The organism is Paraglaciecola hydrolytica, assembly GCF_001565895.1.
GTDB lineage: Bacteria > Pseudomonadota > Gammaproteobacteria > Enterobacterales > Alteromonadaceae > Paraglaciecola > Paraglaciecola hydrolytica.
On the sequence record NZ_LSNE01000003.1, the window covers coordinates 305,438 to 363,108 of the forward strand.

Sequence of the window (57,671 nt, forward strand, 5' to 3'; positions counted from 1 at the left end):
CCTGAGTTGTTCGATGTGGTTGTTTGATGCTGATTGTTTATTTAATTGGGCTAGTAATAAATAGATGGTGCCATCGTTATCTGGGTATAAAGACAGATATTCTTTGATGATTTTCTGTGAATTTTTGACTTTTCCGAGATAAAACTGGTTTCTCGCCAATTCAAATAGAAAACGTTGGTTCTTATATTTTTTCGCTCGAGCATTTAATAAAAATGTTTCAGCTCCTTGATGGTTATCACATTGAGCAAAAATGACCGCGGCACTCAGTTGAATTGCAGGATCACTAGTATGAAATTCAGCAAGAGTCTTAGCTGTTTTTTGAGCATTAATACCTTGCCTAAGCATGAGTTGTACTTCTGCTTTTCTAAGTTGTAATTGAGGCTCTGACGGGCATTGTTGCGTGGCAAGCAGAATATATTCTAGAGCTTGTTCTACGTTGTTTTTAGCAATAGAGATCTCACAAGCTAAAAAATAGCTCGCGGCGTCAGGGGAGGGTGCAAGTAAAAGTTGTTGGCTTATTGCTGATGCGTTTTCAAGCTGTCCCTGAAATAGTAAATTCAATCCTTGATTAACGAGTCGGGTGGTATTCAATTTTTTAGCCTTTTTTGTTAATTTTTCTGAACAACGAGTTCTATAGCGGCATGATGTCGCAGGGTATGGTTAAACGGCTTGATTCTGATGTGAAGGCGTTAGTCCCATGCCAAAAAAAGCTAGGAAAAATGACACATAGACCAGATACCGGACATATTTGTTTGCCTATAGCCTCTCTTTCACCTAAGTGTAAGGCGGTTTCACCAAATTTTACCCAGCCTGATTTCAGTGGGTCATCGGGTTGTATATTATCTGGTAAATCAACATAAGTGCAGCATGATAACCAACCTTCCGGATGTACATGGTTAGCATGAAAGCCCCCATCTTTAAGGCATACTGACCAACTGCCAGAGAATTTAAAATGTTTAGTATTGCGCTTGAGATAGGGGTGGTTCGAGTCTTCAGGTAATTGCTCAAGATATCGAAGGATGCGTTGTTCTAGTACCTGTTTGAAATCTTGTATTACTTGTTCTGGTTCTGCTAACAATCGCCCTACTGTTTGAGTACCACCAACCACACTTTGATCTAATGGTTGTTGCTCCGAACCATGTTTTTTCAATAAGGCTATTTTCAGTTCATACATAAAGTGACTTAGATCTCGGTAGCCTTGAGGTACATCTAATAACTGTGCGTGTATGAAGGTATCGTAATTATTTAACCATTTTTCTTTAGGGTCTTGCATCAACCGCCAGCAAATACCTTTATACGCTTGTATTTCTTGGTTAAGAGGGGCCTCTTGTTCTGCCTTTTCAACAAATTGCATTGCTAATTTATAATCTACGTTGCAAATATAGTAATTTGCTATATCAATCAAATACTTCGTGTTCTTAGGTTGTTGTTGGAGAGCTTCAAGTAATAAAGATAAAACTTCTGGAGTTTTGGATTGTTTGTTTTTTAAAACGGCCAGCGCGTGTAAAAAAGCATGATGCCGACCAATTTCACTTATTGAGCTTTCTAATACTGATTGTGCTTTTGTATCTTGTTTAGACATGATCAACATGGCGGCGTAAGAAAACAATAAATGACTGGCCTTTGGCATTTGCGTCAGAGCTAGTTGATAAGATTCAAGAAAACTCGTCTTGTCGCCATCTTCCCAGTGTAACTTATTTAAAGCTTCATGCGCTTCGACATAATCCGCTTTAAAAGATATGGCGAGTTTAAGATTTTCTTGGGCCAAAGCTTTATTGTTCAAATCATAAAAGGCACAACCAAGATTGAAATAAAGCTCAGGGTACTTTTGATTAAGTTTTTGAATATATTGGTAACATTCTATAGCTTGCTGCGGATTGTTCATCAAACGAAAAGTAATGCCCTTATTGTGTAAGGCTTGTACATCATCAGGATGAAGTCTCAGCGCATAATTATAAGCATCTATGGCATCAGCGTAGTTTTCAAGTTGTTGGTGAGCATTACCTAATACATTAAAAAGTCGATGGTCTTTACTATTGATGACAAGAGCTTGATTTAGCTTGCTAATTGCCAATTCAAATTGTTTTGTTTTGCACAACATAATTGACCAATTTAACCACGCATCCATGTTGGTTTTGTCCGACAGTATTGAACGCTCGAATAACTCTGAAGCTTGGTCAAACTTCTCTAAATTTATCAGTAAGTTGGCTAAGTTCGACATAACGGCAGGTTGATTTGGCTGATAATGTAAGGACTGATAAAAACATTTTTCAGCTTGGTTAAGCTGGCCTAATAATTTACTTGCAAGTGCTTTGATATGGTAAGCATCAGGTGAAGTAGGATTATCCGCCAATATTGCGTCACAAAGTTGTATAGCTAAAGGCGCTTTGCCATTTTGCAACGCAGATATGGCAAAGTTAATGGTGGGCTTATTAGGCAATGAGTTATCAGGCATAGGTCACTTTAATCTGTTTACAATCTTATGGGTTGGTTAGCACCTAGGTATTATGCCTTGTTAGAAACTCTATGTAATATATTTGAACAGGCTTTTTAACCTAGGCCTAATGTAAAACGCGAATAAAGCAGTCTAATTGTTGTTACGAGGTTGCAAAATGTAGATTTACCGATGGGTTTAACATTTACTTTAATTGCATTTGCCTTTACTTAATTTTAGTAAGTGCAGCTATTATTGAGTATCAAAAGCCTATCATCCAATAAATTCAGAACAAATTTGCTCAAAACTAATACAATTAAAAATCACTTCGGATTTTTTACTAAAAATCAATCCAGAATTTTAACAAAATGTTTTCTATTCAGATCATCCACACCTTGACAATTCGCGTGTATCCATGTGAACATTCGGAAGTCTTAGCCCTGAATATTGTTCGGTTAAGCCCCTTAAACAACAGAGCTTTATAGCCCCTTACTGACCAACATATGCGCTCGGTAAGGATTTAAAAAAAGAAATTGGTTGGGAATTATGTCCAAAATGAGCAAGAGAAACCTTATTGCTTCTGCCGTCGTTGGTGCTTTCGCACTCGGTAGCAGCGCCGTTGTCTCTGCAGACACGTTAAACGATCTTCATGTAGAAGAATCTAAAATTCATGTGGCTGCAGCGAACTCCCAAGAGAAAATAAATAATCTTTATGAGCAATCTCAAGAATTATTTGCTGAATATCGTCAAGTAGTAGACGAAACTGAGAACCTTAAAGTTTATAACGATTACGTTGCCACTTTAGTTGCCGATCAACAACGTGGTATTGATTCTCTACAACGTCAAATTGATAGTATTGATGGCATAAAGCGTGGCGTAGTTCCTTTGATGTTCAGAATGATTGATAGCTTAGAGAAGTTCATCGATCTAGATGTTCCAATTAGTCTGGACGAGCGTAAAGCTCGTGTAGAGCGTTTACGTGATGTTATGGGTAACTCTAACGTAACAACGTCTGAACAGTTCCGTCAGGTAATCGAAGCTTATCAAGTTGAAAATGAATATGGTCGCAACATCCGTTCATATAAAGGTTCTTTAGATTATCAAGGGACAAATATCTCGGTAGATTTCTTTAACCTTGGTAGAACAGCATTACTTGCACTTTCACTTGACCAAAAAAATGCTTGGATGTGGGATAATGATGCACGCGTTTGGCAAGTATTAGGTGACGAATATTTAAGTTCTACCGTCACTGCTGTACGTATGGCCAATAAACTTGTGCCGGCTGATCTTCTTAAGTTACCAATTAAAGCTGCGGAGTAATATTGATGAAACCTGTATTTAAATCCATATTAGCAGCTGCAACAATTGCGTTGATGGCATCTAGCGCCAACGCTGCTAATTCGTTAGAAAACTTATTAGAAGAAGTTAAGAAAAATCGTGTTTCTGAAGCTCGTATCAATAAAGATCGTGAAGCTGAATTTCAGTCTGCACGTGCTGACAAACAAGCATTATTGAAAAAAGGTCAAGATTCACTTAAAGCTGAGAAAGCTCGTGGTGATCGTTTGACTAAACAGTTTGCTGACAATGAAACTAAATTGGCTGAAAAAGAAGTTGAACTTGAACTAGCTAGCGGTACTTTAGGCGAAATGTTCGGTGTTGTACGTCAAGCTTCAGCTGAAGCTTACGGACAAATTTCAACCTCTATCGTTAGTGCTGAGTTTCCTGGCCGTGGTGAATTCTTAAAAAGCATGTCAGAAGAGTCTAAAGGCCTTCCTAACATTCAAGAATTAGAAGACTTGTGGTTTGCTCTGCAAACTGAAATGACGGAATCAGGTCAGGTTTCTCGTTTTAGAACACAAGTTATTAGCTTGGACGGTGGTTCTAAAGAACAAGAGATCGTTCGTGTTGGTACCTTTAACTTAGTGGGTGAACAAGGTTATTTGATTTATGATAGCTTAGACCAAATTGTACAGCCATTAGGTCGTCAACCAGATGGTTATCTAGTTGATTCAGCCTTAGATCTATTATCTGCTAAATCTGGTTCGATTGCTTTTTATGCTGACCCTTCAAAAGGCGGTATCCTAGGCTTGTTGAAAGAAAAAGCCACGATGATGGAACGTTATCATGCTGGTGGTGTAGTTGGTTATGTAATAACAGTGATGTTAGCGATTGGTTTGTTAATCGGCCTTTACAAAATCATTACGCTTACTCTTATCGCAGGAAAAATGCGTTCACAACTTAAGAATCCATCTAATCCATCAAGCTCTAATCCTTTAGGCAGAATATTGACTGTTTATAAAGACAATAAAGGTGTTGATGCTGAGAATTTAGAACTTAAACTTGATGAAGCTATTTTGCGTGAACTTCCAAGTATTGAAAGTGGCATTAACATTATCAAAATATTTGCAGCCATTGCACCTTTATTGGGTCTACTAGGTACGGTATTAGGTATGATTGCAACGTTCCAACAAATTACATTGTTTGGTACGGGTGACCCACGTCTAATGGCTGGTAGTATCTCAATGGCACTTGTTACAACTGCGCAAGGTATTATTGCAGCGTTACCATTGTTACTAATGCACAGCATTGTAGCAGGCCGTAGCAAGTCAATCGTTCATATTCTTGATGAGCAAACTGCAGGTATCATTGCTGCACACGCTGAGACGGAGAAAGCCTAGATGTTATACCTGATTGGACTATTGGAGTCGGTCAGGGATTTTATCGCTGCCGGTGGCGACGTGTTATACGTCGTTGCCTTAGCGCTCTTCCTCATGTGGGTATTAATGATTGAGCGTTATTGGTATTTAACTTCAGTATTTCCAAAGCTAAGAAATGAAATCATAGCTAAATGGGATGCTAGAGAAGATACCACTTCGTGGTATGCGCATAGAATCCGTGACACGTGGATTTCACAGGCGTCGGATGGGCTAAGTGCAAGAATGTTATTAATTAAAACTCTTGTAGCTATGTGTCCCCTTGTTGGTTTACTTGGAACTGTAACGGGTATGATTGGTGTATTTGAAACCATGGCAACTCAAGGTACTGGTAATCCTCGTTTAATGGCAGCAGGGATCTCTATGGCAACTATTCCGACAATGGCTGGGATGGTAGCAGCTTTATCTGGGGTGTTTTTTAGCTCGCGCTTAGAAGCGAAAGTTAAAATTGCTCGGGAAAAGCTGGTTGATAGTCTACCCCATCATTAAGGAGAAGATCTGATGAGTCGCAAAGTTCGAATCGAAGAAGAAGACGCAGCGATAGATATGACTCCTATGTTGGATATCGTATTTATCATGTTGATTTTCTTCATCGTAACTACAGTCTTCGTTAAAGAAGCTGGGATAGAAGTAAATAAGCCTGGTGCTAGTCAATCTGTCATGCCCAAAAATGCTAATATTTTCATCGCTGTTAATGAGCGTGGAGATGTTTGGATTGATAAGAATCAAGTTGATGTGGATACAGTGCGAGCCAATCTGGACCGTCTAATGGCTGAACAGCCTTCAGACGTAATTATTATTCAAGCCGATAAAAATGCTGAGTATGGGGTTGTAGTTAAAGTTATGGACCAAATTAAAGCAGCTGGTATTGATCGTATTTCTATTGCTACGGAAGGTGGTTAATATGGGACGATTAATAGTTTCTATTTTGGTTGGTGCCGCTATAGCCTTTGGTTTGTTTGTCATTATGGCTAAATTGATTGAAAATTCGTCTAGACCTGCTGAAAAAGTAGCCCCTGCGACGATAATTGATATCGTAATGGCAACACCTGATGATGCAACACAGGTACGTAAGCGGGTACCACCGCCGCCACCACCGCCACCTAAACAACCACCTAAGATTCAACCTGTTGAACCAGATGTGGCTAAAGCAAATACTGACGGATTAGGGTTTAATATGCCTTCAATCGATGTTGGTGGTGCTTCTGTTGACATCGGTGGTGTTGGTGCAATGCAACGTGATGGTGATGCTACGCCTATCGTTCGTATCGAACCTAAATATCCAGTGCAAGCAGCTCGTGATGGTAAAGAAGGTTGGGTAAGACTCTCTTTTACTATCAATGAAGTTGGCGGTGTAGAAGATATTGAAGTTATTGATGCTGAACCTAAGCGTATCTTTGACCGTGAAGCAAGACGTGCCTTGGACAAATGGAAGTACAAACCTAAAATTGAAGATGGCAAACCAATCAAACAGTTTGGTTTAACCGTTCAATTAGACTTTAAGTTGGATCAATCATGATTAAGATACATTTTAAAAAATTATGTGTGGTTTCAGCCCTGTCGGTAGCTACTTTGATACCAAGTCTGGCGTTTGCTCAGGGTGCACCTATTGTTTGTCCTGATTATAAAAAGGGTACAACCAATATCCCAAGCGAAAGAACCGGTAAAAAGGTGTCTAAAGCGCTAGACGAGTACAATCTTGATAAAGTTGATGAGGCTTTAACAATTTTGTATGAAATTGATACCTCTAACGAATTTGATCGTGCATTTACTGATCGTTTTATCGGTAATTTGTTGGCTACTCAGCCAAAAAATGCCGGTAAGGCTTTGGAGTATTTAAATAAGTCTGTCAAGGTTAAGAAATTAAACGATCTTGAACAGGCCGGTACATTGCGTCTTATTGCTGATTTAAATATGCAAGAAAAGAAGTACGCGGATGCTGTCGTTAAATACAAAGAATGGATCAATTTTACCTGTAAGGAAGACGCAGATGTTTATTTGCGTATTGCTACTGCACTTTATGAGGAACAAAAATGGGCTGAGATTATTGAACCTATCAATAAATCTATAAAGCTTGCTGATAAACCTAATAAAAATGCTTATGCACTAAAATTGACATCCTATTACAATCGTAAGATGTATAAAGAAACGGTTCAGGTTGCTGAAGATACGGTAACTATCTTTCCAGATAATAAATCTAACTGGACACAACTTGGCTACTTCTACATGTTAGTGGAAGACTATAAAAAAGCTTTATCTACTTTTGAAATAGCGCTTGACCAGGGATATTTGACTAAAGAAGCAGAAATCAAAGCATTGATGCAACTTTATTCAACTAACAATATTCCTTATAAGGCAGCAACACTTTTCGAAAAGTATATGAAGACTGGTTTAGTCAAAAAAGAAGAAAAGAACTTGTCTACTCTGGCAAGTACTTGGAATCAAGCTAAAGAACCTAAAAAAGCGGCTATTTATTACGGCCAGGCAGCAGCAATGAGTTCAGATCCTGCGCTTTATTATAAGCAAGGTGAGTCGTTGTATTTGTCTGAGCAATATAAAGATGCTCTCGTTGCCTTGCAAAAGGCGGTTGATGCTGGTGCTGAAAACTTAGGTCGTGTACATATGCTGATGATGGAAGCCAATTTCTACTCAGGCGACTTTAGAAAAGCTTATGTCCATGTTCAAGAAGCGAAAAAAGACGGCGCTACAGCCAGAAGTGCACGAAGCTGGGAACCTTATATTAAGGAAAAAGCTAAAAATCGTGGTATATCACTTTAGTTAGTTGTTTAGTGAAAAGCCCCAGTGTTGGGGCTTTTTTGTATATACATACTAGGGCGTGATAAAAATCATAGTTAGGGTAAACTGCCAACAAGTAGTCTCTTATCCCAAAATAGTGTTAAAAAATGCATAAAGTCTCCGCTAGTATAGAATCACCCTGTATTCGCAACTGTTGCCTTAATAATGAGGATGTTTGTTTAGGTTGTTTTCGAACATTGAATGAAATATTACAATGGAGTGAGTTGTCATCAGAAACAAAGCAACAAGTATTAACAAATTGTCTAACCAGAAAACACTTGAATCAGCAGTTATCATTAAGTCGACTTTAACTACAGTAATGAGTAGTAAATAGCATCTTTTCGTCCCAGTACATCTTGAATTAGCGGATCTCAGTTTATGCACATTACCCTAGCACCAATGGAAGGTGTCGTAGATAGTCTTATGCGGGATATGTTGACACGTGTTGGTGGCTACGACCTTTGTGTGACCGAATTTATCAGGATTGTCGATCAGTTATTGCCCAAAAGAGTTTTCCATCGTTATTGTCCAGAGCTCGAAAATGGTGCACTTACACCTGCTGGTACTCCAGTTAAAATCCAGTTACTTGGACAAGATCCAGATTGGTTAGCGGAAAATGCAGCGCGAGCAATAGATCTTGGCTCGTATGGCGTTGATCTAAATTTTGGTTGCCCGGCTAAGACAGTCAACAAAAGTAAAGGTGGTGCAGTGCTGTTAAAAGAGCCTGACAGCATTTTTCAAATCGTAAGTAGGGTAAGAAGCGCAGTGCCTAAAGGTCATATACTCAGCGCTAAAATGCGCTTGGGTTTTGATGATTGTTCATTGGCAATAGATAACGCTCAAGCCATCGCCGCAGCGGGAGCTGATTTGCTGGTTATTCATGCACGGACCAAAGTCGATGGCTATAAACCGCCTGCTTATTGGGATTGGATAGCTAGAATTAAACAACACGTTGATATTGATATAGTCGCTAATGGTGAAATTTGGTCTGCGTCTGATGCACTTGAATGTCAACACCAATCAAATTGTCAAAATATAATGTTAGGCAGGGGAGCTTTAGCTTTGCCCAATCTAGCGTTAGTCGCTAAAGGTTATGACTCTCCAATGGAGTGGTCTATTGTAAGGCAGTTATTAATAGCTTATTCCGGTTTTGAACTGTATTCAGATAAAGGTAAATACTTTCCAAACCGCGTTAAACAATGGTTAGGGTATCTAAGTAGGCAATATCAAGAGGCTGATATTTTGTTCAGAAAAATACGAGCCTTACAGAACGCTAAGGACATTTTAGCTTGTATCGAAGAAGGATAAATGTGCTTAATCCTTCTTGCTGTTTGTTAATGACAGTTACTTGAATATTAGCTAGGCTAAGTGAAATTGTACGGAGATACACAATGTTAGTAAAATTAAAAAAACCTCTATTGTTGCTCACTATTGGCCTTAGCGCCTTAACCTTAGTAAGTTGTGAAGAATCTACAAAAAAACCTACAGGTGAAGCGGTAAAGTTTGATCTAAACCCTTTTCCAAGTAATTACCATGTAATTGATTATCCACCCGTTTTGTTTACCAATGTTAATGTACTAGATGGTATTGGTGGATATTTTGAAAATACCTCAGTGCTTATTAGTGCAGGTAAAATTATCGGTATTGGTACCGAGATGAGTGCTAAAAGTGACACGCTCACGGTTGATGCTCGGGGCAAGTGGCTAACACCAGGTATTATCGATGTGCATAGTCATTTGGGAGTCTATCCCTCGCCAAGCGGTAATGCCCATTCTGATGGTAATGAAGCTACTGCACCTGTGACGGCACAGGTTTGGGCCGAACATTCAATCTGGCCGCAGGATCCTGGTTTTCAACGTGCCTTAGCTGGCGGAATAACTGCCATGCAGATTTTACCCGGTTCGGCTAATTTAGTTGGTGGGCGAGGTGTTACAGTAAAAAATATGCCAGGTACCACGGTGCAGGATATGAAGTTCCCTAACGCACCTTATGGGTTAAAAATGGCTTGTGGTGAAAACCCCAAACGGGTTTACGGCAGTAAAGGAGGCCCTTCAACTCGTATGGGAAATGTCGCTGGCTATCGTCAATCATGGGCTGATGCACAAGATTATCAACGTTCATGGGATAAATATTATGTCGAGTTTGAAGCAGGAAAAGATCCCAAAGTACCTAAGCGCGACTTAAAGTTAGAGACCCTAGCTTTAGCACTTAAAGGTGAAATACTAGTGCATATGCATTGTTATCGTGCTGATGACATGGGCACTATGTTGGATGTGATGAAAGAATTTAATTATAAGATCACGTCATTTCACCACGCGGTAGAATCTTACAAAATTGCTGACCGTTTAGCAGTTGATGGAGTTTGTTCGTCGATGTGGGCTGATTGGTGGGGCTTTAAATTAGAAGCCTACGATGGTATTCAAGAAAATATTCCTATGGTACATGCGGCAAAAGCTTGCGCTATCGTGCATTCAGATAGTGAACTTGGCATACAACGCTTGAACCAAGAAGCATCAAAAGCCTGGACCAATGGTAAAAACGCAGGTTTAGATATTAGTGAGGCCGATGCATGGCAATGGTTATCTTCTAACCCTGCTAAAGCGCTAGGAATTTTTGAACAGACTGGCTCCCTTGAAAATGGCAAAAATGCTGATGTCGTATTGTGGAGCGCGAATCCATTTTCAGTTTATGCTCAGGCTGAACAAGTTTACATTGATGGCGCTTTGGTATTTGATCGGAATAAACCCACGGAATGGCCAGTCAGCGATTTTGAATTAGGTCAACCTGGTGAAGGAGACAGCAAATGAAACGCATTATACATCTTGGAGTTTTATTCTTTTATAGTGCAGTAACCTTTGCTCAGGATTATGCCATTGTTGGCGCAACCGTACATACTATGGGCACACAGGGCAAAGTCGAAAATGCCACTATCTTAATCAAGGATGGAAAAATACAATTGGTGCAAAATGGTAATGTACCAGTGGCAGGCTACACCTTAATTCACGCTGAAAACAAAGTGATTACCCCCGGTTTGATTGGTGCTAAAACTCAATTAGGTTTAGTGGATGTGGGCTTTTCTGCGGGTACCAATGATAGTACTGCAGAGCAAACGGGTTTTTCTAACACAGGTGCAGCTTATGATGTTGCTTATGCGATAAATGCAGATTCTTCGCTGTTTGCAATTTCCCGCATTGCTGGTGTTACTAGTGCTGCAACCTCAATGTCAGATACTCATCAATTGTTTGCAGGGCAGGGAGCGATAATCTCTTTAAATGACAACTCACCTTTGCTTAAGCCTAAGGCCTTTATCAGTGTTCAGGTAGGCAACGCAGGGGCTGATGCGATTGGTGGCTCAAGAGCGGTATTGTGGACCAATCTCGACGCAATCATAGCTGAGGCCAAATTTGCCATTGGTAAGTCGCTGTCGCCCAGTGATGAATGGCATGGCGACATGAGTAAAGCCGATATAAAAGCGATGATCCCAGTGGTGCAGGGCAAAACCCCACTACTAATTGACGCGCGCAGAAAAGCAGATATTCAGCAGGTCATCGCATTTAAACAGCGTAACCCAAATATTAAAGTTGTTTTATTGTATGCCACTGAGGGCTGGCGTATTGCCGATGAACTGGCTGCCAATAAAATCAGCGTAATCTTAGATCCTGAATCCAATTTGCCTTATGAATTTGATCAACTGGCTGCAACCTTAAGCAATGCTGGTCGTTTAGACAAAGCAGGAGTTGACGTCGCCATTGGCATGGAAACTCATAATATCCGTCTTGCCAGGCAACATGCAGGTAATGCCGTCGCCAATGGTTTGCCTTGGGAAAAAGGATTAGCTGCTTTAACCATAAATGTAGCTAAACTTTATGAAGTAGATGCGTTAGTGGGAAGCTTAGAAGTAGGCAAACAAGCTGACTTGGTGATCTGGTCGGGTGATCCATTAGAGCTTACCGAAAGCGCCGAACAGGTATTTATCAAGGGTGAAAAAATCGTCATGGAATCAAGACAAACAAAACTACGTGATCGTTACCTCAAGCTTAACACTGGCAAACCACAGCAGTTTAGCAGGCCTTAATTTTTTAATCTCATAGCCATAAAAAATGCCGAGGGTCTTACGACGCCTCGGCATTTTTTTAATCAAACTTATTATATTTCGACGTCGACTACCGTGCCCACTCGTTGAGTAGCCGGAGGCGCACTTTGTTGTGGCTGCTCTGCTGGCTGTGAGCTTTGCTGCACTGGTTTTTCTTGCTGCGCTTGTGCTTGCACAACTTGCTGTTGAGAGCCCGTTTGCGTCGGTACAATTTGAGCAACTGAGCCTGCTCCTGCTGAACCTATCTCCATTTCGTTCTCCTTCAATGTATCTAATGAATAAACTTAGTCTAGTTGTTTATTTATTGTTCTGCTAGTGAAAATAATCGCCCCCAGTTTGTCTTGCATATCCTGCGCAATTAAAAGCTGAGCCTGAACATTAGGATGTATGCCATCTTTTTGCATTAGACTGCTGTCGGTTGCGATGTTTTCGATAAAAAATGGCAATATGCTGATGTTAAATTCTTTGGCAAGATCCCAATAACTCTGATTAAACATATCGGTATAACGTTTGCCATAATTTGTGGGTATGCGCATCGCCTGTAAGATCACAATGACGTCTTGCTGTTGCGACAATGTAATAATTTGTGCAAGGTTTTGCTGCATCTTTTTAAGAGGATGCCCTTGCAAACCATCATTACCACCCAATTCTACATAAATATGACTGGGTTGATGTTGTTCAAGTAAACGAGGTAGACGAGCTAGAGCGCCGTCAGTGGTTTCACCGCTGATAGCCCCATTGATAACAGTGATGGACTGGTTTTTCCACATATCTTGTAACAAACTAACCCAGCCCTCAGCTTGGGATATACCATAGGCAGCGCTTAAGCTGTCACCCAAAATAAGTAATTTAGTTTCTTTTGCCCAAAGTTGATCCGAAATCAATAAAATGGGTATAAGTAAAACACAGACTTTTAATTTAGATTTAAACAACTGGGTAAATTTAACTATCACTATGACTCCAATAAATATGATCAGTACAAACGGTATTAGTAAAACAGTAACTACGGGCCAAGGTCAATTACAGATCTTGAAACCAATCAGTTTTAATGTCAAAGCTGGAGAGTCGGTGGCCATAGTGGGCGCATCTGGCTCAGGTAAATCTACCCTTTTGAGTTTGCTTGCTGGTTTGGACGAAGTGAGCTCGGGTGAAATATTTATTGATGGTCAAGCCATGCACAGTATGGATGAAGAGCAACGAGCTTTGCTTCGAGGTGCTAAAGTTGGCTTTATCTTCCAGAGTTTTATGTTGGTACAAAGTTTAACCGCCCTTGAAAATATTATGCTACCCGCTGAAATTGCAGGATTTGCAGATGCCAGAGAAAAGGCCCTGCGTTTGTTGCAATTAGTTGGTTTGGATCATCGGGCAAAACACTATCCTAATCAACTGTCAGGTGGTGAACAACAGCGTGTTGCTATAGCTAGAGCCTTTATAACCCAACCCAAAATACTTTTTGCTGATGAGCCTACAGGTAACTTGGATGCCGCCAATAGTGACAAAATAGAGCAGTTATTGTTTGATTTAAATCGTGACGCCAAAACTACTTTGATTTTAGTAACCCACGATCAAAAACTGGCTGCAAAATGTTTGAGACAATTGCATATGCATGCAGGCGAGCTGAGTGAACCCCAGTCTTTGCACGTTGAGTCTGAATCGACGATTGCTAAACAACATATAGGCTAGGTCAATGAAACAGCAATATATTAATCTTGCTTGGCGTTTATTTAGGCACGAAACCAAACGTGGTGAGCTGACCATCATACTACTGGCAATAGTCTTAGCCGTTGCCTCAGTATTGTCTTTGTCATTGTTTAGTGAAAGATTGCAATCTGCACTTACCACTAAAAGCGCCGAATTTTTAGCCGCAGATCGTGTATTGGAAGCACGACAACCGGTTAATAGTGAATGGATCGTTAAGGCGCAAGAAGATGGTTTGAATACCGCTGAACAGGTCTATACCCGTTCTATGGTGTTTGCCAATGAGCAACTTATGTTGGCTGAATTGCGCGCAGCAGGGCCTGCGTATCCACTCAAAGGCCAATTAAAAATTTCTAATGTGGCTTTTGGTGAAGGCAAAGTAACAATGGATTTGCCTAAACAAGGTGAAGCTTGGCTTGAGTCCCGTTTAATGCAAAGCCTGTCACTTAAGTTAGGTGACAAGATAGAAGTAGGCGAAGCGCAATTTACAGTGACTCAGGTATTGATCGAAGTGCCTGACGCTGGTTTTAATGTGTTTGGTGGCGATCCTAAGGTACTTATATCCATTGATGATTTAGCCGCAACCAATATAACCGGGCCGGGTAGCCGTGTATCTTACAGTTATTTTTTTACTGGTGAGACTAATAAGCTAGACAGTTATTATGATTGGTTGCGACCCCAGTTAGACAGAGAACTACATGATTGGGACTCGATAGAAGATGATGATTCCCCTATTGGTCGTTCAGTTAAAAAAGCCGAACAGTATTTTTTATTAGCCAGCTTACTCGCCATCGTTCTGGCGGCGGTTTCAATCGCGGTAGCAGCACAACGTTATAGTCAACGACATTATGATCCAGTTGCCATCATGAAAACCCTCGGGGCAACTAAACGTTCTGTGCAACTAGTCTATTTGTTGCAAATTATTTTTATTACTGTGGCTGGGATTTTTATCGGCACGCTTGTAGGGTTTGTGATCCAGCAATTAGTGGTGTGGGCTTTGGCCGACAAAATAGATGTTGCGATGGATGTATGGCATTGGCGACCTTTGCTTATTGCTATCTTTACCGGAGCGGTATGTGCGCTGCTTTTTTCGCTTTATCCCTTGTTGAAACTATTTTCAGTGTCGCCACTGCGAGTATTAAGACGTGATTTGGGCGCGACTATAAGTTCCAGAGTTATACAGTTTATTGCCTCTGGTGGCGCTATTTTTATCTTGATGTGGGCTTATAGTCAGAATTTTAAAATTAGTCTGATTTTATTTAGCTCTGGGATCTTACTGGTACTTGCTTTGCTATTGGTGACCTATGGTTTGATTTGGTTAGGGCGCAAACTAGGGCAGGGTAAAATGGGCGCATGGCGTTTAGCTTGGGCACGTATCCACCGCCGAGCTTTAGATAATAGCGTGCAGTTGATTAGTTTTGCTATCACTATCATGTTGCTGCTCGTGGTACTGGTGATGCGTAATGACATGGTTAAACAATGGCAAGAGCAATTACCCCAAGGCACAGCAAATTACTTTTTGGTCAATATTACCGATAGCCAAAAGGAGCAACTGGCTACGCACTTTGCCACTAATGACATCAATATTGAGCGATTTTATCCCATGGTTCGTGGGCGTTTTGTGGCAATTAACGACGAAAAAATCCGTACAGCTATTAGCAAAGAAGATCAAACCGAGCAAAGTAGTGGCCGTGACGGTTTAGGTCGTGAAGCCAATTTAACCTGGAGTAATGAACTGCAGGATGGCAGTCGTATAACTGCTGGTCAGTGGTTTGATGATAGTGCAGTGGCCACTATTGAAGGACAAAATCCTGAGCAGCATTATTCGGTATCAGTAGAGGAGAAATTAGCCCAACGTTTGGGGATCAAGCTGGGTGATGTGCTGACCTTTAATATTGGCAGTGAAGTGGTAGAGGTTGCCGTAGGCAGTTTACGAGACGTTAATTGGCAATCAATGAAACCTAACTTTTTCTTTGTTATTGAGCCTAAAGCTTTGCAGCATTTTGTACCAACCTACCTGGCTAGTTTTTATCTGGCAACGGAACAGAAATCGAAATTAACTAAATTGATGCAGCCATTTGGTAGCGTGACGCTGATAGACGTGGATGCCCGTATTAACCAACTACGTAATATTGTTGAGCAGGTATCGATGGCTGTCGAATTCATCTTGATCTTGGTATTAACGGCGGGTTCTTTGGTATTAGTCGCGCAGGTACAAGCCAGCATGGATGAAAGGCAACAGGAGTTAGCCATACTGCGCACATTAGGCGCTAAAGGGAGTTTGATCCGTGGCAGCGTACTTTATGAGTTTATTATTATTGGTTTGACCGCAGGTTTGATGGCTACCGCTTTCAACGAACTGAGTTTGTATTTATTACAAACTCAGGTATTTGAAATGGAAGCAAAAATTCATTGGCAATATTGGTTAATTGCGCCTTTGTCTGGCGCCTTTGTTGTGTGCTGTTTAGGTGCCTTAAGCTGCTGGCGTCTATTACAACTTAATACTAACCAATTACTGCGCCAAATGGTTTAGTTAGACAACTCTATTCCCCTATCATATGGAATTGCACGGTGCTGGCAAAAGATTGCGGCCAACAAACGTGCAGTTTTAAGTATGAAGAGGTTATTATTTGCGCAGGCAATCTAAAGCTTGTGAGATGTCAGGGAAGACAAACTCATAGCCACTTTCCAACAAACGTTTGGGGACCACGCGCTGACCGTATAATACAAGATCAGCCGATTCGCCCATTGCCGCTCTGAGTAGTTTTTCAGGTATTTTAAACAGGCAAGGGCGCCTAAGTGCTTTGGCCAGTTCGTGACTGTATTGATAGTTTGTTACGGGATGTGGAGCAGTGAAGTTATAAATGCCATGGCAGTCCTTGTTGGTGATCAGATGGACTAAGCCTTTGAGCATGTCTTCTAAATGGATCCATGAAAAATATTGGTCACCACGGCCCATAACACCACCTAAACCCAGTTTAAAAGGCGTTAGCATCTTAGTCAGGGCGCCACCGCGTTTGCTTAGTACAACGCCGGTGCGAACTATACACACTCTGGTTTGCAAGGATTCCGCTTTTTTGGCTAGATATTCCCATCTTTCACACAGTTGATGGCCAAAATCATCAAAGGTATTGGTAAAACTTTCATCAATTATGTTGTCACTTTGCCGGCCATAGTAGCCAACGGCAGAGCCGCTAATTAATAGTTCGGGCGGATTTTCACTGGCCTTGATTAAGGCAACGATTTTTTCTGTAATTGACCAACGACTAGATTCAATTTCATGTTTTTGCTGAGTCGTCCACTTTTTGCCAACAATGGGCTCACCCGCGAAATTAATGACAACTTGGTAGTCATTCAAATCCTTTAAATGTTCTAAAGACGACAAAAAGTGAATTTTATGCCCAAGGATCTGTTCCGCCATAGCAACGTTGCGGGTATATACCGCTATTTCGTTAGGGCGTAGAAAAGGGATCAAATTTGAACCAATTAAACCAGTAGCACCTGTGATGAGAATTTTCATAACTTCCTTTTTAAATGTACTTTAGTGGTTACACCTTATTACAAGATAAACATAAAGAGACAGAGTCTGCAAAACGTAATGCATGAGGTTTATCCACTTCCACCTCGGCATAGCTTACCCATTGATGTTCTGCCGCTATGGTTAATACATCTGCTGTTAATTTTTCGAGCAAGTGAAAACGGTTGTTTTCTACCAATTTAATGATGCGTTTAGTGATGGTTTTATAGTTCAATGCATCATCCATTTGGTCTGAATCTGTTGCTTGATCCGCTTGATAATGAATTTTTACGTTGATCACCACATCTTGCATATTAACTATTTCATCTTCGTTTATACCGATAAAAGTACGTAAACGCAGATTTTTAATACGAATTGTGGCAGGGTTTAATTTCATTTTTAAGGCATTCCTTACTTAAAGTCGCAAGTGTTAGTTATTATTGTCGCCGTTAGTACGACGTGTGTCGTTGAATACACTAATCATACTGTAATATTTTTTATAGATCTGTTAGTTTGCCTGAAAACCAATCCTTTAAGACAATTACCATGCAAAGTCATTCTTCATCTTCGCTAAAAATGTTACTTATCCTAGCATCTCTGGTCATTGTATTGGCTGGTGTTAAAGTAGCCAGCGCCATTATTGTACCTTTTTTGCTATCGTTATTTATCGCGATGGCCTGTAGCCCGATTATTAACTGGGCTAATCGTTATAAGATACCGCGCTCCATTGCTGTGGTATTAGTCATTCTACTTATTGTTATTTTAGGCTTTGTGCTGGCTGGTTTGGTTGGGCAGTCGATGAATGAATTTAGTCAAAATCTGCCAAAATACCGTAGCCAGCTAGTTAATGAGTTTGCATGGTTAATTGAGCGCTTAGCCTCACTCAATATCAAACTGGATAAACAACAGATCCTATCCTACCTCGATCCAGGTATGGCGATGAATATGGCGACCAACCTGCTTTCAAGCCTTGGTGGGGTGTTAACCAATTTTTTGTTAATTCTATTGATCGTCGTTTTTATGTTGTTTGAAGCCGAGTCCATTCCGAAAAAAATCCATATCGCTTTAGACGATCCTGACATGAAAATGCAGCAGGTAGACAAATTTCTGTTGTCAGTAAAAAACTACTTAGCGATTAAAACCTTAGTGAGTTTAGGCACCGGTTTGATCATCGGCCTTTGGTTATATTTTTTAGGTTTGGATCATTTTCTACTATGGGCAATGTTAGCATTTTTGCTTAATTATATTCCCAATATAGGCTCTATTATTGCCGCAGTTCCAGCTGTGTTACTGGCCTTAGTGCAGTTGGGCTCAGCATCCGCTGGTTTAGTGGCATTGGGGTATATCGTCACAAATACTGTTATGGGCAATGTTGTTGAACCCCGTTTTTTAGGCAGGGGCCTAGGGCTATCTACCTTAGTGGTGTTTCTGTCGTTATTATTTTGGGGTTGGTTATTGGGTACGGTTGGTATGTTGTTATCAGTGCCACTGACTATGGTGGTGAAAATAGCGCTAGAATCTAATAAAGATACAATGTGGATTGCTTTGTTGTTAGCCAGTGAAACCGATGTACCAGAAAAAGATAAGCCTGCAGAGGCAGAACAAATCTAAATTTATGTGTGGGGCTATTTGAGCTGAAATTTTAACAGAATAAGTGCACCGCCTAAGGTGCTCGATTCAATATTTAATTGGCCTTGGTAAGCACTCACGAGATCAGCTACCACGGCCATGCCGATACCCTGACCTTCAGTGTAACTATCCAAACGTATACCACGTTCCAAGAGTAATAAACGTTTATCCGCAGGTATGCCGGGACCATCCTCTTCCACTGATATTTGTAGCCAGTGTTTTGTCATGGTGCATTTAATTACTACTTTTTTTCGTGCGGCTTTACAGGCGTTATCTAGTACATTACCGAGTATTTCCATCAAATCTGTGGTGTCGCCCTGAAAACCAACATTGGCGTCAACTTCGTCGATGTTCAATTCTAAGCCTTTGTCGATATAAACCTTGTGCATAGCATTAACCAGTTTTAACACTATGGGTTTGATTTCTACGGCTTGTTCCCATCCACTATGCCCTCCAATTACAGCACGTTTAAGTTGGCGTTGGATCAGCAGATTAATTTGCTGCACGGGCTCTTTGGCATCTTCTGGTAGTTCGGTATTACCGGCTAATACCGCCAAGGGGGTTTTCAGACTGTGTGCTAGGTCACTTAAACTGTTTTTATAACGGGCACGTTGTTGTTCTTCACTGTTTAATAAATGATTAATACTATTTTTAAGTTTATCTAATTCAGGTGGATATTGCTGGTCGATACGGCGTAACTGACCACTTTCGGCCTGTTTGATTTGTTGATTGAGTCGGTTGATGGGCAACAAGGCCGCATTAAGACTGGCCAATAATAATACCAGTAATAACAAGGCAATCAGACCGAGCCAATACCACAGGGTATGGGCAAATTTGTCTTTCTCAGTATTAAAAATACTTTTGTCTTGGAGGATAAAAAAACTAACAGGCTGATAGCCTTTTTCTGCTTCAAATTCCGCAGTATAAGAAAATAAAAAATAGCTTTTAGTTAAATTAAATTCTTCAATAAATTGTTCTGTACCTATAGGCGGTGGGATAAACTCAGCGTTCTGGCGCCAATTTAAGGTGGACTGGGATTTCCACACGAGTTTGTTTGCCATCAATACAAAGGCATAAAGTCCTGAATCAGGCACGTTTAGCTGATCGTTAAACAACAACTCTGGCATCACAGGGTGGTTGTCTTCAAATTCAAACTCGCTGATTAAGGTTAAACTTTGCACCCTGAGTTGCTGCAACATGGATTGGCTCAGGCTGTTATTAAAGGCTTTTTCTAGGGTGATAGCCGTTAAGGGAATAAAGATCACCAAGGTTAAAATGGCGGCAGCAAAACTTCTGAAGCGCAGCGACAAATTGCGCATTATCTAAAACACACATTATAAAAAGTAGCCATTATGAAAGACCGAGTGGCAAAGTATTACAACTCGCGGTTAATGCGGTAGCCTCGACCACGCAGGGTTTCGATAGGGTTAATTGCCCCTGTGGGATCAATTTTTTTACGTAAACGACCCACAAAAACTTCTATTACGTTGCTGTCTAAATCAAAGTCTTGGTCGTAGATATGTTCGGTGAGTTCAGTTTTGGATACAATTTTTTGTGGGTTGAGTAACAAATATTCAAGCACTTTATATTCGTAGGCGGTGAGTTCCACATACTGACCATTAATTTTGACCTCTTCGCTGAGCGTATCTAGGCTTATTGGGCCTTTTTCGATAAGTGGGTGGGCTTTGCCTGCAGCACGGCGAATAAGTGCTTTAACCCGTGCCAGAAGCTCTTCATTGTGAAAAGGTTTAGTTAGGTAGTCATCGGCACCCGCATCTAAACCTTCGACTTTTTCTTGCCAACGATCTCTGGCGGTTAAAATTAAAATAGGACAAGTGACTTCATTTTTACGTGCCCGTTGAATGACTTCAAAACCATCCACTATGGGTAAGCCTATGTCTATTATAGCTAAATCATAGGGGTGCTCATTGAGTAAAAAAAGGGCTTTAGCGCCATCGTCGGCTAGATCTACGCTATAACCGTTTTTTTGCAATAATTGATCAAGTTGAGTCAATAAACGGCTGTCGTCTTCAACAATTAATATTCGCACTATTCGTCCTTTTTCTCTTTGGTCACTTTGCCAGATTTTTTATCTACATCTACCGATACCACTCGACCGGATTTTTGTAATACTTTAACCCGATAAGCATCGGGTTTTTGTTCGACCTTTAAGACTCGTCCATTGACTTTTTGCTGAGCTTGTTGAGCCGCCTCCGCCTTGCTTTGAGGAGGCGGAGATGGTTTTTTGTCTTCCGCCAGCACAGCAGTCGATACCACTATAAGTAGTATTGAACAGATGTTTAGAAATAGTCGTACTACTCTCTTTTTCAATTTCCGGCTCGATGCAGTTGGCGTTTGCTTCACTAGTCTACCTCAAAATTACCAGCTCGTTAACGTAAGCTAATAAAATTCATCTGGGCATTCATAGCTGAAAAACACAAGATTAAAACTTACGTAAAGTGACGTAGGCCGAGGGTTGTTCAACACTGAAACCCTGATAAGTTTTACCCTTAATCCGATACCAATAGTTATAGCCAGTGATGACTCTTACTTTTTCTGTGCTCTCATAACGGGTAATACACTGTGTTGATGGGTGTCTATTTGGCCTTGTATCTGCAATCTGGCTGCCTATTACCCCACCTATAATCGCACCTACTAAGGTTGCCCCATCTCGTGATTTACGCGAGCTGGCTAAATTACCAATAGTGCCACCTACAACGCTGCCAGCAATAATATGGCTGGCTTTTTGTGAATTGTAATTGACATGAATATCAGAACAATACTTTACAGGCTTTTCAATGCTGACATATTCATAGACGGGTTTGCTTTCCACCACTCTGACTTTATAAAGTTGTTGGTGGGCTAGGGTGTTAGCGGAACACGTGATTAAGGCCAAAGTGATTAATAAACGGTTTTTCATAACAGGCTCCTCATTAGCTTAAGTAACATGCTAATAGTCGAAGCCTGAATTGCACCTGAATTGATCTAAACCTGAGTTAACTTTTGATAAAGTAACTTTGCTTGCTCTATTTCTTCAAATTCTATTTGTTTAGCAAATAAGGTTTCGAGTTCAGAGATAGCTTCTCGAACTAGCCCCAATTTTTCTAAACTCACCGCGATATAATAGTGCAATGAAGGATTCTGTTGATTTCGCGCAAGAGATTTTCTCAGTAGGCTAAGGCCTTCTTGCGCTTGGTTTTGTTGAGTCAGTAACCAACCATAGGTAGCAAGGATCTGCGGATTAGTATCATTTAAAGCAAAAGCCTGCTTGGCATATTCAACACTTTTTAGTTGATCGCTTGGCATATAAACCAAAGCTAATCTGTTAAGCATGCCTGAGCGTGAAGGCAGATCTTCATGTTGAAGTAGGTATTCATAATGAAATGCCGCCTGTTTAAAATCTTTAGTGTAATAATAATACTGTGCCAATAGATTACGCGGAAAATAACGCTCAGGGTATTTGGTTACTATCTGATCAATTTTAGCTTTAAAGGCTTGTGCCGGAATGCCGTTGGCAATGAGTGTATAGAGTTTGGCTAAAGCCAGTTCATATTGGTCATCTAATTCAAGTGTTTTTAAATAGTACGTATTAGCTTGTTGCAGTTTTCCTTGCTGTTCAGCGAGCCTACCTTGCAAAAAATAGAGATCCGCAGTGTGATTAAATTTATTGGCCAGTTGTTTAATCTGCGTAGCCGCTTTGTCTATAAGATTGTTATTCAATAACAGTTCAGCCAACTCTATGCCTATTCGGATACTTTTGGGCTGTAATGCTTGTGCTCGTTCTAGCGACTCAATAGCCATATTTAATTCGCCGGCTAATAATTGTAATTTACTTAGTGCAATCATAAGGGCTGCGTCATCTTGGGCGAGACGAGCCAACATATCTATTTCAATTTTACTGCGCTCTTTGTCTTGCATAGACAAATAAAGCTGTGCTTTTTGAATGATATATTTAGGGTTTTCTGGTTGAATTTTATTTAATTTAGTTAATTGGAATAAGGCGTCTTTGCTCTCGTTTTTAGCAATATACAAAGAACTTAAACCTTCAAGTGCTTCGATGTTTTGTTTGTCATCAATAAGTACTAATCGATAATTAGCCAACGCATCTTCATATTGTTGCTCATACACTTGGATTTTTGCTAATAGCAGTAAGGCTGAATCGTTGCGAGGTTGTTGTTGTAAAATAGCACTCAAAATATTGCGCGCCTGAGGTCTTTGCTGCAGTAAAAAGTAGCTTGATGCCAGATTGATTTTTGCGGCCATTAAATCAGGGTTGATGATTAGCGCTTGTTTTAAATATTGTTGGGCTTCTTCTATTTGATTGAGCTTAATTAATACCGCACCTTTTAGATTGAGTTTAATGGCATCTTTAGGCTGCAATATAACCAATTTGCTAATACTTTCATTGGCTTTAGCATATTGCTGCATTTGTAAACTCAATACACTATGGGCAAACAATACCGTTTCATTTTCTGGATATTGGGTAACTAGCTTATCTAGTTTTTCAAATCCTGCAGCTCCCTGCCTTTCACGAGCGATCATTAACTTCGCTTCTAAAAGAAGTACCTGAATATTATCGGGATATTCAACTTGTAAACTCTGTAATAAAGACAAGGCCTTAAAGTTTTTATTATTGTTGATGTATAAATCACCTAGCATAACCAATATATCGGGTAGGGTATTTAACCTAGCTTGTTGCAACTCAAGTAACTCTATTGCATCTTTCTCTTTATTCAGGGCAATATAACTTTTGGCTAACAGGATTATGGGGGATATGTCGCTATCATCTAATTTACGTAGTTTGGTAAAATCCCGCATTGCCTGTTCAAAATTCTGTTGTCTGAATGCAACCAAGGCACGCAAAAATAGTAAGGATTGATCCTGTTCTACTAATTCAGTTGGATAGACTTTGATTTTAACCGCCAACTCATTAAATTTCTTTTCTGCTTCAGCAGACAACGCAGTATCTTGCTGTAGCCAACTATTTACTAAGATAGCAAAGGGATCATTGGGTGATCTGAGTAATATGGTATTAATGGTTTGTGATGCGGCTTCTTTATTGTTGGCGGCTAAATACACATCGGCCAGATTGCGTAGGATGTATGGATCATCAGGGCTTAATTCAAACGCTTTTTGTAAGTATTTTAAGGCCTCTTTCATATCATTGTTATTTCGTGCGACTAAACCTAATAGCTGCCACGTAGTCGCATTTTCTGTATTAATATTCAAAGCTTGTTGCAAATATTCATTCGCGGCAGCGTAGTTTTTTAGATTAAATTCTATGTTGGCTAAGCCGTTAAGTGCTTCAGTTTGATCGGTGGATGAGCTACTAATTTGGCTAAAGCTTTCTTTGGCACATTCATAGTTTTTAGATTGCATACAGGCCGTTGCTCGTAAGCGTTGCCAGTCTAATAATTGTATCGTTGAAAAACCGTTAAACTGTTTAAATTCAATAATTTTTGCGTAAGCCTGGCGTTTAAGCAGAGTCACCCCCCATGACTTGGCAAAGAGGCTAATGTCAGCGCCTTGCATAATGGCTTCTTCAAACTCTACTTCTGCTGCAGGATATTGCTCCAGTTGAGTTAGCAGTTCACCCATTAAAATTTTAGAAGGCAGGTTGTCTGGAGAGGATTGCAAAGCGTTTTTTAAATGGATCATCGATGCATCAAAACGTTGTTCTTTAAAGGCCGATAAAGCTTTTTCGTAATGGAGTAAGGTATCCGCTCGTGTTACCTGAATAAAACTAAGACTCAAACAGCAGATAACAAACAATTGGTTTAAAAAAGGTTTAAGCAAAACACGAAGCATTTTTATTTCCCTGTAAAAATCAAAAAAGACGGATAAATCCGTCTTTTTGATCATATCAGTAAGTCAGTCTTAACTGAAACTAAACTCTATTTGGAAAACTTACGTCTTGCCATTATCAAAAGACCTAAACCTATTAAGAATATACCTGCAGGAGCGGGGACTTCTTCTGTTGGGGGCTGCGGAGGATCATAGGTATATAGTACGTTATGTAGTTGGCTATTACCTTCTAATGACATCGCGACAATTGAGCCATCGATATCTCCACCACTATAGTTTATATGTGCATTAGGAGCTAAAATTGATCCTACCCATCGCGCAGTAAAATTGATTTGTGTTGCCTCATAAAAATTCCATAAGACATTTGCACCAGATGCGTTGATGAAATTCCCTAGTGGTTTGGCTCCAATATTAATTATTCCAGTACCACCAACATTTATGACAACAGGAGCCGATGGCGTTGTTAGAAACTCTATTTCGCCGTTTCCATTTGAAATAAATGAAGATGAGTTAATATTGAAAACATTTAGATCAAGAGTGTTGTCATTTTGAAAAATACCCTTTTTACCCTCTTGAACCTCAGAAACAGCTCCAGTTGAGGCCAACGTTTTGAAATGTTGACTGTCGTTCACAGCCTGGTTCCAAATCGTAGAGAACTGATTGTTATAACTAGAATCCGATATTTGAGTGGCAGTTCCAATTTTGCCACCAGTATTATTCAGCGTTAAACCAAACCCAGCTGCTTTAGTACCATAAACAACATTATTACCATTATTTATAGTTAGACTACCGCTGCCTTTTAATTCACCGAGCACTGTTACTGCATCAACAGAGTTTGATCCTGTTAAAGCATCTGCTCCAGGTTGATTAACATTTGTCGTCCAATCACCACCAACAAATGCCTTACCATGGATATGAACTCCACCGTTATTCTTAAAATCGTTTTGTAAGAAAAGGTTATAATTCCCAACATGTGCTTGTGTATTCACAACATAATTTGAATCACCAGGACTTGCTGCTAAAGCTTGCGCAGATAAAAACCCAGAACTTAGTGCCATCCATAATAAAAATTTATACTTCACTCAATGTACCTTACAAAATAAGAAATAACGTTGATGTCAATTTCGAAACACAGCAAAAAACGAGCCTTGTTTTTAACTTATTGAAATGCAATGAGTTAAACAAAATATTAACAAAGTGTTTTATTGTGAGTGTAAAATTTTCAGACAAACTAGTCTGTTATTTACAACGGTGATTATCCGGTGGTGTAGGGGTTTATACAATTGGCGTAAAGACTGTATTTTCGTTTATAGGTATAAATATGCACAACTAATGTTTTGTCGTTAAGGGCCTGCCACATTTTTTCATGTTGGGCTGCAGGGCAGATCGCCTGTTGTAGATAGTTTTCTTGAGCTTCTTCGCTCATGTCGAGTCTTTCTGGAATTTGAATATAAGCGTTAATGCTGTTTTTAAGATTGGTCGAACCTTGGTATTGCCATTCACCGCCAATAAAAGATTGATAAAATACCGCATTAACCATTTTTACGGTGTTATCCGTGGCAGCAATGCGTGAATCAGCAATAGGTGGGAATGGGGTTCTAAAATCCGCTGCGTATTGGTTTTGCATACAGCCCGAAAGTGCCAGCAGTAACAGGCTAATCGTTATTGAAAATCTTTTATTAAACCATGTAGTGAATAATATGCTCATGTTACCTCCTCTAACTCAAAGTAGTTATCGGCCAAAATGGTTTTTACCTTAAGTTTGTTTATGGATCGCATGAGCCAAGCAAGGCAAAAACTACAGTATTGCGTTCAAAACAAAAACACCCTCAAGTTTTTCTGGTTAAATTGCGCTGCACTCTAGATGCAACATCCGCTTTGCTATATCTAAGCCTAATGTTGTAATCTGCAGTTCGCTCTTGTGCTGTTAGATTGAATGCAGGAGATAAAGCGTATTTGGTAAGTGACCTTCGCATCAGGCAAGCTCAATACCCATGAATTTAACGCTAAAGAATTATGTTAGGAACTTGGAGTGTTGTGAGTAACAGAATGGATAAAAATAACATGTTAATCAGACTGCTATTGCTAATTGCGGTTGCCAGTTTTAGTACCTATTCTCTAGCTGATCCAAATCATTCAAAGCTATCTAGCATCGATGATAACGACCCCCTTCAGCAATCTCTGCAAGATGTTGAAACTCAATTACCCGAACATTGGCAACAACACTGGCTAGACGAACCTATTTTTAACAACAAGATACATGTAGTTGAAACGGGTAATAAGGCAGGACCCACGTTGTTACTAGTGCATGGGCTTGGTTACAGCGGTTTGCTCGACTGGTTAAATGTCATTCCCGAGTTAGAAAGCGAATATCATATTATCACTTTAGATCTGCCGGGGTTTGGCCAGTCCGATTCAACCGCTTTGCAATTAGCTCCTTTAAAATACGCGGCGCTCTTGGCTTGGTTAGTGCCACAATTTAGTCAGCAGCCTGTGACTATCATCGGTCATTCAATGGGCGGGGCTATTAGCCTGCGCTTTGCAGCAAGCCATCCTTCATTGGTAGACAAACTCATAATGGTAGACACCGCGGGTGTATTGCAGCGCTCGGTGTTTGTATTACATATGACGCAGGTGCCTAATCACTATCAATGGTTGGAGCCTTATAGCAGTAAATTCAAACCCTTAGATAATGTAGTTTCTCATGTCTCAAATTTTATAAATCGTTGGCGAATTTCACTGATAAGTTCCATTGATAGGTATCCTGACCCTGCCAAAATTCTTTTGGAAAATGAATTTGCGCAACGATTTGTCTATAAAGATCGTGCGACACTTAATGCCGCTTTAGGTTTAGTCTACGAAGATTTGTCGCCTTCAATCGAGCAACTCAATGTACCAAGCCATATTATTTGGGGAAGAAATGATAGGGTTGCGCCGCTACGTACTGGAAAATTACTTGCTGAACAATTAAAAAATGCGCAACTGCACATCATTGATGACGCTGGGCATGTGCCGATGCAAGAGCAAACAGCACAGTTTGTTGCCATTCTAAAAGAAGCATTAATTAAAGACCCAATCAAACGCAATATTCCGCCTCTTACAACGAATGTGGTGCAAAACTATACCTGCTCCAATCAAACAAACATCGAATTGAGTGGTGTATATAACAATTTAACTTTTACAAATTGTCGCTATATCAACTTAAGCAATGTTCAAGCAAGCAGCATTAACATTGTAGATTCTATAGTGAATGTAGAAGATAGTACTTTTAACTCGATTACTACTGCTTTGACCAGTACAAGGTCAAGAGTGACCATGACGAATGTCAATTTGACTGGAGAAGTGGCGATGCAAGTCGACGATAGTTTGATTGATTCTGCCGGTGTTGTATTTCGTGGAGGACAGCCCGCCATAAAACTTGAAAGTAAATCTCAATTGTATTTTTCAGTGAGTAGTCAGATTAACCATGGCCAAAAAAGTCATCTGCATGGCATGTCAATGGGGAGTACACTAGCGTTAGAATAGAAAAGCTTCTTGCAACTGCAGACTCAACTCCCTAAGGTTTAAAATCAAAGGTGTAATTGGCATTGCAACTGTTCAAAAATCGACTTTTTTACGTAGCGTTTTCACTTGTCCTGATTTTGTTTTGCTGTCCATGCGTTTGGTTTGTGAGCTTTTAGTGGGTTTAGTCGCTCGGCGGGCTTTTTGCAGCTTGCCTGCTTCAGTCAGTATTTCTGCCAGTCGGTCAAGGGCGTCTTGTTTGTTCATTTCTTGGGTGCGATGACTTTGGGCTTTGATGATCAAAATGCCGTCAGTAGTCACACGTTTGTCTTTGCCAGCCAATAAACGACTTTTTACATATTCAGGCAATGCTGCTTGAGCAATATCAAAACGTAAATGAATGGCAGAGGATACTTTGTTGACGTTTTGCCCACCGGCGCCTTGAGCGCGCATAGCGCTCAAATCGATAGCGGGCATCAATAACTCAATATTGGGTAAATAACTCATAATAGATTAACGCTGTTCACAATTAGGGTAAGACCTTTTTATAGGGTTTTACCACCACTTTTGCGTAAACACCAGCCAGCATGTAAGGGTCACTGTCAGCCCAGGCTTGTGCTTCTATTAAACTTGCAAATTCGGCAATAACTACCGAGCCTGTAAACCCTGCCTCACCTGGGTCTTCGCTATCAATCGCTGGGCAAGGGCCTGCTACTAAAATTCGGCCCTGATCAACTAATAGCTGAATGCGTGCTAAGTGCGCAGCACGGGTTTGTTTGCGCAGCTCTAGGCTATTGGCGACGTCTTCACTAAAAATCACATACAACATATCAACACCTTTTTATTTTTGCGTAGCGGCTTTCATTTCACTAACAAACATTTTTAACTGTTCAAGCATCACTTCTGGTTCAGCCAGATGTTTCGCAATGATATTAACTGTCGCCGAGCCTGAAATAGCGCCTGCTGCTCCGGCTTTGATCGCTTCAGCCACTTGCGCGGGTTTGGAAATACCAAAGCCTAACAAAGGAGGAGCGACTTTATGGCGAGTGAGTTTTTCAATCAATTCATGGGTAGGTGTAGCTGCTGCGGTTTCTGCCCCGGTTACGCCTGCACGGCCTAACAAATAAGTATAACCTTGTGACTGAGTGCCAATTTGGGCGAGGGTTTCTTCGCTGGCATTTGGCGGTGCTATCAGGATTTGTTTAATACCTACGCTTTTGGCTACAGCAATAAAACGTTCAGCTTCGCGTAAGGGCACGTCAGCAATTAAGATGGAGTCAACACCAGCCGCCGCCGCGTCTTTATAAAACTGCTCAATGCCACGTTTAAAAACTAAATTACTGTAGAGTAATAAACCGATGGGAATATCGGGATAGGTGTCACGTACATCGCGGATAATGGCAAAACAATCGGTCGTTTTGATTTTATGTGATAAGGCACGAATACTGGCCTGTTGGATAGTAGGGCCATCGGCAATAGGATCAGAAAACGGGAATCCTAATTCTAGTGCATCGGCTCCACCTTCTACTAAGGCTTTAATGATGTTAACCGAGGTTTGTTTGTCCGGATCGCCAACCATAACAAAGGGTACAAAGGCACCTTGGTGTTTAGCATTAAGGGCCGTAAACATGGCTTGGTATCTGTCTGTTGTAGTCGCCATTATTTTACGTCTCCTAATATGCTGTGTACGTGAGCCAAATCTTTGTCACCACGACCGGATAAATTCACTACTATGATCATTTCTTCTTCTGCTTCATCTGCCATGTTAAGTGCATGGGCTAAAGCGTGAGAAGATTCCAGGGCCGGAATAATACCTTCTTTGCGTGATAACAATTGAAAGGCATTCAGTGCTTCATCATCGCTTATTGCGACATATTGTGCGCGGCCAGTATCGTGTAAATGAGCGTGTTGTGGGCCTACAGCGGGGTAATCTAAACCAGCAGAGACTGAATAGGATTCTTCAATCTGGCCGTCATCGTCTTGCATAATGTAGGTAAAAGAACCGTGTAATATGCCCGTGGTACCTTTACACATGGCAGCACCATGTTCATGGGTATGCAAACCTTTACCGGCAGGCTCAACCCCAATTAATTTAACACTGGGTTCATCGATAAAATCGGCAAACATACCAATAGCGTTTGACCCACCGCCGACACAAGCAACAACCGCATCGGGTAAACGGCCTTCTTTTTCGAGGATCTGTGTTTTGGTTTCTTCGCCTATCATGCGGTGAAATTCACGCACTATGGTCGGGAAGGGGTGAGGACCTGCTGCCGTACCTAATAAATAATGAGCTTTCTCGTAACTGCCAGACCAGTCTCGCATGGCTTCGTTTACTGCATCTTTGAGCGTACCTGAACCTGCATGCACAGGGATGACTTCTGCGCCCATTAAGCGCATTCTGAAAACGTTAGGGGCTTGGCGCTCAACGTCTTTAGCACCCATATAAATCCGTGCTTTTAAGCCCATTAGGGCACAAGCTAACGCGGTGGCGACACCATGTTGACCGGCGCCAGTTTCTGCGATGACTTCGGTTTTACCCATGCGCTTGGTTAACAAAGCCTGACCCAATACCTGATTGGTTTTATGGGCTCCACCGTGTAACAAGTCTTCACGTTTTAAATACAGTTTAACCAGGGGATTACTGACTATATTGCGTGTCAGTGTCATGGCTGTTGGGCGACCCGCGTAGTCTTTTAACAAGCCCATAAACTCAGCTTGAAATTCAGGATCCTGCTGGGCATCAATAAAAGCTTGTTCGAGTTGATCCAGCGCAGGGATGAGCAATTCGGGTACGTACATGCCGCCAAAATTACCAAATTTACTGTTTAATTTATTCATTTTGTTCTCATTTTGTTAGCCACGCTTGTCAGCTTAATATTCACGCAATAAGCTGAATGTCTGGGTTATTTTCTGTGGTTCTTTGATACCGGGTAATGACTCAATCCCAGAGTTAAGATCCAACACCGCCACAGCATAACTGGCGGCTTGTTTGATATTTTGTGGGTTTAAACCACCCGCTAAGATAATCTGTGATTTATCAGCCACTTGATTTAACAGTTGCCAGTTAAAAGCTTGGCCAGTGCCACCGCTTTGTTTACCCACTTGGCAATCTAATAAAAACTTATCAACTTGCTGCTCATGCATGTCGGGCAGAGTGTCAGTCACTCCTTTGGCTAACCACAGTTGACAAGTAGTAGGTAGCAGCGGTTTAAGAGTATCGATATAAGCCTGATCTTCTTTACCATGGAGTTGTACTGCGCTTAAATCAAGGCTGTTAGCAAAATCTGCCACTTGTTGCACAGGCGCATTAACAAACACTCCCACATAGTTGAAAGGTACGGTATCAATAATCTGTTTGGCTTTTTCTAAACTCACTTTACGTTTAGATTGTTCAGCAAAAATTAGCCCTGCATAACTAGCGGGTGAGTCTTTAATTAACTGGGCACCTTCAACAGTGGTAGTGCCACAAATTTTTACTTTGCCATAAATCAATTGTTTGGTGGCAAGGGCTACATCTGGTTCGGCCATTAAAGCGCTGCCCACTAAAAAACCATCTACTAATGGCGCTAAACGTCTGACATCCTGATGGCTATATATACCAGATTCAGAGATGATCACATGTTCATGGTTTGCCAGTTGTTTAATTAGCGGCACCAATTTTTCAGTGGTGGCTAAATCTGTACTCAAATCACGTAAGTCACGATTATTAATACCGATAATCTTGGCTTTTAGATCAACGGCTCGATGAACTTCTTCGACATTACTCACTTCGGTCAATACGTCGAGTTGATAATGTTCAGCTAAAGTAGCGAGTTCGCGATAAGTAGAGTCATCTAAGACCGATAACATTAATAATATGGCATCGGCGTCATAATAGCGGGCGAGATGAACTTGATAAGGGTCAACAAAAAAATCTTTGTTGATCACCGGTTGGCTTACTTTATTACGCACATACTGTAGATATTCAAACTTACCCTGAAAGTATTTTTCATCGGTAAGCACGGATATACAGGCTGCATAAGGACTGTAGGCGGCAATGATTTCGTCTAAATTAAAATCAGCTCTAATCAAGCCCTTAGATGGCGATGCCTTTTTACACTCTAAGATAAAACCGGCATTGGCTTGTGCCAGTGCCGCATAAAAACTGCGCTCAGAAGACTTTAAATCAACTTCAAACTGGCTAAGCGGGAAGTCTATTTTTCGCTGTGCAATTTCAGTTTGTTTATCGATGACTATTTTTTCTAATACATTGGCCATGTTTAACATTAACTCCTTTACGCTGCTGATGTTTGGCTAAGCTCAGCCGCGAGTTTAATGGTTTGCGCTGGCAGTTTCTGCTCCATAGCACGTAAGGCTAAACTTGCACCTTCCATAAAACTTTCTGCCTTACCGCATAAAGTCAACAATGCTCCAGCATTCATGGCTACTGCGGCTTGATGAGCGCTTTCACCTTGGCCATTCAATACTTGCTCTATCAGGCGTTTATTATCTTCAGGTTGGCCACCTTTGATGGCTGCTAATGGATAGTTTTTAAGACCAAAATCAACAGGGTTGACTTGATACTCTTCAAGTAAGGCGCCTTTAACATGTACTACCTGAGTTTCACCATGTAGGGCAAATTCATCTAAGCCACTGCCATGTACTACCATGGCGTTTTTATAACCGAGTAGTTGTAAAGTCTTAGCAAAAGGCAACAACAAATCAGGACTATAAACCCCGATAATGATATGACTGGGCCGTGCAGGATTAGCCAAAGGCCCGAGCAAATTAAAAATAGTGCGAGTTTTTAAAGTGGTACGCACGGGCATGGAGTGTTTAATTCCTGCATGATATTGAGGGGCAAACAAAAAACATAAATTTGCTTCATCTAAACAACGTTTAGCTGTTGTGGCAGGCATGTTGAGGTCAAGACCAAAAGTTCTGAATAAATCCGCCGAGCCGGACTGGCTCGAGACACTGCGATTACCATGTTTGGCAACTTTTACGCCGCAACTGGCCGCGACTATGGCAGCGGCAGAGGAAATATTAATGGTGTCGTGGCCATCGCCCCCCGTACCCACTATGTCAGCAAAGTCATAATCAGGAAAAGGAAAGGGCGCTGCATTTTTTATCATCGCTTGCGCTGCACCGGCAATTTCTTGGGGTTTTTCACCTTTGATTTTTAAAGCTGTCAGCAAAGCTGACAAAATAACGTCAGGCACTTGGCCGTTAATCACTTCACTAAAGACTTGATAAGCTTGAGCTTGTTTTAGATCTTGTTGTTTAAAAAGTTGTTCAAGAATGTCAAGCATCATACTAGTTGACTCCTTTACTGGCTGATGTTTGTGTCAGATAACTAATGCTTTGTAATAACAATTGGCTGCCATGACTGGTTAATATGGATTCGGGATGAAATTGAAACCCTAACATCCTGTGTTGCTGGTGGGCAACCGCCATGGGTATGCCATTATAATCCGCCAACACTTGTAAGTCGGCCGGCATATTATCTGCCATCAAAGAATGGTAACGGGCGACGGGCAAGGGGTTAGGTAAGTTGGCAAACATATTTTGCCCATCATGTTTGATCAAGGATGATTTACCATGCATCACCTGATTGGCACGTATGATATCGCCACCGTAAGATTCCACTATGGCTTGATGACCCAAGCAAATACCCAATACCGGATAGTGACCTTTAACCAGAGCTAGCAGAGCTAATAATGAGCCAGCCTGTTTAGGATTGCCTGGCCCAGGGGATAACATCAACATGACTTGTTGACTCTCGCCCTTAGCATTTTTTTGTGCGGCTTTATTATGCATTTTTTGCAAAATCACATCAGCAGGCACTGAGTTGCGATACACAATCAGCTCTAAACCTAAACTACGTAACTCGTCGACCAGGTTGTAGGTAAATGAATCAAAGTTGTCGAGTAAAAATACACAGACTGATGAAGATTTCATGACATATCTCCCTGCTGAACTTTATTGGCACTAGCTAAAATAGCGTGAATAACGGCTTGAGCTTTAGCGCGGGTTTCATCAGCTTCGGCTTGTGGGTTGGAGTCATACACCACACCTGCGCCAGCCTGTACATGGGCAACTGAATTACGGACAAAAGCGGAACGGATAACGATACAAGTATCCATATCACCATGGCCGTTAATATAACCCACAGCACCGCCATAACTGCCACGACGTTCTTTTTCAACTTCGCGAATAAGGCTCGCCGCACTGACTTTAGGCGCACCCACTAAAGTACCCATATTCATACAAGCCTGATAAGCATTTAAAGCATCAAGGTCGTCTCTTAACTGACCTACCACACGGGACACCAAATGCATCACATGAGAATAGCGGTCTACTTTGAGTAAATCGGTGACATAACGAGTACCAGGTTTTGATACTTTAGCGACATCGTTGCGCGCTAAATCAACCAACATAATATGCTCGGCGCGTTCTTTTTGATCTTCTTGCAGATTCAATTCAAGGCGGCTATCGAGATCAAGATCAATCGAGCCATCCGCCCGTTTACCCCGAGGGCGTGTACCAGCAATAGGATAAATCTCAACTTGATTGCTTTCTTTGGTGTATTTCAGTGCGGACTCGGGCGAGGCACCAAAAATACAAAAATCATCATCTTGCAGAAAAAACATATAAGGACTGGGATTGTGTAACTTTAACTCACGATAGGCGCTGTGTGGATCTGGGCAAGGTAAACTGAAAATCCGTGAGGGCACGACTTGAAAAATATCCCCCGCCAAAATGTGTTCTTTCAGGTCAATCACGTCCTTTACATAGTGCTCATCACTCTTATTAACCTGCAATTCGTTGGCACTCAAAGGGCGCTGTTTGATTTGTGGTATAGGTTTGATGGTCGCCAGTTTGTGTTTGATCTGCTCTAGTCGTTGGCTGATGGCAAAATAATTGTTTCCCACATTATGGCCACTAAAGACGCTGCCGATAATTTCGCTTTGGCGTGCCTGATGGTCAATTAATACCAGGGTTTCGGCTAAATAAAATACAAAGTCAGGGCAGGTATTGGCACTGCCTTTAACCTCAGGCAGTTTTTCAAAACTGGCGAGTAAGTCGTAAGCAAAAGCACCACCCAAAAATACGGCATGAGGATGCTGGCGAATTGACGTTACTTGAGTGAGCATAATACGCAAAGCATCAAATACTGCGGGCGCTTTTAAGCGGCTATCTTCGTCAAGGGAGGCATCTGCTGGTGGAAAAATAAGAGTGACGACATCGGCATTTACATCTAAGTGGTGTTCCACATCCGCAGGGCAGTGACTGTTAAATAAAGGTAATATCGCGCGGCCATTATTAGTGAGGGCTTGGCATGTTACTTTATGGCCTTCACAAACCAGTTTAATTGCGGCATCAACCAGTAATAAACTTTTTAGATTGTCCTTGCTGTCGATTTCAGCCGACTCCAATAACAAATTATTGGCTTTGTCCTGACACAAATATTGGTAAGCGTGTAAAGGGTCAGCCACGTAGTCTGCTTGGACTACCAGTGTTTCGACCTTACCAACTTGTTCAGTTAATTGCGCTAAGCTCATGATATTAATCTCATTTTTATCGTTTTTGATGTCGCTTACTTTGGGCTTTTAATCAATTTTTTGTCTAGCTGAAAAATACATAAAAAAAAGCCCGCTGTTTACGGGCTTTTTTTGAAAAATTATTTGTAACAATACAAACACTCACAGCCCATTAGTTCAGGTTGTGCCACCACCAAGTTGTGTTAGAAAGCGTGTTTGTATTGTACATTTTTACTCATACCTTATGGGTTTCAATCGGTCATTGGCATTAGCACTTATCTAAAAGACGAATTATCTGATATTCATCTCAGTTTGCGTATAATGCTGCCAAACAGTGGCTATAGAAGAAAACAAAAACGATGCGCTGTCAACACTCTAATTTGTTATATGTTAAACAAAAACGTCCTGAATCCTGAACGTAAGCCGATTGAACGAAACCCGACCTCATGAAAATAGACCTACATAGCCACACCCACTATTCCGATGGCCACTTGTCGCCCAAAGAGTTGATAGACCGTGCGCACAACATGCAGGTGGATGTATTGGCGATTACCGATCACGACACTATCGATGGCATTGCTGAAGCACAGGCTTATCAGGCAGGGCAAAAACGTAAATTACATATCCTGCCAGGTGTCGAAATTTCTACCTCTTGGCACAATTTTGACATTCATATATTGGGTTTGCATGTAGATCATCATGATCCCATTTTTTTACAACGTTTGGCTGCGCAAAGTGCCGAGCGTGACCGACGAGCGCAACAAATTTCCGATAAATTAGCCAAAGTTGGCATTAATGACGTGTTTGCTGATGCCAAAACCATGGCCGGAGTAGGGCAGGTAACCCGAGCTCACTTTGCGCGAGTATTATTGGCACGCCAATTAGTTAACGATATGGAAGCGGCTTTTAAAAAGTATCTGGGCAAGGGTAAAAAAGCTCATGTCAGCCCTCAATGGATTTCCATTGACGAAGCTATTAGTTGGATCCACGATGCCGGTGGTAAAGCGGTATTAGCCCATCCTGGCCACTACGATTTGAGTACCAAATGGCTTAAAAGGCTGGTGGCCGAGTTTAGTTTGGCGGGAGGCGATGGCATGGAAGTGATCCATTCACATTTAAGCCCCGAAAAGAAAAAACTCTTAGCTGATTTGGCCAGTCAACATCAGTTAATGGCGTCTAGTGGCTCTGATTTTCATTATCCTAACCGTTGGACTGAGTTAGGTAAAAATTTAACATTGCCCTCTCAGTTAGTTCCAATATGGCGCGATTGGAATTTAAGCGGTACTATTTAAACAATCTATACCAGTGTTGTTGATCACTGGACAGAACAATTTCCACTTGCTGTGACAGTAACTAAGGAATTTACCCAATATGAGCCAGTTTTTCTATATACACCCTGACAATCCGCAGGTTCGCCTGATTAAACAAGCCTGTGAGTTGATCCATAAAGGCGCAGTCGTGGTTTATCCCACCGATTCAGGTTATTCCATCGGTTGCCATATGAATGACAAAGACGCCCTTGAGCAAATTTGCCGTATTCGCAACATTGGCAAAGATCATAATTTTACCCTAATGTGCCGTGATATGTCTGAGTTATCAGAATACGCGCGGGTGGATAACACCGCGTTTCGTATGATCAAAAACAATACCCCAGGCCCTTATACCTTTATCTTAAAGGCCACCAAAGAAGTACCCAAACGTCTACAAAACCCCAAACGTAAAACCATAGGTATTAGAGTACCTGATAACAAAATTGCCTTGGCTTTACTCGAAGAACTGGGTGAGCCAATGATGTCCACTACCTTGATTTTGCCCGGCGAAATAGTGGCAGAATCCGATCCCGACGATATTCGCGACAAATTGGAACGTCAGGTTGGTTTGATTATTCATGGTGGCTCAATTGGTGAACATCCCACCACGGTAATTGATTTATCAGAAGGTGAGATCACTATTATTCGTCATGGTAGTGGCGACATAAGCCCCTTTGTTTAAGGCATAGTTTTGGCACCAACTGGCGATCCATTTATCTCGCGTTTTTCCCAACACGATCCAGTGCAGCAACCTCTGCCACTGGCGTTTGTGAATGGCGAAGCGTTAATTGAAAAACCAGAAGATTTATATATTCCGCCCGATGCTCTTGAGTTGATACTAGAGGCTTTTGAAGGGCCGCTGGATTTACTCTTATATCTTATCCGTCGTCAGAAGTTTGATATTGTAAATTTGCCTGTGTATCAGGTGACGGTGCAATACATGCAATATGTTGAATTAATGAAAGACATTAAACTTGAACTGGCGGCAGAATATTTGCTGATGGCAGCGATACTGGCCGAAGTGAAATCTCGTTTATTATTACCAAAACGCCCAGATGCCGAAGAAGACGAAGACGATCCACGAGCCGAACTTATTCGTCGCTTAAAAGAATATGAGTTAATTAAAGATGCTGCGCAAAAACTTGATGGAATTCCTCGTCAGGAGCGTGATGTGTTTCTCGCGATTGCGGATACCGCTGACTCAGTTGCACCCATTAAAATTTTACCGCAGATTAGTTTGCAAGAATTGATTTTAGGTTTTCAATCCGCCATGCAGCGCGCCCAAGCTTTCGAACATCATCATATTGAAAAAGAAGCGCTGTCCACTCGTGAACGCATGAGTTTAATTCTGGAAAAAATCAATGCCACTTCTTATACCGGTTTTGATCAGTTATTTCATGCCAGCGAAGGGCGGGCAGGGGTGGTAGTGACCTTTTTAGCGATACTGGAATTAGCCAAAGAACATTTAATTGAATTGGTGCAAAATGCGCCGTTTAGCAATATTCATATTCGCATGAGTAGTGGTGACTAATGGCTAAGATCTCTCGTGTACAGTTAAAACAGTTGGTTGAAGCCGCGATTTTTGTCGCTGATACCCCGCTGACGAATGAGCAGTTGCAACTCTCTGTTTTAGATGGTTTGGCCGTGTCTAAGACTATGCTTAGTGAAGTATTAAAAGAGTTGCAATTAGATTATCAAGCTCGCGGTATTCAGTTAGTAGAAATAGCCTCGGGTTATCGTTTTCAATCGGTGGACAGTTTAAGCCCTTGGTTAAGTAAACTATGGCAGGAGCAGGCGCCGCGTTATTCTCGCGCTATGCTCGAAACTTTGTCCTTAATTGCTTATCGACAACCCATTACCCGCGGTGAAATTGAAGATGTACGTGGTGTTTCCGTTAGTAGCCAAATTATGAAAACCCTCAGCGAACGTGGCTGGATCAAAGTCGTCGGACATAAAGAAGTGCCCGGCAGGCCATCACTCTATGCCACCACCAAAGGTTTTTTAGATTACTTTTCGTTAAAAAGTTTAAGTGAATTACCCAGCGCGGATGATTTTGTTAATTTGCAGAATGATCAAAACGCGTTAAACATATTTTCTGCGGAGTCTGCAGCGTCAGCGTCAGAAAATATTTCCCCAGTCCACTCTGCTGAGTCTGAAACAACGATGTTAACTCAGGCAGATGAACCCGAGCAATTACATTAATGAGTGATAAATTACAGAAAGTACTAGCCAACGCCGGACTTGGCTCGCGCCGAGAAATGGAAACCTGGATAGAGCAGGCCCGAGTTTCGGTAAACGGCCAAATCGCCACCTTAGGTGACAGAGTTGAAACTGAAGATAAAATAAGAGTCGATGGCAATTTAATCAGTACTGAAGCTGAAAAAACCATGTGCCGAGTATTGATGTATAACAAACCTGAAGGTGAGTTATGCAGCCGTAAAGATCCTGAAGGTCGTCCGACGGTATTTGATCGTTTACCCGCGATTAAAAATGGCCGCTGGATAGCGGTTGGCCGTTTAGATCTTAACACCAGCGGTTTGTTGTTGTTTAGCAATGATGGTGAACTGGCTAACCGTTTAATGCATCCCAAACATGAAGTAGAACGTGAGTATGCAGTACGAATATTTGGTGAAGTACTGCCTGATATGCTCAAACGTTTGCTTAAAGGGATCAAACTTGAAGATGGTGTGGCTAAGTTTACTACTATCCGTAAGTTGCCTGGTGACGATGAACGTCTAAATAGTTGGTATCACGTGACGTTGTCTGAAGGCCGTAATCGTGAAGTACGCAGAATGTGGGAGTCTCAGGGATTACAAGTCAGTCGTTTGATACGAGTGCGTTATGGCGCTCTTGAATTGCAAAAACGTTTGCCACAAGGTGGCTGGGTAGAATTGATGTTACCAGACGTCAATGCTCTGCGTTCTAGTGTGCAGTTACCCGATGAAAGTGAGACCTTGATTAAACTTGATCCAGGTAAACTTGATCACGTTAAACTGAGCCGTATGCGTCGTTCAGTTAAAAAACATAGAGTGAACCAGTCGAATCAGAAGCTCAAAGCGACGAGTGATACAAACTCGGATAAACGTACTGAGAATAAAGCTAAAACAGATAAACCCCTTAAACCAAGACAAACAGATAAAACTCGGGCAGAAAAACCACAAGATGGTCAGTCGCGTCCGACTAACAAAAATCGCGCTCCTAAACGGCCATCTGGTGGCCAGCAAAGAAAGAGTCGGCAGGGGCAGTAATACGGATTAATAAAAAACGGCGCACAAGGCGCTAATGCCGATCAGTTAAGAAATTGACATTTGGCATAAGAGGATCAAAATCCGATGATCGTAAGGTCATCGGATTTTTTTGTGCAACTTCAACAAGCCCTCAATATTGCTTTTAATGCCAGCACCCAATTCAACACGTTCGAACAACTATCGTCATTTCTCGACCCAGCCATTGTCGATGAAGCGTTTATTGAAGCTGGGGTAGCTACCGTCAGAAAACGCAGGCTCCCTCTTGAAGCGGTGATGTGGTCTGTGATTGGGATGAGTTTGTTTCGACAGGAGTCAGTCTGGAATATTGCTAACAAAATGGATATTGCATTACCGGGTAAAAATCCGCTTGTTGCGCCCAGTGCGATGGTGCAGGCTCGGCAGCGATTAGGTGCTGATGCCGTCAAAGCAGTATTCAAGAAAATGGCACATCATTGGTATCAATCACAGCCATTCGAAAAATGGAATGGTCTCAACCTGTTAGCGGTAGATGGTGTGGTATGGCGTACAACGGATACCCCTGAAAACCGCAAGAAGTACGGCTCAGCGAGCACGCAACATGGCGATACCAGTTTCCCTCAGATACGCATGGTTTGCCATATGGAGCTGACCAGCCATCAGCTACTCAATAGCGCCTTTGACAAATATAAATCAAATGAAATGGTACTGGCAGAGCAACTCATTGATGACACCCCATGTCACTCTCTTACTCTGTTTGATAAAGGCTATTACTCTCTTGGATTGTTAAACCGTTGGCATTGTAGCGCTAAGGAGCGGCACTGGCTTATTCCCACAAGAAACGGGCTTCAGTATGAAGTGATACGCTCCCTTGGGCGCAATGATAAAGTGGTCAAGCTGATGACAACGGCACATGCTCGTCAGCGATTTGATGACTTGCCAGACTCTATTGAAGCACGCCTTATTACGAAGGAGATAAAAGGGAAAACCTGTCAGGTATTAACCTCCATGGTCGACGCGATGCGTTTCCCCGGAAATGAGATTGTTGAACTGTATAGCCACCGATGGGAAATAGAACTTGGGTTTAGAGAAATCAAACAAACACTGCTCAACAGTGAATATACCCTGCGTAGCAAATTACCAGAGATGGTTGAGCAGGAAATATGGGGATTACTACTGGCTTACAACCTTATTCGTTCAGCCATGACGGAAGCGGCAAGCAGAAAAGGAATATGGCCTAACCAATTGAGCTTTAGTGGCTGCTCAAGTGCCGTTGTCGCATTCCTGATGACAGTTCAACTGACCAGCCCCGGAAAACTTCCGGTACTCTACAATTCGCTTATTGACCAGTTGGCATTTTACGAGCTACCACCACGTAGGGAGGAAAGAGCTTACCCAAGATGGATAAAGCCCAAAACAAGTCGATACCCCCACAAACAGAAAAATGCCAGTCAGCTTAACTGACTGGCATTAGCCTAAGGGCGCTTTTTTATTAAGAAGGTGTTGAGCTAGTTATTTAAAATTTCCCCATACGGTTTTATCTAAATCAAAACTCTGATCGTTAGAGGCTATTTTTACACGTTTAGGGCTAAGATAAGCTTGATAACGTCCGGGTTTATGATTGACCGCAATCAGTAAGTTTAAGGTCACCGCACCTAGTACCGATAACGCCACCAGTTCAATACCAAACATCATCAGTGATGAACTTAAAATCAGGGTGTCTGCCAACAATCCAAAATTTCCCGCGCGGATAGAGTATTTGTTTTGTAGATACAGTGCCAAAATTCCCAAACCACCTAAGCTCGATTTATGCCTGAACATGATCAACAAACCCACTCCGATTAACATGCCCCCTACCACTGCAGAAAACAAAGGGTGCACAGATTGAATGGAGATGAGTTTTGGCATATAGGTCGACAGTACTGAGACCAGTGATACCGAAATAAAAGTATTAACGGTGAAGCGTTTGGATAACTGCGTCCAAGCGATGGCATAAAAAGGTAAATTAACTAAAAAGAACAAGATGCCAAACTCCATGGAGGTTAAATGCATGGCGATAATCGCCAAGCCTGCCGTACCACCTGTTATAAGGCTGTGACTGTTGAACAGTGTCACACCTAAAGACACCATTACGCCAGCACAAAACAGCGCTAAGACATCTTCATAAAATCGATGAGTGGGGAATTGCATATTGGTAATCTTTATCCACGTTGGTCATTAAATCGATGAGCCGCAGGTTGTTGTGCTTTTTTTGCTAACAAGGCAAGCTCAGAAAGGTCGCGCAGTTTAATGATTTCAAAGGGTATTCATAGTCTATGGGCAAAGTGTGTTGCTGCTTTTTTAAACACCTTAGTACAGCAAACTTTACGACTTTCGCATTAAAGGTAAACAGGGTGTAGCGGCTATGTAAGCGAGTGTTTTTGGAAAATAGATAAAAATTGCATTTTATCTATTGAAAACGGTAGCTCAGCTTAAAAAACGAACGACCAAAATAATACCTGCTAAGGTATTATCATTTTCCAACATCGTGTTCATTTAGTTTTTCCACTTACCTTAATCCGGAGCATTGTTTATGTCACAATTGAAACCCACTACCATTCCGCAACAAGCTTTTGATTGGTATGACGAATATGCCCATGGTGATATCGATAGGCGCACCTTTCTGAGCCGTTTAGGCTCTTTGTCTGTTGCAGGTTTGACTATTGGCACCTTAACCTCTGCCCTTACACCTGACTATGCCCTAGCTGAACAAGTATCTTTTAATGACGAAGAGATCAAAGCCAGTTATCAAGAATTTGATTCGCCCAATGGCTATGGTAAAGGTCGTGGTTATTTGGTTGTGCCCAAACAAAAAGCGTCTAAGTTGGCTGCAGTGTTAGTGGTACATGAAAACCGCGGTTTAAATCCTTATGTTGAAGATGTCGCAAGGCGATTGGCCAAAGCTGGATTTTTGGCCTTTGCTCCAGATGCCTTGTTTCCACTAGGTGGTTATCCCGGTAATGACGATGAAGGACGTGCTCTGCAAGGTTCGATGGATCGTGCAAAAATAGAACAGGATTTTATCGCCGCAGCGAGTTTTTTGAAGCAGCACGAGTTGAGTAATGGTAAATTAGGCGTAGTTGGTTTTTGTTTTGGAGGTTATATAAGTAATTATCTAGCTGCCGCGACACCAGAATTGATTAACGCTGCCGTACCTTTTTATGGCACCCCGGCTAGTAGCGAGCTGGTTAAACAGGTCAAAGCCCCTATCTTGATACAATTTGCAGAACACGATAAACGAGTAAATGACAGTTGGCCAGATTATGAGGCCGTGCTCAAAAGCAATAACGTTGACTACCAAGCCCATGTTTACCCCGGTACTCAACATGGATTTCATAACGACTCGACTAGCCGCTATGATCCTCAAGCCGCAGAACTTGCTTGGTCACGTACCTTGGCATTTTTCAACAAACATTTAACGATGGGCTAAGTTTAGAACACTAAACCAAATCAAATTGCTCAATAGGTGCAGGGCGATAAAAATAATAGCCCTGCATTTGTTTACAGCCCAAGGCTAACAACAAATCTTTTTGCTCTGGGGTTTCTACCCCTTCTACTGTGCAGCTCACGTTAAAACTAGAGCATAACTCTAGGATTGTTTTGACCACACCTTGACTGCGCTGATCCTCTTGTAAATTTTCAACAAAGCTACGGTCAATTTTGAGATTATTAAAAGCCAGCTTGTGAATATAACTCAAACTTGAATAACCAGAGCCAAAGTCATCCAAGGCAATCTTAAAGCCTTGAGCTTGCAAAGCCTTAGTAGTGAGGGAGCATTGCTCCAAATCCGTCATCATCGTAGTTTCAGTAATTTCGAATTGCACCCGACTAGTAGCGACCTCATGTGTATCCAACATGCCCTTGAGCAAAGCCAGAGTCTGCTGATTGATCACATCATGTACTGATAAGTTAAACGACAAAAAGAGGTGAGACGGCCAGCGCTTTAATGCCACAACCGCCTGTTCAAACAAACACAGAGTAATATCAGTGACGACTCCGGTTTTCTCGGCAATGGGGATAAACAGGCTCGGTGGCACTTGCCCTAATTCGTTATTAAACCATCTTGCCAGCGCCTCTAAACCAATGATTTTGCCCGTATTGGCATCCACAATAGGCTGATAATGCAGTGTTATTTCATTGTTCTTCACACTTTGATTGAGCGCCAGTTCGAGCTGTGATTTTTGCCTAATAAGCCGTTCATGCTCCTGCGAAAAAATAATCGAACTGCCACGAGCATTACTTTTGGCTTCGTATAAGGCAAAGTCAGCCCTATCCATCAGCTCATCGGCGCTGTCACCCGCATCAGGAAATATCGCAAAACCACAGGATCCTGATATCTGTACTAAGCCTGTACGCATAGAAAAGGGAATTTGTAAGGCTTGGGTGATACGTTTACCTAAAGTTTGAATATCTGCATGGCTGGTATTGTGGTCGATCACCAAAGCAAATTCATCGCCACCAATACGGGCCAGCATTCCCTCGTCGTTTAATAAATTTTGCAAACGTAAACTGACTTCGGTTAGTACTCGGTCTCCCGCTGCATGACCATGAATATCATTAACTGGTTTAAAACCATCCAGATCAATCAAACCTACAAGAAAGCTATTGTTAGCTTGATTGCCCTCAAGTTTTTTATTTAGATAAGCAGCAAAACTGCGCCGATTAGCCAGTTTGGTTAAACCATCTTGATTGGCCAATAACTCATTTTGCACGTTAAGGCGCTGGGTTTTTTCATGTTGTTGTTCAAGCTCAATCTTGGCATTAACCACATTCGAAAAGGCTCGGTAGTAACTTAGGGTAATAGGCACCAAGGATGCGAGTACCATCAAAAAATTAAATGAAATTGCCACAAATACAGGCTGACCGCTGAGGGTAAAAAAGACGATAAAAGGCAAGCCTACTGTAATAGCCGCCGCCCATACTGCTACCGGTAAGTGGATCAAACACACCAATACACCAATGACAGTAATCGACATAAAATAGGCCACATGGGCCTGCAATATAATGTCGCCATAAGTAAAAAGAGTAAAAGCCCACAGCGTAAAGCCAATGCCCATAAAAATAGAAAAAAACACCGTCATTTGAATCTGTTTCTGGGCTTGTTTAAGACTAAAAGTAAGATGCCTAAATCCATACCAACGAACCGCACGGCTGATACAAGCAACACTTAAAATTCCAGCAATGTACAAAGTCAAATAATCAGGCGCCACTCCATAATGGGTATATGCCAGAGTCAAAGAGTTAACCAACAAGATGATATACAACAAGGGAACTTTGGTGAGCAATTCATTAAACTGAGCAAAAATGATCTGCGGACTTTTTTTGCGGCCATCAGCCAACTTAATGAAATAAGTAAATATTTTAATAAGCACCTCTAAGAATTAACTACCTAACCTACTGCAGGTAAATTTATACCGCAAAACGTAACAGATAGGCAGCCTTAATAACTTATTAAGGCCAATTGTTGGCGAAACTTTTGTAGTTGCAGCTAATACTCGGCGCTGTATTGATAAACATATCAAGTTAATACCAACTCCATTAAAAAGCAGTGTAGCAATAGCCCTCCTTATCAATGGAATTGCACGGCGGCGGCAAAGGAACTCAGCCCCATGAGCTATGAGCTTAACCGAATAAAATGATTGGGGTGAGTGGTGCAGCCACCAAAGGTTCCGTTTCGAGGATGAAGGGTATAAAACTAACGTTTCACCCCTGAAACTCTAGCCCAGTCACCTTGTATGGCAATGGGTTCCATATCGAATTCTTGGCTATATAGGTCGTTGATTTCTTGGGCTTGGTTGTCGAGTATGCCGGATAACACCAGTTTACCACTGGGTTTGCAGTAACCGCTGATTATGTGGCGTAACTCACGGATGGGTGCTGCTAGGATATTCGCTAGTACCACATCGGCTTGTAATTCAGGTTGGTTTTGTGGCAGGTATAACTCTATTTGTTCACCGACATTATTGCGGTTGGCGTTATCTTGGCTCGCCAGTATCGCTTGTGGGTCGATATCAATGCCAACTACACGTTTAGCACCGAGTTTTAAAGCGGCTATACCTAAGATCCCAGAGCCACAACCAAAATCCACTACTGTTGAATCCTTTAGCTCTAAACCGTCAAGCCAGCTTAGGCATAATGAAGTAGTGGGATGAGTGCCGGTACCAAAGGCTAGACCGGGATCGAGCATTACATTGACTGCTGTTGGGTCGGGTACATCACGCCAACTTGGGCAAATCCATAGGCGTTTACCAAATTGCATGGGATGGAAGTTAACCATCCACTCACGCTCCCAGTCTTTGTCTTCTAACTGGTCGATTTTGTGGGCAAAACCTTTGCCTAATATACGGGATTTTTCTAAACGTTTGATGACGGCCGCCATATCAAAATTGGCGTCATATAAACCCACCACTTCGGTATCTGGCCATAACATCACTTCACCGGGCTTGGGCTCATACATGGGGGTATCTTTAGCATCAAAAAAACTTACTGCTTGTGCGCCATTGGCACTTAACATGTCACCCAGCTGTTCAGCATATTTAGCTGGGCTGCTTATTTTTAGTTGGATCCAAGGCATGATTATATCGCCGTGTAAAAAAATCTATATTAATGCTAATTGTATCCGTGATCGGAGCAGATATAACTAATAAATTCACTGTTTGTAAGTTTAACGCAAAGTCTGTTGGTCATTTTGCTAATAACATTGAATTTTGAGTAGTAATTACTAAGCTAAATTCTATCGTCACACACTGGGAGCTAAACATGGGATTTTTCAACAATAACAAACAATTAGTCGCAGAACTTGCTCAATACAAAGCAAAGTTTGATATTGACGAAGCGGTACTGAAAGCCATGTATGGCGCAATGGCGGTGATCGAATTTACACCCACGGGACAGGTACTATTTGCTAACCCGTTGTTTCTAAAAACCATGAATTTCAGTGCTGAACAAGTGGTAGGTAAACATCATAGTATGTTCTGCAAAAAATCCTATGTGAGTAGTCAGGAATACAAAGTTTTCTGGGATGATTTAGCTAAGGGTAAGGGCTGTAATGGCGAGTTTCAGCGAATGAGTCGAACAGGCAATGAAGTCTGGCTGGCTGCGAGTTATATACCCGTGATAGATAGTACTGGTAATGTTCTCAAGGTGATTAAAATAGCGTCAGATGTCACAGAATCTATTGTGCAAATGCATCTACTAAAAAGCGAATCACAAGCAGTATCCCGTTCTATGGCTGTGGCTGAATTTGATCTAAGTGGCAACTTGCTAGAGGCGAATGAAAACTTCCAACAAACTTTGGGTTACACCGCTAGTGAACTTAAAGGCATGAATCACAAGTCTTTTTGCAAACGTGAATATACCAATTCTCATGAATACAAAAAATTATGGGAGAGTCTTAACAGAGGCACGTTTTACAGCGGGTTAGTCGAGAGGGTTAACAAGCAGGGCGAAACAATATGGTTAGAAGCGACTTATAATCCTATTTTTGATGTGGACGGTAAGCTGCTAAAAGTCAAAAAATTTGCCTCTGATAATACTAAAACATTTGAAGCAAACAGACGTACTAGTGAACTGGTGTACGAGTCTTCTAAACAGACTGAAAAAACCTCCCAGCATGGTTTGCAAATCGTTAATGAGACGATTCAATCAATGTCACAAATAACCGATAGTTTGACTGCTGCCGCAGCAAGAATCGATTCATTAAGTAAGCAGTCTGATCAAATCAGTAACATTGTAAATACCATTACCGCCATTGCTGATCAAACCAACTTGCTTGCTCTGAATGCGGCTATAGAGGCAGCTAGGGCCGGAGAGCAAGGGCGAGGATTTGCTGTTGTTGCTGATGAAGTCAGACAATTAGCAGGGCGCACTAGTAAATCAACCGCCGAAATAGATGAAGTGGTAAAACAAAATAATACCTTGGCTACCCAAGCGGTAAAATCAATGGAGGAAATTGTTGCTCGTTCAAAAGAAGGCATGGTTTTAACAGAAAAAACCGGCAGCGTTATTCAGGAAATTAGTACCGGCACTCAGGAGATGGTTAAAATATCTAAACAGCTATTTAATGAAGCAGGTCGTTAACTTAAAAACCGTTAAGAGTAAGTTTCCGGCTGCACTTATTATCAGCCAGAAACTTAAAACTTATCAGCCAGAAACTTAAAACGATAATTTAGTGACCACCCAAACCGAGTTTTTTCTCTAAATAGTGGATGTTGGCTCCACCTTTAGCAAAGGCTTCGTCGGCCATAATGCGTTTTTGCAACGGGATATTGGTTTTTATTCCTGCAATCACGAGTTCATCTAAAGCATGACGCATTCTGGCAATCGCCACTTCACGGGTTTCGCCATAAGTGATCAGTTTACCTATCATCGAATCATAATAAGGCGGCACGGTGTAATCTGCATAGATATGCGAATCCCAACGTACACCTAAACCACCGGGTGAATGAAATTGCGTGATTTTACCAGGGCTTGGAATAAACGTTTGTGGATCTTCAGCATTAATACGACATTCGATAGCATGGCCACGAATTTGTACCTGAGATTGATCAATCGAGAGTTTCATACCTGAGGCAATACGTAACTGTTCTTTGATTAAATCAATGCCGGTAATCATTTCTGATACGGGATGCTCAACTTGGATCCGGGTGTTCATTTCAATGAAATAAAACTCGCCGTTTTCAAACAAAAACTCAAAGGTACCTGCGCCACGATAGCCAATATCAACACAGGCCTGACAGCAACGGGCACCGATTTTGGCACGCATTTCAGGAGTGATACCAGGTGCGGGGGCTTCTTCAACCACTTTTTGATGACGGCGCTGCATGGAGCAATCTCGTTCACCCAAGTGAATAGCACCACCTTGTCCATCAGCTAGTACTTGGATTTCTACGTGACGCGGATTTTCTAAAAATTTCTCCATGTACACAGTATCATTACCAAAAGCAGCACCGGCTTCAGCTTGTGTTGTTGCTATGGCATTAATTAATTCATGTTCAGCGCGCACCACGCGCATACCACGACCACCACCACCGCCAGCTGCTTTAACTATAATCGGATAACCGATGCGTAAGGCGGTCGCTTTGTTAGTCGCTTCATCACTACCTAATGGCCCGTCTGAACCCGGTACGCAAGGCACACCAGCGGCTTTCATGGATTTAATCGCTGATACTTTGTCACCCATCAAATTGATGGTTTCAGCTTTAGGACCAATAAAGATAAAGCCACTTTTTTCGACGGCATCAGCAAAAGCAGCATTTTCAGCTAAAAAACCATATCCAGGATGAATAGCATCGGCATCGGTTATTTCAGCTGCGGCGATAATACGGGGAATATTCAGGTAGCTTTCGGTTGCAGAGGCTTTACCAATACAGATGGTTTCATCAGCCAACAATACATGTTTAAGTGTTTCATCTGCAGTTGAGTGCACGGCAACAGTGGTAATGCCTAACTCTTTGCAAGCGCGCAGAATGCGTAGTGCAATCTCACCGCGATTGGCAATAAGAACTTTTTTAAGCATGGTCATTGGCCTTTATTCGATCACAAACATAGGTTGGTCAAATTCAACGGGATCTTGGTTATCTACCAAAATTTGTTTAATGATGCCTGATTTATCAGATTCAATTTGGTTCATCATTTTCATTGCTTCTATGATGCACAACGTATCACCCACGTTAACTTTTTGACCCACTTCAACAAAGGATTTTGCGCCGGGAGAAGAAGAGCGATAAAAAGTACCAACCATGGGAGAGCGCATAATATGGCCAGATACTTCAGCCGCAGCTGCGGGGGCCGTTGGTGCAGCAACTGGTGCTGGAGCCGCACTTGGTGTGGCAGCTATATATTGAGCTTGAGGGGCGTATTGCATAGGAGCAGCAAACTGGCCACCACGATGGATACGTACTGATTCTTCACCTTCAGTAATTTCTAATTCAGATATCCCTGACTCTTCAACCAGTTCAATCAGTTTTTTAATTTTACGTATGTCCATGATAATTCTCTCTGTTCGATAATTTTGTTGTTTTAAATAAAGCTTAGAAATTGTTTATTTAGTCAAATGCTGATGAGCAGCTAAAAGTGCAAATTCATAACCTTGTGTACCTAAGCCGCATATAACGCCCTGCGCCTTATCACTTAAATAAGAGTGGTGTCTGAAGGGCTCTCTGGCATGTACGTTTGACAGATGGATCTCAATAAAAGGAATAGACACACTGAGCAGTGCATCACGCAAGGCCACACTGGTATGAGTAAATGCGCCGGGATTGATCAATATATAGTCGATATTGCCAAAACCGTTATGGATGGCGTCAATCAATACATGCTCGGCACTAGATTGCACATGACTCAGCGAAATACCGAGTTCAGTGGCCTTAGTCTTGAGCCCCTGAACAATTTGATCTAAGCTGGCCGAGCCATAAATTTGCGGTTCGCGCTTGCCCAACATATTTAAATTTGGGCCATTGATGAGTAAAACATTCACGCTTTGGTCACTTAGGCAGGCATCCACCGATTGGTTAAATTAGCTGCACTTTGTTTTAAATTAGACGCGCTGGGCATTTAAAATAACTACGCGGTGCAATAAAGTGGCACTATTATAGGGTTGAAATAGAATATAGCAGCAAAATACTGGTCTTATCAGCGAAGATTGCCACAAAGTTTTGCAATTTTAATCTCAAAAATGAGCACGGTTTGAATTACATTGCGCACATACATATTGGCCACCATACCCAAACCAGTCTGTTGGGAAACTTTCTTGGTGATTTTGTTAAAGGCAACATCAGCGACAAACTACCACCTTGTCTTGCCACTGGTGTGAGCATGCATCGTAAAGTCGACATCTATACTGACCAACATTCTTTAGTCACCTCACTTAGACAAAAGTTTCCTCCATCTTTACGCCGTGTATCCGGCATAGTGATTGATATTGTGTTTGATCACTGCCTTTTAAAACAATGGCATCACTTTACTCAACAAACAGAGTGGCAGGTATTAGAACGCTTTTACCAACAATTAAGTGAATTTGATGGTATTGAACAAGCCAATTTTAATCGCTTGAGTGCCAGTTTATTGCAAGACAAGTGGTTAAGTGAATACAAAGAACCTGCTACTTGCCTGCGCGCTTTTATGAGTATTGAGCGTAGATTGAAACATAAAATTGTGTTTGCTCATACCGCCTATGACTTTGTACAAACGCATCCGTCGCTGTTTGATTCTACCTTCAGTGTTTTTTATCCGACATTGCTTGATCATGCATTACACTGTAAAAAACAACTGACAAGTCAACACTTTCAATAGGTTGGAACATGGCAATAAAAGAAATTAAGCATCCCCTTATCCAACATAAACTGGGTTTGATGCGTGAAGCGGGTATTAGTAGTAAAGATTTTCGTGAGTTAGCCAGCGAAGTAGGTAACTTGTTAACCTACGAAGCCACTCGTCATTTGGAAACTGAAACCGTAAACATCCAAGGATGGAATGATGAAACCATTCCAATACAAAAGATCAAAGGCAAAAAAATCACTGTGGTGCCTATTTTACGTGCCGGGCTAGGCATGTTAGATGGTGTGATGAAACTCATCCCCAATGCCAAGATCAGTGTGGTGGGTTTGTATCGTAATGAGGAAACCCTACAGCCCATTGCCTATTTCGACAAAGTAGTAAAAGACATTGCAGAGCGCACTGCTTTGATTGTTGATCCTATGCTGGCCACCGGCGGCACCTTGATAGCAACGATAGATTTATTAAAACAAAAAGGCTGCACTCATATCATGGGTTTATTTTTAGTGGCGGCGCCAGAAGGTTTGGCGGCCGTACAGCAACAACATCCGGATGTAGATATTTATACCGCTGCTATTGATCTTAAGCTTAACGAACAGGGATATATTTTACCGGGCTTGGGAGATGCAGGTGATAAGTTGTTTGGAACACGTTAAGCAAATTTACGGTGCTTTGTTACTAAATAGTTGTTCAGTAAAGAGAAGCAGTTATAATCAAGGCCGAATTTTGGCTGGTGGCGTTCAAATTACGTCAAACCCTAGGGGAGAAAATTGTGAAAATTAAAAGCTTGATGTGTCTTTTTGTGAGTGTATTTCTGACTTTTGCTGCTCAAACTCAAGAAGCTGCATCAGATGATATTAAATCGCGCATCCAACCTTTGGGTAAAGTCCACGTTGCGGGAGCCAAACCTGAAACCAGTTCTGCAGGCCCACGTTCAGGTGCGCAAGTCTATAATAAATCGTGTGTAGCCTGTCATAGTGTAGGAGTGCTTGGTGCACCTAAATTACATGATGCCGCTGACTGGGGACCACGAATGAGCAAGGGTATAGATACCTTAGTTGAGCACGGAATAAAAGGCTTTAACGCTATGCCACCCAAAGGTACTTGTGGTGATTGTTCTGATGATGAAATAAAAGCGGCAATAGAGTATATGATAGAGGGACTCTAATCCCACTTTCGTAACAAGAATTTGTACAAAATAAGGCCACCATAGTGTGGCCTTTTTGATCTTAATAGTTTATTTTAGTCTATTAACTTTGCCAAAAAACCAACTATTAAGTGCATGAAAAGTTAGCGCAATGACAGCAGAAAATATCACAGTTGAACTCTCCCTAGAAGAACTCAGGGAGCTAGTTCCACAGTTACAAAAAGTGACTGAAAAATATAGGCGCTCTGAGTCTATTCAGAAATCGCTTTTTGATATTTCTGAATTAGCCAGTTCAGTTAATGAATTGTCTCGTTTGTATCCCGCCCTGCACGAAATAGTGGCTGGTTTTATGCCAGCCCGTAATTTTTATGTAGCTTTTCTTGAAGAAGAAAACACTATCATCGATTTTGCCTACTTTGTTGATGAATTCGAAGAGTTAGATGTCCAGCAACAGCCAGCAGAAGAACTACAAAATAGTATTACCAGCTATATTTTACACACCGGTAATCATCTATTTTTAACCAAAGAAACCTTTTTACAGCAAATAGGATTACTTAACGTTAATTTTGTTGGTCCAAGCCCGGTTGACTGGATTGGAGTGCCGCTTAAACGTGGTTCGCAAGTTATTGGGGCTATGGTAGTACAAAGTTACGATGAGTCAGTGCGTTACAACCAAGAAGATCTAGAAGTCTTATTGTTTGTTTCTCAACACATTATTAACTGTGTCGATCGGGTTAAAAGCCGTGAACTAACTGAAAAAACAATTCGCCAACGGACTAAACAATTACGCCAAATGAATGAAGAGTTGCAAGAGGAGATACTGGAACGCCAGAAAATCGAATCACTCCAACAAGCCTTGTTTGAAATTTCAGAGTTATCGGCTTCAAATTCTGGAGATATGCAGGATTTTTATGCAGCAATCCATGACATTCTCTCACGCCTAATCGGCGCACCTAACTGTTATGTTGCATTGTTAGACGCAGATGCCACCACTTTAACTTTCCCTTATTTTAAGGATGAACTTAATACCCATGTGCAGACCAGAGCTATGGGGCTGGGTTTAACCGAATACGTTATCCGCCAGGGCCGTGCTGAGCTCATCGATTCAAGCCAAGTAAAACGCTTGGCTAAAACACAACAATTAGAAGAAAGTATCGCGTTAACTATGTTGGAAAAAAATACATCATGGTTGGGTGCGCCTCTCATTATTGATGGCTCCATCTCTGGTGTGATTGCTGTACAAAGTTATGGTGAAAGTCAAAAGTACTCACAAAAAGACTTAGAATTTTTACGTTTTGTTTCCCATCATATTGCCGTTGCACTTAGTCGTAAACGCTCTACCGAAGCTATTCAAGCTTATAATCAGCAATTAGCTGAAAAAGTCAAAGAGCGCACCGCCGAGCTCAACCAAACCAATATGTTTTTACAAAAGCAAATTGAAGAAAGAAAACAAATTCAACTCAAATTGGAATATGACGCCCATCATGATGCGTTAACGGGTTTAGCTAATCGTGTTCTGTTTAACAATCGTCTGGACCTAGCACTTGCCAGCAAAATGCGTTATGCCAGCAACAATTTTGCTGTGGTATTTATTGATTTAGATCGTTTTAAACAAATTAATGACTCCCTTGGTCACTATGCGGGGGATTTGTTTCTTAAAGAAGTGGCCAAACGTATTACCTCTTGTGTGCGTGGCCATGATTTACTCGCACGTTTAGGTGGTGACGAGTTTGTGGTGTTGTTTGATAACTTTGAAGCACCTAGTGATATTGAAGAAATTTCGTCGCGTATTATCAATGCCATAGCAGCACCTTTTATTGTTGAAAATAAAGAAGTGTATTCTGGTGCCAGTATTGGTATTGCCTATATAGAAAATGGATATCAATCAGCCGATGAAATTTTGCGGGATGCCGATGCGGCAATGTACCAGGCTAAATCGTTGGGACGTGGTCGATATATTATCTTTGACAAGACCATGCGCGACAAACTGCTAGAAGAACTCGAAATAGAAAGCGAGTTTCGGCAGATGCTCAAGGCGGAAGCGTTTGAGTGTTATTCTCAGCCTGCTCTAAATTTATCAAACAAAGAACGAATTTATGAAGAGTGTTACATCAAGTGGGAACATTCGTCATTAGGTAAAATAAAACGTGAACAATATTGGCAAATAGCCGAGCAAAGTGGCTTAACTGTCGAAATGGATAAGTTCATGTTGAATAAGGCCTGCCATGTTTTACAAACGTGGCAAAAAGCACATGATGAAAGACAGCATTATCGTTTGGCGATCAATTTATCTATTCATCATCTCACCCAAACGTCCTTGGCAGGTCAGTTGGTTGAACAAATTCGTGAGGCCGGAGTAGATCCTAAAAGGCTGGTGATCGAGTTTGATGAAAATGATTTAAATCGCCGGTCACAATTTATGTTGCCAGCAATTAAGGTGCTTAAACGCGCTGGAATTACACTGGTTCTGGATAATTTTGGTAGTGGCTTGGCTTCACTAAGCTATCTGTATTCCTATCCCTTTGATTATGTAAAAGTAGATCATCGTTTTGTTAAAACCCTGCCCCGCTCTGAGCGCAACCTCAAGTTGGTGCAATCCGTGTTATCCATTTCAAACCATCTGAAATTTAAATTAATCGCTGAAGGTATCGAAACACAAGAACAACTTGATGCACTCACTGCTGTAGGTTGTGAATACGGTCAGGGTAAGTATATACAGGCGGCTGAAAAAATTAACGACCAACCCGGTTCACCTATGGCCATTACAGGTTAATAACGAACCTAGACTACTTTTTGTTTAACATATTGCGCAAGTTAGCAATACCCATCTCACCTTTTTGCTGCTGTGCCTCAGCACTGACTTTTTGCTTTTTTTGCTCCCAAATCACATCATCTTGTGGCAACTCGTATAAAAAGCGACTGGGCTCAGGGTTGATTAATTCACCAAACTGACGACGCTCTTTAACTAGAGTAAAAAACAATGCGCGCTGAGCCCTCGTAATTCCTACATAAGCTAGGCGTCGTTCTTCTTCGATATTATCTTCGTCGATACTGCTTTGATGGGGTAACAGACCCTCTTCCATGCCGACCATAAAAACATAGGGAAACTCTAGGCCTTTGGAGGAATGAAGGGTCATTAATTGCACTTGATCAGACTCATCCTGATCTTCGCCTCTTTCCATCATATCGCGTAATATCAGGCGGTTAACTACTTCCTGTAAATTCATTGGCGGGTCGAGTTCGCCACCTTCTAACATGCCGCTGATCCAGCCAAACAGGGTACTGATATTGGCCATGGCCATTTCAGCTGCCTTTGGGCTGGTACTGCTTTCGTACAACCATTCTTCATAACCCATGGTTTTAATCATATCGCGCACTGTAGATATGCCATCACCGCGCACAACTTGATCCGAAAGCTCCACTATCCAGCGAGCAAACTGCTCTATCGCTACTAGCGCTTTACCACTGACATGCTCTTGTAGATATGGCGAGAAAGCAGCAGCAAACATCGAGGTTTTTTGTTGGTTAGCTAAATTGCCAAGTTTTTCCAAACTAACCCGACCTATGCCACGTGTTGGAGTATTAATGACTCGTAATAAGGCGTTGTCATCATCCTGATTCACCAGCAGGCGCAAATAGGCCATGATGTCTTTTACTTCGGTTCGACCAAAAAACGACATGCCACCACTGATTTTATATGGGATGCGGTTACTCATTAAGACTTTTTCGAATACCCGCGACTGGAAATTACCACGGTATAAAATCGCATAATCCTTAAAGCTGGTGGCTTGCATAAATTTGTGAGCAAGCATTTCTGCCACTACTCGTTCAGCTTCATGTTCTTCATTTTTGGCAATAATAATATTGAGAGGATCGCCATAACCTAATTCTGAAAACAATTTTTTCTCAAAAACATGGGGGTTGTTTTGGATCAAAATATTGGCGCAGTGCAATATTCGCCCTGAGGAGCGGTAGTTTTGCTCAAGTTTAACCACTTTCAAGGATGGGAAGTCCTTTTGTAATAGCACTAAATTTTGTGGGCGCGCCCCACGCCATGAGTAGATTGACTGGTCATCGTCACCTACCACAGTAAAACGTGCTCGTTCGCCCACTAACAAGCGCACTAATTCATACTGACTGGTATTGGTATCCTGATATTCGTCGACCAACAAATAACGAATTTTAGTTTGCCATTTTTGCCGGACGGTCTCATTGGTTTGCAGTAATAGAGTTGGCAGTAAAATAAGATCATCAAAATCTAAGGCGTTATAAGCTCGCAGGTTATTGTGATAACGCTGATAAAACTCGGCAAATTCTACTTCACCCGGTGACATGGCTTTGTTTTTTAAATGTTCGGGCAAGATTAAATCGTTTTTCCAGCTTGAAATACAACTCTGCAACAAACTGAGTTGCTCTTTATCCCCATCTAACTCTGTGGCAGTAAGATCTTTTAATAAGGCCATACTGTCTTTATCGTCAAACAAGGAAAATCCCGGTTTGAGACCCAACGTTTTTACTTCTGACTTAATAATATTCAGACCAAGAGTGTGGAATGTTGAAACCTTGAGACCACGCGCCTCTTTTTTACCCAGAGTTTGAGCGACTCGCTCTTTCATTTCTCGGGCCGCTTTATTGGTAAAAGTGACAGCGGCGATATAGCGTGCAGGCAGTTCACATTCTCTGACCAAGTAGGCAATTTTATTAGTGATCACACGAGTTTTACCACTACCGGCACCTGCCAGTACTAGACAGGGCCCAGAGATATAGTTAACTGCTTGATTCTGGCCTGGGTTAAGTTTCATGTATCACTTGGTTACGCTTTTGTTGGGGCGGGGATTGTAAGAAATTATCAGCGCCTTGACCATCTTTCGCTGGATCTATATACGCCTTAGCGTTGGAATTGTGTGGCGGTGGCGAAGTAAGTGCAGCCAACAAAGGTTCCGTTTCAAGGATGAAGGGCTTAT

The 57,671-nt window shown here is 41.6% G+C and carries 53 protein-coding genes and 2 pseudogenes; 26 read left to right on the forward strand and 29 right to left on the reverse strand.

Going from position 1 to position 57,671, the window contains the following annotated elements:
• From AX660_RS03850 to AX660_RS23670, 3 genes and pseudogenes are all read right to left on the reverse strand, one after another.
• Positions 1–591, reverse strand: a 591-nt coding sequence (locus AX660_RS03850) for a tetratricopeptide repeat protein (protein WP_201027403.1), incomplete at its 3' end; no start/stop codon positions are given.
• 40 nt (positions 592–631) lie between these two features.
• Positions 632–2,128: a putative 2OG-Fe(II) oxygenase gene (locus AX660_RS03855; RefSeq protein ID WP_162266404.1), complete on the reverse strand. Its 1,497-nt coding sequence runs from the start codon at positions 2,126–2,128 to the stop codon at positions 632–634.
• Positions 2,129–2,143: 15 nt separating this feature from the next.
• Positions 2,144–2,455 (reverse strand): annotated as a pseudogene (locus tag AX660_RS23670) (tetratricopeptide repeat protein); the annotation flags it as partial.
• A 534-nt stretch (positions 2,456–2,989) separates the two neighbouring features.
• Here AX660_RS23670 and AX660_RS03860 point away from each other — a divergent pair.
• The 10 genes from AX660_RS03860 to AX660_RS03900 all read left to right on the forward strand — a co-directional run bounded on the left by AX660_RS03860 (position 2,990) and on the right by AX660_RS03900 (position 12,019).
• Complete coding sequence (locus AX660_RS03860; protein ID WP_068372805.1) at positions 2,990–3,754, forward strand: DUF3450 domain-containing protein; 765 nt, start codon at positions 2,990–2,992, stop codon at positions 3,752–3,754.
• A gap of 5 nt (positions 3,755–3,759) precedes the next feature.
• Complete coding sequence (locus AX660_RS03865) at positions 3,760–5,112, forward strand: MotA/TolQ/ExbB proton channel family protein (protein WP_068372807.1); 1,353 nt, start codon at positions 3,760–3,762, stop codon at positions 5,110–5,112.
• Complete coding sequence (locus AX660_RS03870; RefSeq protein ID WP_068372810.1) at positions 5,113–5,637, forward strand: MotA/TolQ/ExbB proton channel family protein; 525 nt, start codon at positions 5,113–5,115, stop codon at positions 5,635–5,637.
• 12 nt (positions 5,638–5,649) lie between these two features.
• Positions 5,650–6,051 carry an ExbD/TolR family protein gene (locus tag AX660_RS03875; RefSeq protein ID WP_068372812.1) on the forward strand — a complete coding sequence of 134 codons (402 nt, stop codon included), beginning with the start codon at positions 5,650–5,652 and terminating at the stop codon, positions 6,049–6,051.
• Between the two features lies 1 nt (position 6,052).
• Positions 6,053–6,667, forward strand: a complete 615-nt coding sequence (locus AX660_RS03880) for an energy transducer TonB (protein ID WP_068372814.1) — start codon at positions 6,053–6,055, stop codon at positions 6,665–6,667.
• On the forward strand, positions 6,667–7,926 hold the full coding sequence (locus AX660_RS03885) for a tetratricopeptide repeat protein (RefSeq protein ID WP_106404041.1): 1,260 nt from the start codon (positions 6,667–6,669) through the stop codon (positions 7,924–7,926). Before AX660_RS03880 ends, AX660_RS03885 begins: the two co-directional genes overlap by 1 nt.
• Positions 7,927–8,051: 125 nt before the next feature.
• Positions 8,052–8,255: a DUF1289 domain-containing protein gene (locus AX660_RS22735; RefSeq protein WP_082768727.1), complete on the forward strand. Its 204-nt coding sequence runs from the start codon at positions 8,052–8,054 to the stop codon at positions 8,253–8,255.
• 67 nt (positions 8,256–8,322) lie between these two features.
• Positions 8,323–9,252 carry a tRNA-dihydrouridine synthase gene (locus AX660_RS03890; RefSeq protein ID WP_068372824.1) on the forward strand — a complete coding sequence of 310 codons (930 nt, stop codon included), beginning with the start codon at positions 8,323–8,325 and terminating at the stop codon, positions 9,250–9,252.
• Positions 9,253–9,335: 83 nt separating this feature from the next.
• Complete coding sequence (locus AX660_RS03895; protein ID WP_068372827.1) at positions 9,336–10,751, forward strand: amidohydrolase; 1,416 nt, start codon at positions 9,336–9,338, stop codon at positions 10,749–10,751.
• Positions 10,748–12,019, forward strand: coding sequence for an amidohydrolase family protein (locus AX660_RS03900; protein WP_068372830.1), 1,272 nt, complete (start codon positions 10,748–10,750; stop codon positions 12,017–12,019). The genes AX660_RS03895 and AX660_RS03900 overlap by 4 nt, the downstream gene beginning before the upstream one ends.
• 71 nt (positions 12,020–12,090) lie before the next feature.
• Here AX660_RS03900 and AX660_RS03905 read toward each other — a convergent pair whose 3' ends face one another.
• On the reverse strand, positions 12,091–12,288 hold the full coding sequence (locus AX660_RS03905; protein ID WP_068372836.1) for a hypothetical protein: 198 nt from the start codon (positions 12,286–12,288) through the stop codon (positions 12,091–12,093).
• Positions 12,289–12,321: 33 nt separating this feature from the next.
• Entirely contained in the window at positions 12,322–12,990 is a 669-nt protein-coding gene (locus tag AX660_RS03910; protein ID WP_068372841.1) for an arylesterase, read from the reverse strand.
• Position 12,991: 1 nt separating this feature from the next.
• On the opposite strand from AX660_RS03910, the gene AX660_RS03915 reads away from it, so the two are divergent.
• Positions 12,992–13,720 carry an ABC transporter ATP-binding protein gene (locus AX660_RS03915; RefSeq protein WP_068372845.1) on the forward strand — a complete coding sequence of 243 codons (729 nt, stop codon included), beginning with the start codon at positions 12,992–12,994 and terminating at the stop codon, positions 13,718–13,720.
• Between the two features lie 4 nt (positions 13,721–13,724).
• Positions 13,725–16,268 carry an ABC transporter permease gene (locus AX660_RS03920; protein WP_068372847.1) on the forward strand — a complete coding sequence of 848 codons (2,544 nt, stop codon included), beginning with the start codon at positions 13,725–13,727 and terminating at the stop codon, positions 16,266–16,268.
• A gap of 93 nt (positions 16,269–16,361) precedes the next feature.
• Here AX660_RS03920 and AX660_RS03925 read toward each other — a convergent pair whose 3' ends face one another.
• Together AX660_RS03925 and folX are read right to left on the reverse strand one after the other, a co-directional pair.
• Positions 16,362–17,255: a TIGR01777 family oxidoreductase gene (locus AX660_RS03925; RefSeq protein WP_068372851.1), complete on the reverse strand. Its 894-nt coding sequence runs from the start codon at positions 17,253–17,255 to the stop codon at positions 16,362–16,364.
• Between the two features lie 28 nt (positions 17,256–17,283).
• A complete protein-coding gene (gene folX, locus AX660_RS03930) occupies positions 17,284–17,649 on the reverse strand; it encodes a dihydroneopterin triphosphate 2'-epimerase (protein WP_068372853.1) in 366 nt (121 codons plus the stop codon).
• Between the two features lie 149 nt (positions 17,650–17,798).
• Here folX and AX660_RS03935 point away from each other — a divergent pair, with 149 nt between their 5' ends.
• Complete coding sequence (locus AX660_RS03935; protein ID WP_068372856.1) at positions 17,799–18,863, forward strand: AI-2E family transporter; 1,065 nt, start codon at positions 17,799–17,801, stop codon at positions 18,861–18,863.
• A 14-nt stretch (positions 18,864–18,877) separates the two neighbouring features.
• On the opposite strand, the gene AX660_RS03940 is transcribed toward AX660_RS03935, so the two are convergent.
• From AX660_RS03940 to AX660_RS03970, 7 genes are all read right to left on the reverse strand, one after another.
• Positions 18,878–20,200 (reverse strand): ATP-binding protein, encoded by a 1,323-nt coding sequence (locus tag AX660_RS03940; RefSeq protein WP_068372859.1) that lies wholly within the window; start codon positions 20,198–20,200, stop codon positions 18,878–18,880.
• 56 nt (positions 20,201–20,256) lie between these two features.
• A complete protein-coding gene (locus AX660_RS03945; RefSeq protein ID WP_068372862.1) occupies positions 20,257–20,931 on the reverse strand; it encodes a response regulator transcription factor in 675 nt (224 codons plus the stop codon).
• The gene (locus AX660_RS03950; protein ID WP_068375119.1) at positions 20,931–21,161 is read right to left on the reverse strand and encodes a PepSY domain-containing protein; all 231 of its coding nucleotides are present in this window, start codon (positions 21,159–21,161) and stop codon (positions 20,931–20,933) included. Before AX660_RS03950 ends, AX660_RS03945 begins: the two co-directional genes overlap by 1 nt.
• A 163-nt stretch (positions 21,162–21,324) precedes the next feature.
• On the reverse strand, positions 21,325–21,801 hold the full coding sequence (locus AX660_RS03955; protein ID WP_068372865.1) for a glycine zipper 2TM domain-containing protein: 477 nt from the start codon (positions 21,799–21,801) through the stop codon (positions 21,325–21,327).
• 65 nt (positions 21,802–21,866) lie between these two features.
• Complete coding sequence (gene prsT / locus AX660_RS03960) at positions 21,867–24,689, reverse strand: XrtA/PEP-CTERM system TPR-repeat protein PrsT (RefSeq protein ID WP_068372868.1); 2,823 nt, start codon at positions 24,687–24,689, stop codon at positions 21,867–21,869.
• Between the two features lie 86 nt (positions 24,690–24,775).
• On the reverse strand, positions 24,776–25,768 hold the full coding sequence (locus AX660_RS03965) for a choice-of-anchor A family protein (protein WP_068372871.1): 993 nt from the start codon (positions 25,766–25,768) through the stop codon (positions 24,776–24,778).
• Positions 25,769–25,941: 173 nt separating this feature from the next.
• The gene (locus AX660_RS03970) at positions 25,942–26,394 is read right to left on the reverse strand and encodes a hypothetical protein (RefSeq protein ID WP_068372873.1); all 453 of its coding nucleotides are present in this window, start codon (positions 26,392–26,394) and stop codon (positions 25,942–25,944) included.
• Between the two features lie 356 nt (positions 26,395–26,750).
• Between AX660_RS03970 and AX660_RS03975 the strand changes: the two genes are divergently transcribed.
• Positions 26,751–28,211 carry an alpha/beta fold hydrolase gene (locus tag AX660_RS03975; RefSeq protein ID WP_157884303.1) on the forward strand — a complete coding sequence of 487 codons (1,461 nt, stop codon included), beginning with the start codon at positions 26,751–26,753 and terminating at the stop codon, positions 28,209–28,211.
• A 72-nt stretch (positions 28,212–28,283) separates the two neighbouring features.
• Here the strand turns inward: AX660_RS03975 and arfB are convergent, their stop codons facing one another.
• Genes arfB through AX660_RS04015 form a run of 8 tightly spaced genes read right to left on the reverse strand, consistent with a single transcriptional unit; the run spans position 28,284 to position 35,734 of the window.
• Positions 28,284–28,694 carry an alternative ribosome rescue aminoacyl-tRNA hydrolase ArfB gene (gene arfB / locus AX660_RS03980; protein WP_068372885.1) on the reverse strand — a complete coding sequence of 137 codons (411 nt, stop codon included), beginning with the start codon at positions 28,692–28,694 and terminating at the stop codon, positions 28,284–28,286.
• Positions 28,695–28,716: 22 nt separating this feature from the next.
• Complete coding sequence (locus AX660_RS03985) at positions 28,717–29,016, reverse strand: YciI family protein (RefSeq protein WP_068372889.1); 300 nt, start codon at positions 29,014–29,016, stop codon at positions 28,717–28,719.
• 12 nt (positions 29,017–29,028) lie between these two features.
• Positions 29,029–29,847: a tryptophan synthase subunit alpha gene (gene trpA, locus AX660_RS03990; protein ID WP_068372895.1), complete on the reverse strand. Its 819-nt coding sequence runs from the start codon at positions 29,845–29,847 to the stop codon at positions 29,029–29,031.
• The gene (trpB, locus tag AX660_RS03995; RefSeq protein ID WP_068372899.1) at positions 29,847–31,028 is read right to left on the reverse strand and encodes a tryptophan synthase subunit beta; all 1,182 of its coding nucleotides are present in this window, start codon (positions 31,026–31,028) and stop codon (positions 29,847–29,849) included. Before trpB ends, trpA begins: the two co-directional genes overlap by 1 nt.
• Positions 31,029–31,061: 33 nt before the next feature.
• Positions 31,062–32,447 carry a bifunctional indole-3-glycerol-phosphate synthase TrpC/phosphoribosylanthranilate isomerase TrpF gene (trpCF, locus tag AX660_RS04000; RefSeq protein WP_068375127.1) on the reverse strand — a complete coding sequence of 462 codons (1,386 nt, stop codon included), beginning with the start codon at positions 32,445–32,447 and terminating at the stop codon, positions 31,062–31,064.
• A 17-nt stretch (positions 32,448–32,464) separates the two neighbouring features.
• On the reverse strand, positions 32,465–33,484 hold the full coding sequence (gene trpD / locus AX660_RS04005) for an anthranilate phosphoribosyltransferase (protein ID WP_068372902.1): 1,020 nt from the start codon (positions 33,482–33,484) through the stop codon (positions 32,465–32,467).
• A gap of 1 nt (position 33,485) precedes the next feature.
• Positions 33,486–34,130, reverse strand: coding sequence for an aminodeoxychorismate/anthranilate synthase component II (locus AX660_RS04010; protein WP_068372905.1), 645 nt, complete (start codon positions 34,128–34,130; stop codon positions 33,486–33,488).
• The gene (locus AX660_RS04015) at positions 34,127–35,734 is read right to left on the reverse strand and encodes an anthranilate synthase component 1 (protein WP_068372907.1); all 1,608 of its coding nucleotides are present in this window, start codon (positions 35,732–35,734) and stop codon (positions 34,127–34,129) included. Before AX660_RS04015 ends, AX660_RS04010 begins: the two co-directional genes overlap by 4 nt.
• Before the next feature lie 425 nt (positions 35,735–36,159).
• Here AX660_RS04015 and AX660_RS04020 point away from each other — a divergent pair, with 425 nt between their 5' ends.
• The 6 genes from AX660_RS04020 to AX660_RS04045 all read left to right on the forward strand — a co-directional run bounded on the left by AX660_RS04020 (position 36,160) and on the right by AX660_RS04045 (position 41,711).
• Entirely contained in the window at positions 36,160–37,005 is an 846-nt protein-coding gene (locus AX660_RS04020) for a PHP domain-containing protein (RefSeq protein WP_068372910.1), read from the forward strand.
• Positions 37,006–37,084: 79 nt separating this feature from the next.
• A complete protein-coding gene (locus AX660_RS04025) occupies positions 37,085–37,705 on the forward strand; it encodes an L-threonylcarbamoyladenylate synthase (protein WP_068372913.1) in 621 nt (206 codons plus the stop codon).
• A 9-nt stretch (positions 37,706–37,714) separates the two neighbouring features.
• Positions 37,715–38,554, forward strand: coding sequence for a segregation and condensation protein A (locus AX660_RS04030; RefSeq protein ID WP_068372916.1), 840 nt, complete (start codon positions 37,715–37,717; stop codon positions 38,552–38,554).
• Positions 38,554–39,225 (forward strand): SMC-Scp complex subunit ScpB, encoded by a 672-nt coding sequence (gene scpB / locus AX660_RS04035; RefSeq protein ID WP_068372918.1) that lies wholly within the window; start codon positions 38,554–38,556, stop codon positions 39,223–39,225. Before AX660_RS04030 ends, scpB begins: the two co-directional genes overlap by 1 nt.
• Entirely contained in the window at positions 39,225–40,271 is a 1,047-nt protein-coding gene (gene rluB / locus AX660_RS04040) for a 23S rRNA pseudouridine(2605) synthase RluB (protein ID WP_082768730.1), read from the forward strand. The genes scpB and rluB overlap by 1 nt, the downstream gene beginning before the upstream one ends.
• 111 nt (positions 40,272–40,382) lie before the next feature.
• Complete coding sequence (locus AX660_RS04045; RefSeq protein ID WP_068375131.1) at positions 40,383–41,711, forward strand: IS4 family transposase; 1,329 nt, start codon at positions 40,383–40,385, stop codon at positions 41,709–41,711.
• Positions 41,712–41,759: 48 nt separating this feature from the next.
• On the opposite strand, the gene AX660_RS04050 is transcribed toward AX660_RS04045, so the two are convergent.
• Positions 41,760–42,437: a YitT family protein gene (locus tag AX660_RS04050; protein WP_068372922.1), complete on the reverse strand. Its 678-nt coding sequence runs from the start codon at positions 42,435–42,437 to the stop codon at positions 41,760–41,762.
• Between the two features lie 382 nt (positions 42,438–42,819).
• Between AX660_RS04050 and AX660_RS04055 the strand changes: the two genes are divergently transcribed.
• Positions 42,820–43,716, forward strand: coding sequence for a dienelactone hydrolase family protein (locus tag AX660_RS04055; protein WP_068372923.1), 897 nt, complete (start codon positions 42,820–42,822; stop codon positions 43,714–43,716).
• Positions 43,717–43,726: 10 nt separating this feature from the next.
• Here AX660_RS04055 and AX660_RS04060 read toward each other — a convergent pair whose 3' ends face one another.
• A complete protein-coding gene (locus AX660_RS04060) occupies positions 43,727–45,658 on the reverse strand; it encodes a putative bifunctional diguanylate cyclase/phosphodiesterase (RefSeq protein WP_082768731.1) in 1,932 nt (643 codons plus the stop codon).
• Positions 45,659–45,981: 323 nt separating this feature from the next.
• On the reverse strand, positions 45,982–46,860 hold the full coding sequence (gene prmA / locus AX660_RS04065) for a 50S ribosomal protein L11 methyltransferase (RefSeq protein WP_068372924.1): 879 nt from the start codon (positions 46,858–46,860) through the stop codon (positions 45,982–45,984).
• Positions 46,861–47,162: 302 nt separating this feature from the next.
• Between prmA and AX660_RS04070 the strand changes: the two are divergent.
• Positions 47,163–48,272 (forward strand): annotated as a pseudogene (locus tag AX660_RS04070) (methyl-accepting chemotaxis protein); the annotation flags it as partial.
• 181 nt (positions 48,273–48,453) lie between these two features.
• Here AX660_RS04070 and accC read toward each other — a convergent pair.
• From accC to aroQ, 3 genes are read right to left on the reverse strand one after another with little or no spacing between them, the layout of a single operon-like run.
• The gene (gene accC, locus AX660_RS04075) at positions 48,454–49,803 is read right to left on the reverse strand and encodes an acetyl-CoA carboxylase biotin carboxylase subunit (RefSeq protein WP_068372930.1); all 1,350 of its coding nucleotides are present in this window, start codon (positions 49,801–49,803) and stop codon (positions 48,454–48,456) included.
• Between the two features lie 12 nt (positions 49,804–49,815).
• Positions 49,816–50,274: an acetyl-CoA carboxylase biotin carboxyl carrier protein gene (gene accB, locus AX660_RS04080; RefSeq protein ID WP_068372933.1), complete on the reverse strand. Its 459-nt coding sequence runs from the start codon at positions 50,272–50,274 to the stop codon at positions 49,816–49,818.
• A 54-nt stretch (positions 50,275–50,328) separates the two neighbouring features.
• Positions 50,329–50,763: a type II 3-dehydroquinate dehydratase gene (aroQ, locus tag AX660_RS04085; RefSeq protein WP_082768793.1), complete on the reverse strand. Its 435-nt coding sequence runs from the start codon at positions 50,761–50,763 to the stop codon at positions 50,329–50,331.
• 209 nt (positions 50,764–50,972) lie between these two features.
• Here aroQ and AX660_RS04090 point away from each other — a divergent pair, with 209 nt between their 5' ends.
• The 4 genes from AX660_RS04090 to AX660_RS04105 all read left to right on the forward strand — a co-directional run bounded on the left by AX660_RS04090 (position 50,973) and on the right by AX660_RS04105 (position 55,480).
• Positions 50,973–51,578, forward strand: coding sequence for an acyl carrier protein phosphodiesterase (locus AX660_RS04090; RefSeq protein WP_068372936.1), 606 nt, complete (start codon positions 50,973–50,975; stop codon positions 51,576–51,578).
• Between the two features lie 8 nt (positions 51,579–51,586).
• Positions 51,587–52,216, forward strand: coding sequence for a uracil phosphoribosyltransferase (upp, locus tag AX660_RS04095; RefSeq protein ID WP_068372939.1), 630 nt, complete (start codon positions 51,587–51,589; stop codon positions 52,214–52,216).
• Positions 52,217–52,332: 116 nt separating this feature from the next.
• Positions 52,333–52,728 carry a c-type cytochrome gene (locus AX660_RS04100; RefSeq protein WP_068372942.1) on the forward strand — a complete coding sequence of 132 codons (396 nt, stop codon included), beginning with the start codon at positions 52,333–52,335 and terminating at the stop codon, positions 52,726–52,728.
• A 130-nt stretch (positions 52,729–52,858) separates the two neighbouring features.
• Positions 52,859–55,480 carry a sensor domain-containing phosphodiesterase gene (locus tag AX660_RS04105; protein ID WP_068372945.1) on the forward strand — a complete coding sequence of 874 codons (2,622 nt, stop codon included), beginning with the start codon at positions 52,859–52,861 and terminating at the stop codon, positions 55,478–55,480.
• Positions 55,481–55,493: 13 nt separating this feature from the next.
• Here the strand turns inward: AX660_RS04105 and rep are convergent, their stop codons facing one another.
• A complete protein-coding gene (rep, locus tag AX660_RS04110; RefSeq protein WP_068372948.1) occupies positions 55,494–57,509 on the reverse strand; it encodes a DNA helicase Rep in 2,016 nt (671 codons plus the stop codon).
• Between the last annotated feature and the right edge of the window lie 162 nt (positions 57,510–57,671).

Excerpts from the sequence above, each read along its gene's own strand:
- AX660_RS04015 (WP_068372907.1), bottom strand. The coding sequence starts at position 35,734 with ATGAGCTTAGCGCAATTAACTGAACAAGTTGGTAAGGTCGAAACACTG.
- rep (WP_068372948.1), bottom strand. The coding sequence starts at position 57,509 with ATGAAACTTAACCCAGGCCAGAATCAAGCAGTTAACTATATCTCTGGG.
- AX660_RS03940 (WP_068372859.1), bottom strand. The coding sequence starts at position 20,200 with ATGCGCAATTTGTCGCTGCGCTTCAGAAGTTTTGCTGCCGCCATTTTA.
- trpCF (WP_068375127.1), bottom strand. The coding sequence starts at position 32,447 with ATGGCCAATGTATTAGAAAAAATAGTCATCGATAAACAAACTGAAATT.
- AX660_RS04010 (WP_068372905.1), bottom strand. The coding sequence starts at position 34,130 with ATGAAATCTTCATCAGTCTGTGTATTTTTACTCGACAACTTTGATTCA.
- AX660_RS03905 (WP_068372836.1), bottom strand. The coding sequence starts at position 12,288 with ATGGAGATAGGTTCAGCAGGAGCAGGCTCAGTTGCTCAAATTGTACCG.
- AX660_RS22735 (WP_082768727.1), top strand. The coding sequence starts at position 8,052 with ATGCATAAAGTCTCCGCTAGTATAGAATCACCCTGTATTCGCAACTGT.
- AX660_RS03915 (WP_068372845.1), top strand. The coding sequence starts at position 12,992 with ATGACTCCAATAAATATGATCAGTACAAACGGTATTAGTAAAACAGTA.
- AX660_RS03855 (WP_162266404.1), bottom strand. The coding sequence starts at position 2,128 with ATGGATGCGTGGTTAAATTGGTCAATTATGTTGTGCAAAACAAAACAA.
- trpB (WP_068372899.1), bottom strand. The coding sequence starts at position 31,028 with ATGAATAAATTAAACAGTAAATTTGGTAATTTTGGCGGCATGTACGTA.
- AX660_RS03880 (WP_068372814.1), top strand. The coding sequence starts at position 6,053 with ATGGGACGATTAATAGTTTCTATTTTGGTTGGTGCCGCTATAGCCTTT.
- AX660_RS03875 (WP_068372812.1), top strand. The coding sequence starts at position 5,650 with ATGAGTCGCAAAGTTCGAATCGAAGAAGAAGACGCAGCGATAGATATG.
- AX660_RS03900 (WP_068372830.1), top strand. The coding sequence starts at position 10,748 with ATGAAACGCATTATACATCTTGGAGTTTTATTCTTTTATAGTGCAGTA.
- folX (WP_068372853.1), bottom strand. The coding sequence starts at position 17,649 with ATGAAATTAAACCCTGCCACAATTCGTATTAAAAATCTGCGTTTACGT.
- AX660_RS03955 (WP_068372865.1), bottom strand. The coding sequence starts at position 21,801 with ATGAAAAACCGTTTATTAATCACTTTGGCCTTAATCACGTGTTCCGCT.
- AX660_RS03920 (WP_068372847.1), top strand. The coding sequence starts at position 13,725 with ATGAAACAGCAATATATTAATCTTGCTTGGCGTTTATTTAGGCACGAA.
- prsT (WP_068372868.1), bottom strand. The coding sequence starts at position 24,689 with ATGCTTCGTGTTTTGCTTAAACCTTTTTTAAACCAATTGTTTGTTATC.
- AX660_RS03935 (WP_068372856.1), top strand. The coding sequence starts at position 17,799 with ATGCAAAGTCATTCTTCATCTTCGCTAAAAATGTTACTTATCCTAGCA.
- trpA (WP_068372895.1), bottom strand. The coding sequence starts at position 29,847 with ATGGCGACTACAACAGACAGATACCAAGCCATGTTTACGGCCCTTAAT.
- scpB (WP_068372918.1), top strand. The coding sequence starts at position 38,554 with ATGGCTAAGATCTCTCGTGTACAGTTAAAACAGTTGGTTGAAGCCGCG.
- accB (WP_068372933.1), bottom strand. The coding sequence starts at position 50,274 with ATGGACATACGTAAAATTAAAAAACTGATTGAACTGGTTGAAGAGTCA.
- AX660_RS03870 (WP_068372810.1), top strand. The coding sequence starts at position 5,113 with ATGTTATACCTGATTGGACTATTGGAGTCGGTCAGGGATTTTATCGCT.
- AX660_RS03865 (WP_068372807.1), top strand. The coding sequence starts at position 3,760 with ATGAAACCTGTATTTAAATCCATATTAGCAGCTGCAACAATTGCGTTG.
- AX660_RS04025 (WP_068372913.1), top strand. The coding sequence starts at position 37,085 with ATGAGCCAGTTTTTCTATATACACCCTGACAATCCGCAGGTTCGCCTG.
- prmA (WP_068372924.1), bottom strand. The coding sequence starts at position 46,860 with ATGCCTTGGATCCAACTAAAAATAAGCAGCCCAGCTAAATATGCTGAA.
- AX660_RS04105 (WP_068372945.1), top strand. The coding sequence starts at position 52,859 with ATGACAGCAGAAAATATCACAGTTGAACTCTCCCTAGAAGAACTCAGG.
- AX660_RS03895 (WP_068372827.1), top strand. The coding sequence starts at position 9,336 with ATGTTAGTAAAATTAAAAAAACCTCTATTGTTGCTCACTATTGGCCTT.
- accC (WP_068372930.1), bottom strand. The coding sequence starts at position 49,803 with ATGCTTAAAAAAGTTCTTATTGCCAATCGCGGTGAGATTGCACTACGC.
- AX660_RS03925 (WP_068372851.1), bottom strand. The coding sequence starts at position 17,255 with ATGAAAATTCTCATCACAGGTGCTACTGGTTTAATTGGTTCAAATTTG.
- rluB (WP_082768730.1), top strand. The coding sequence starts at position 39,225 with ATGAGTGATAAATTACAGAAAGTACTAGCCAACGCCGGACTTGGCTCG.
- AX660_RS03860 (WP_068372805.1), top strand. The coding sequence starts at position 2,990 with ATGAGCAAGAGAAACCTTATTGCTTCTGCCGTCGTTGGTGCTTTCGCA.
- arfB (WP_068372885.1), bottom strand. The coding sequence starts at position 28,694 with ATGAGTTATTTACCCAATATTGAGTTATTGATGCCCGCTATCGATTTG.
- AX660_RS04050 (WP_068372922.1), bottom strand. The coding sequence starts at position 42,437 with ATGCAATTCCCCACTCATCGATTTTATGAAGATGTCTTAGCGCTGTTT.
- AX660_RS04055 (WP_068372923.1), top strand. The coding sequence starts at position 42,820 with ATGTCACAATTGAAACCCACTACCATTCCGCAACAAGCTTTTGATTGG.
- AX660_RS03970 (WP_068372873.1), bottom strand. The coding sequence starts at position 26,394 with ATGAGCATATTATTCACTACATGGTTTAATAAAAGATTTTCAATAACG.
- AX660_RS03975 (WP_157884303.1), top strand. The coding sequence starts at position 26,751 with ATGTTAATCAGACTGCTATTGCTAATTGCGGTTGCCAGTTTTAGTACC.
- trpD (WP_068372902.1), bottom strand. The coding sequence starts at position 33,484 with ATGATGCTTGACATTCTTGAACAACTTTTTAAACAACAAGATCTAAAA.
- AX660_RS03985 (WP_068372889.1), bottom strand. The coding sequence starts at position 29,016 with ATGTTGTATGTGATTTTTAGTGAAGACGTCGCCAATAGCCTAGAGCTG.
- AX660_RS03890 (WP_068372824.1), top strand. The coding sequence starts at position 8,323 with ATGCACATTACCCTAGCACCAATGGAAGGTGTCGTAGATAGTCTTATG.
- AX660_RS04020 (WP_068372910.1), top strand. The coding sequence starts at position 36,160 with ATGAAAATAGACCTACATAGCCACACCCACTATTCCGATGGCCACTTG.
- upp (WP_068372939.1), top strand. The coding sequence starts at position 51,587 with ATGGCAATAAAAGAAATTAAGCATCCCCTTATCCAACATAAACTGGGT.